Below are 56,909 nucleotides of genomic sequence, written 5' to 3' on the forward strand. Positions count from 1 at the left end.
GGCGGACGGCGCCCAGGCCGAGGCGGACCTCCGCCCCTTCGTTCTCGAGCGTGGCGTGCGCCAGGCTGGCGTTGACGTCGGGCCCGTGCACCGTCACGCCGTGCCGGCGGGCGTCGGCCACCAGCGACTGCGGCGAATAGAAGCCCATCGGCTGGGCGCGCAACAGCGCCGCGCAGAACGCCGCCGGGTGATGCAGCTTGAACCACGACGAGTAGAACACCAGCGACGCGAAGGACAGCGCGTGGCTTTCCGGGAAGCCGAAATTGGCGAAGGCCTCCAGCTTTTCGTAGGTCCGGTCGATGACATCGTCGGGGGCGCCGTGCAGCGCGCGCATGCCGTCGTAGAACCGGCCGCGCAGCCGTCGCATGCGTTCGGTCGAACGCTTGGAACCCATCGCGCGGCGCAGCTGGTCGGCCTCGGCGGCGGAAAAGCCGGCGCAGTCGACCGCCAGTTGCATCAGCTGCTCCTGAAACAGCGGCACCCCCAGCGTCTTTCGCAGCGCCGCCTCCATGGACGGGTGGTCGTAGGTGACCGGGTCGAGGCCGTTGCGCCGCCGGATGTAGGGGTGCACCGACCCGCCTTGGATGGGTCCTGGGCGGATCAGCGCCACCTCCACCACCAGGTCGTAGAAGATCCGCGGCCGCAGCCGGGGCAGGGTGGCCATCTGCGCCCGGGACTCCACCTGAAACACACCGACGGAATCGGCGCGGGCCAGCATCTCGTAAACCGCCGGCTCGGAGAGGTCGAGTTTGGCCAGGTCCACCTCGATCCCCTTGTGCTCTGCCACCAGGTCGATGGCGTAGTGCAGCGCCGAGAGCATGCCCAGCCCGAGCAGGTCGAACTTCACCAAACCGATTGCCGCACAGTCGTCTTTGTCCCACTGCAGAACGCTGCGGTTCTCCATGCGCGCCCACTCCACCGGGCACACGTCGGCGATCGGGCGGTCGCAGATCACCATGCCGCCGGAATGAATGCCCATGTGCCGCGGCAGGTTCCGGATCTGGTTCGCCAGATCGACCACCTGCTCGGGGATGCCTTCTATGTCGGGCGAGTCCGCCAGGCCGTTCCAGTGGCTGATCTGCTTGCTCCACGCGTCCTGCTGCCCCTGCGAGAAGCCGAGGGCGCGGGCCATGTCGCGCACGGCGATCCGGCCCCGGTAGGTGATGACGTTGGCGACCTGGGCGGCGTAGTCGCGGCCGTATTTGTCGTAGACGTACTGGATGACCTTTTCGCGCTCGTCCGACTCGATGTCCATGTCGATGTCGGGCGGCCCGTCCCGGGCGGGCGACAGAAACCGCTCGAACAACAGCTCGTTGGCCACCGGATCCACCGCGGTGACGCCCAAGGCATAACAGACCGCGGAATTGGCCGCCGATCCCCTGCCCTGACACAGGATGTTGTTCTCCCGGCAGAACCGGGCGATGTCGTGCACCACCAGGAAGTAACCCGGAAATGTCAGCTGCGCAATAACTTTCAGTTCGTGCTCGATCTGGGAGTAGGCGCGCGGCGCGGCATCGGCCGGTCCGTAGCGGTCCCGCGCCCCGGCCATGGTCAGCTGCCGCAGCCAGCTGTCCTCGGTGTGCCCGGCGGGCACGTCGAACGGCGGCAGCTGCGGCGCGATCAACGCCAGCCCGAACGCGCACTGTTCGCCGAGCTCGGCGGCGGCGGTCACCGCTTCGGGCCGCTGCCCGAACAGCCGGGCCATCTCCTCGCCGGATCGCAGGTGCGAGCCGCCCAGCGGGGCCAGCCACCCGGCGGCGGCGTCCAGGGACTGCCGCGCCCGGATCGCGCCCATCGCCATGGCCAGCCGCCGCCGCGACGGCCCCGCGAAATGCGCCCCGGTGGTGGCGACGACGCCGACGCCGAAGCGTGGTGCCAGCGCGGCCAGCGCCGCGTTGCGTTCGTCGTCGAGCGGGTGGCCGTGGTGGGTCAACTCGATGCTGACCCGGTCCGCACCGAACCGGTCCACCAGGTCGGCCAGCGCCCGCCCCGCCGCGTCCGGACCTTGTGACAGGGCTTGGCGCACATGGCCTTTCCGGCAGCCGGTCAGGATGTGCCAGTGCCCGCCGGCGGCCTCGGTCAGCGCGTCCAAGTCGTAGCGCGGCTTGCCTTTCTCCCCGCCGGCCAGGTGCGCCGCGGCCAGCTGCCGCGACAGCCGCCGGTAGCCCTCCGGGCCGCGGGCCAGCACCAGCAGGTGAGGGCCGGGCGGGTCCGGCGTCTCGGTGCGGGCCCCCGGCCCCAGGGACAGCTCGGCGCCGAACACGGTACGCAGCTCGAGTTCGGCGGCCGCTTCGGCGAATCGCACCGCCCCGTACAGGCCGTCGTGGTCGGTCAGCGCCAGCGCACGCAACCCCAGCCGGGCGGCCTCCTCGACCAGCTCCTCCGGCGTGCTGGCCCCGTCGAGGAAGCTGAACGCCGAATGCGCGTGCAGCTCGGCATAGGGAACGGACGAGCGGGCCCCCCGGGTGTCGTCCGGCGGTCGGTAGGTTCCGCGCTTAGGCGACAGGGGGGCGTCCTCCCCGGGTACCACCGGCACGCCGGCATGGCGCGGCTTGCCGTCGAGCACCCGCTCCATTTCCGCCCAGCTCGGCGGGCCGTTAAACCAACCCATACCAGCCCACAACCGCAGTCTATCGAATGTTTGTTCGAATTGCCTCCGACCCAGGACAACCGTTGTTAAACCGATCTTCAACTCCTAAACAAGGTCTTAACGCCGAGGGCCTAGCCCCGGCACCAGCCCGGGCAGACACTGGTACCAGGGCAAAAAGTCGACCGCGGGGGCGAGCATGGCGCAGGTGAGGGCACTGGATGCGGCGTTCCTGACGGCTCAAGACCCCGATCAGCACGCCGGCCTCGCAACCGGCGCGGTGGCCATCGTCGACGGCGGCGCACCCGACTTTCAGCGCCTCAAAAGTATTCTGGCGGAACGCATTCGGGTCGACTGCCCGGAATTCGACCTCGCCCGCCACGTGCGCCGAATGGCGATTCCCCGACCGGGCGACGACGCCGAGCTGTCCCGGGCCATCGCGCACGCCCTCGAGCGCCCCCTGGGCTCGGATCGTCCGCCATGGGAATGCTGGGTGATCGAGGGCCTCAAGGGCAACCGGTGGGCGATCCTGATGAAAACGCATCACCGCCTCCTGGACGGCGACTCGCCCGCCCAGCTGCTCACCAGGCTGTGCGACGACGCCGATGTCGCTACCTTTGCCAATGACCCCGCATCCCAACAGGTCCCGCGGCAGCCGGTGCGGCGACAGGGCTGGTCCGATGTGCTGTGGCGGGCGTCCTGGACTGCAACCGGCGCCGCCCTCGGCGCGGTATGGCCCGTGCTGCAGGCGCACGACCGGGTCGCCACTGGGCGGCGTTATGCCACAGTGCGGGTCCCGATCGCCGACGTCGACCGCGTCTGCCGCAAGTTCGCTGTGGCCGTCAACGACGTCGCGCTGGCCGCCACCAGCGACGGCTTCCGGATGGTGCTGCTCGGGCGCGGCGAGGAGCCGCGGGCGGACTCGCTGCGTGCCCTGGTGCCGACGCCGATCCGTTCGCCGTATCTGCCGGTCGAAGGCGACGACCCGGTGCAGCGCTTGCGGACCGTGCAGACCAGGTGGAACGACAAGGAAACGGGCCCTCCGCCATCCGGGGGCATCGTCGGGTGGGTGCTCAATTCCTTGCCAACGGTGCTGCGGGACAGCGTCATCCAGTTGGTGACGCGGCTGCCGCAGCGCGCCATCGTCACGCTGGTGACCCATGCGCCCGGGCCCCGCCATCGGCTGCGCCTCATGGGCCAGACCATGGAGCGCTTGCTCCCCATTCCCCCGACCGACGTCCAGTTGAGCACCGGGGTCGCGGTGCTGAGCTACGGCGACGAACTCGTATTCGGCATCACCGCCGAGCCCGGTGCCACGTTTGACGTCAAGCAGTTGGCCGCCGGCATCGAACTGGGCATGGCGCGGCTCGTGGCGCTCAGCCAGGACTCGGTGCTGCTGTTCGGCGATCGCCGCCGCAAGCGGTCGCCGCGCGCGTTTCCCGGTCGCGCGCCGGGCGCGCGCCCACCCGCGCCGGGGCACGCGCGGCACTGACCCGCTCCCGGCCGGGCTGACCACCGTGAGAAGGTTGGGTCATGCCAGAGTCGGGGTCGGTCGTCATCGACCCGCGCCGCCATGACGCGGTGCTGTTCGACGCGCTCGACCCCACCCTGGACGGGCAACTGCGCGGGATCGGGGTCGGCACCGCGATCTTTACCGACGACCCGGTGGAAGCGGCCCGCCGGCTGCGGGTGCTTCCCGGCCGGTGCGTGGTCGTCACCGCCGACGAAGCGGGCGTCGAGGCGGCGCGCGCCGGCGGATTCGCGCTGGTCATCGGTGTCGACCGAGGGCAGGGCGGCGCGCTGCGGGACGCCGGCGCCGACGCGGTCGTCGCCGACCTCCGCGAGGTGACCGTGCGCACCGGGGACCGCCGGATGTCACAGCTGCCCGACGCGCTGACGGCCCTCGACGACCTGGCCGCGCGGCGGCCGGCGGTGTTCTTCGACTTCGACGGCACGCTGTCCGAGATCGTCAACGATCCGGATGCGGCCATCCCGGTCGACGGCGCCACCGAGGCGCTGCGGCAGCTGGCCGAACAGTGCCCGGTCGCGGTGCTGTCCGGCCGCGATCTGGCCGATGTGTCGAGACGGGTTGGCGTGCAAGGCATTTGGTATGCCGGCAGCCACGGATTCGAGCTGACCGCACCCGACGGCACGCACCACCAGAACGACGCCGCCGCCGCGGCCATACCGGTGCTGGAGCGTGCGGCCGGCGAATTGCGCGAGCGACTGGGCTCCATCCCGGGTGTGATGGTGGAGCACAAGCGATTTGGGGTCGCGGTGCACTACCGCAACGCCGGGCGCGACCGCGTCGGCGAGGTGGCGGCCGCGGTGCGCGCGGCGGGCCGGCGCGACGAGCTGCGGGTGACCACCGGCCGCGAGGTCATCGAGCTGCGGCCGGACCTGGACTGGGATAAGGGGAAAACGCTGCGCTGGGTGCTCGACCACCTGACCGGGGCGGAGTCGGGTCCGCTCACGCCCGTCTATCTAGGCGACGACATCACCGACGAGGACGCGTTCGACGCGATCCACGACGGCGGCGTGCCCATCCTGGTGCGGCACGACGACGACGGCGACCGCGCCACCGCGGCAGAGTTCGCGCTGGACAGCCCCGCGCGCGCCAGCGAGTTCACCGCCCGGCTGGCGCGCGAGCTGTCCCGTTAGGCCTGCACGTACTCCACCGCACCGTCGTCGAGCACCACCCGCGTCCCGACGCCCTCGGCGCCGGACGCCTCGGTGCGGAACACCGCCTTGCCCGGCTCGGTGCGCCAGATCAGCGTGGTCAGCGTCTCGCCGGGAAACACCGGCGAGGTGAATCGCGCCGCAATCGAGGTGATGTTGGCTGCGACCCCGCCACCCAGCTCGGCGAGCAGCGCGCGACCCGTCACCCCGTAACTGCACAGCCCGTGCAGGATCGGCTTGGGGAAGCCGGCCATCTCGCGAGCGAACCACGGGTCGCTGTGCAGCGGGTTGCGGTCACCCGAGAGCCGGTAGATCAGCGCCTGGTCCTCCCGGGTGGGCAGCGCGACCCGGGCGTCGGGCTCGCGGTCGGGGATCTCCGGGGCCACCGGCCGCTGACCCGGCATGCCACCGAACCCGCCCTCGCCCCGGATCACCAGGGTGGTGAGCGTCTCGGCGATCAGCTTCTCCGAGTCGGGGTCCGTGCCCCGGCCGCGCAACACCAGGATCGCGTTCTTGCCCTCGCCCTTGTCCTGGATGTCGGCGACCTCGGTGACCACCGACAGCTTCCCCGTGGGTGGCAGCGGCGCGTGCAGCCGGATTTCCTGCGAGCCGTGTAACAGCATGGCCCAGTTGAACGTTCCGACCTTGCCGGCCGCCCCGAACGCCGGGCAGCAGATCACCGCATAGGTGGGCAGCACCTGCTGGTCGATGCCGTGGCTGTTCTCGGTGGTGAACGACAGGTCGTCGAGGCCGGCGCCGACGCCGAGCGCGTACAGCAGGGTGTCCCGGTCGGTCCATTCGAACAGCATCGGTTCGGTCACCGCGCCGACGGCACTCGGGTCAATCGCCATCTGAGTCTCCTTCGCCTCTATTTTCTCCACCTAACCATCGCAAACCCTTCCCACCGATGCCGTCGGCAGGGCAGGCTATCGACATGCCGAAGCGCAGCTTGGTCCGGAATGTCTCGAAGGCGGTCGCGGCGCTGACCGCAGTCCTCATCGTCGGTGCCTGCGGCGGATCGCCCCAGGCGCGCAGCATCACGGTGACGTTCATCCGGCACGCCCAGTCGGAATCCAACGCCAGCGGGATCATCGACACCTCGGTGCCGGGCCCCGGCCTGACGCCCGAGGGGCAGGGGCAGGCCCAACAGATCGCGCACCAAGCGGGCCGCAAGGACTACGACGGCATCTACGCCTCCACCATGGTCAGAACCCAGCAGACCGCAGCGCCGCTGGCCTCCGAGCTGGGCAAGCAAGTCGAGGTGCTGCAAGGCATCCAGGAGATCAACGCCGGTTGGTTCGAGGGCAAGCCGATCGCGCAAGAGAACGCGACGTACCTGTTGGCGCCGGCGGACTGGCTCAGGGGTGACATGCAAGACAGCATCCCGGGGTCGGTCAGCGGTAAGCAGTTCAACGAGGGTTTCACCGCCGCCATGCAGAAGGTCTACAACAGCGGCCAACACAATCCGGTGGTGTTCTCGCACAAATTCGCCATCGAGTACTGGACGCTGATGAACACGAAGAACGCCAAGGACACCCTGCTGACCAGCCACCCGCTGCCCAACACCGGGCGCGTGGTTATCACGGGGAACCCGATGACCGGCTGGACCCTGGTGGAGTGGGACGGCATCCGGGACTTCCACAGCTGACTGGATCAGTGGGTTGACGTGGGCGGTCGCCAGCCGCCACGATGGCTCCATGCGTTATGTCGTTACCGGCGGTACCGGGTTTATTGGTCGCCGCGTCGTCGACCGTCTGCTGGAGACGCGGCCCGATGCGCAGGTGTGGGTGCTGGTCCGGCGGCAGTCGCTGGGCCGCTTCGAACGGCTCGCCGCCGAGTGGGGTGAGCGGGCGAAACCACTGGTCGGGGTGCTACCGGAGCTGGAGCTGACCGACGAGACCCTCGCCGAGCTGGGCCGCATCGATCACGTGGTGCACTGCGCGGCCATCTACGACATCACCGCGGGCGAAGCCGAGCAGCGGGCCACCAACGTCGAAGGCACCCGCGCTGTCATCGAGCTGGCGCAGCGGCTGGGGGCGACGCTGCACCACGTGTCCTCGATCGCCGTGGCCGGCGACTTCCGCGGCGAGTACACCGAGGACGACTTCGACGTCGGCCAGCAACTCTCGACCCCGTATCACCAGACCAAGTTCGAGGCCGAGCTGCTGGTGCGGTCGGCACCCGGACTGCGCTATCGGATCTACCGCCCGGCGGTGGTGGTGGGCGACTCGCGCACCGGCGAGATGGACAAGGTCGACGGGCCGTACTACTTCTTCGGCGTCCTGGCCAAGCTGGCGCTGTTGCCGTCGTTGACGCCCATCCTGCTGCCCGACACCGGGCGCACCAACATCGTGCCGGTCGACTACGTCGTCGACTCGCTCGTCGCGCTGATGCACTCCGAGGGTTCCGACGGCCGCACCTTCCACCTGACCGCCCCGAAAACCGTTGGGCTGCGCGGCATCTACCGCGGCGTCGCCAAGGCGGCCGGGCTCCCGCCGGCGCGCGGGTCGCTGCCCGGCTCGGTCGCCGCCCCGGTGCTCAAGGTGCGCGGGCGGGCCCGGGTGCTGCGCAACATGGCGGCCACCCAGCTGGGGATCCCGGCCGAGGTTTTCGACCTCGTCGACCTCAAACCCACCTTCGTCAGCGACCAGACCCGGAAAGCGTTGCGCGGCACCGGCATCGACGTGCCCGAATTCTCCAGCTACGCGCCCCAGCTGTGGCGGTACTGGGCCGAGCACCTCGACCCGGACCGGGCGCGCCGCGACGATCCGAAGGGACCGCTGCGCGGCCGGCACGTCATCATCACCGGCGCGTCCAGCGGCATCGGCCGGGCGGCGGCGATCGCGGTCGCGGAGCGCGGGGCGACGGTGTTCGCCCTGGCCCGCAACGCCGAAGCGCTGGACGAGCTGGTCGCCGAGATCCGCGCCAGCGGCGGTGACGCCCACGCTTTCAGCTGCGACGTCACCGACTCCACCTCGGTCGAGCACACCATCAAGGACATCCTGGGACGGTTCGACCACGTCGACTACCTGGTCAACAACGCCGGCCGGTCGATCCGCCGCTCGGTGGTGAACTCGACCGACCGGCTGCACGACTACGAACGGGTGATGGCGGTCAACTACTTCGGCGCGGTGCGGATGGTGCTGGCGCTGCTGCCGCACTGGCGCGAGCGCCGCTTCGGTCACGTGGTCAACGTCTCCAGCGCCGGCGTGCAGGCACGCAACCCCAAGTACAGCTCGTACCTGCCCACCAAGGCGGCGCTGGACGCGTTCGCCGACGTGGTCGGCTCGGAGACGCTGTCCGACCACATCACCTTCACCAATATCCATATGCCACTGGTTCGTACGCCGATGATCGCGCCGTCGCACCGGCTCAACCCGGTGCCCGCGATCAGCCCGGAACGCGCGGCCGCCATGGTGGTGCGCGGCCTGGTGGAGAAGCCGACGCGCATCGACACCCCGCTGGGCACGCTGGCCGAAGTCGGCAATTACTTCGCGCCGCGGACGTCGCGGCGCATCCTGCACCAGCTCTATCTGGGTTATCCCGACTCGGCCGCCGCCCGCGGCTTGGCCACTGAACCGGCGGCGGCTCCACCGCGCAAACCGAGGCGCCCGGCGCGGGGCGTCACCCGCGGCATCCGGACACCGCGACCGGTCAAGCGCTTGGTGCGCCTGGTGCCCGGGGTGCACTGGTAGGTCAGCGCGTTTCGGGCGCGTCCGATTGCGGTATTCCGGCGCGATGACGCGGACTCTTTCGGGGAAGCGGGCCGACGCCGATCCGGTGGCCGCCGCGGCCCGCCAGGTCGCCACGACGGGCGCCGCGGTGGTGTCCTCGTTCGACATGACCCGAAGCCTGGGCGCGGGCCGCGAAGAATGGACCCGGTTCGCCCGGCACTGGCCGCATCTGGCCCCCGACCCCTACGCGGCGGAGCTTGGCGTGCAGCGGCTGCGCCGCTACGGGCAGTACTCGTTTCGCGATGGCCGGCTGCGCCCGATGCCTAGGCGCGCGTTCGTGCAGCCGGAGGACTCCAACCCGCTCTACATCGGCAGGGGCCGCGACTTCGAGCCGCTGACCGACGCGTTCGCCCGGGACCCTTTGTTGCACAAGGTGATAGGACTGCTGGCCCGGGTCGCCTCGGCGCTCGACGATGTGGCGGACTGGAACGTCAAGGTGCATCCGTTCCGCACCCGGTCGTCGACGGACGAGGGCGCGCATCCGACGCCAGAGGGCATGCACCGCGACGGCGTCACGCTGGTCACCTCGCTGCTGGTCGGACGGCGCAACGCCATCGGCGGCGAAAGCACGGTGTGCGACCTGGACGGCAGGCAGCTGCTGGCGACGACGCTGGCCGAACCCGGCACGCTGATGCTGGGCGACGACCGCCGCACCCTGCACGGCGTCTCCCCGATCCGGCCCATCGACGGCTCGGGCCCGGCGCAGCGCGACGTCCTGGTGATCACCTTCGCCTCGGGCTGGCGGTAAGCGTCGGTATCGTTGCGGCGGTGGCCCCAGTTTTCGTCGACGTCGACACCGGCGTCGACGACGCGCTTGCGTTGATGTATCTGTTCGCCAGCCCGGACGCTGATGTGGTCGGCATCGCCTCCACCGGGGGAAACGTTGGGGTGCAGCAGGTTTGCCAGAACAACCTGGGCCTGCTCGAGCTGTGCGGCGTCACCGGCGTGCCGGTCTCCAAGGGCTCCAAGGAGACCCTGACCGGGCCGATGCGCCTGCCGTCAAAGGTCCACGGCCCCAGGGGATTGGGTTATGCCGACCTGCCGTCCACGGATCGTCGCCTCACCGACCACGACTCGGCGACCGCCTGGGTGCGCGCCGCGCGCGCCTTTCCCGGTGAGCTCATCGGCGTGGCGACCGGCCCGCTGACCAATCTGGCGCTGGCGCTGCGCGCCGAACCGGCATTGCCGACGCTGCTGCGCCGCCTGGTCATCATGGGCGGTTCCTACGATCACCGAGGCAATACCACCGCGGTGGCCGAATGGAACATCAGCGTGGACCCCGAGGCCGCGGCCGAGGTACTGGCGGCCTGGGACCCCGAAACCGTTGGCCAAGAGCGTCTTCCGGTCCTATGCGGCCTGGACCTGACCCGCAAGGTGGCGATGACGCCCGATCACCTCGCCAGGTTGGCGGATGCCGCGGGGTCGACGGCCACGCCGATGAGCGCGGACGACGAGCCCGGCACCCGGTCGACGGCGTCCAACCCGTTGATCCGGGTGATCGAGGACGCGATGCGGTTCTACCTGGAGGCCTACCACGACATCGGCCACGGATACCAGGCACATCTGCACGATCCGCTGGCCGCCGCCGTGGCGCTGGACCCCGGGCTGGTCACCACCCGGCCCGCGACGGTCGACATCGAGCTGACGGGGACCCTGACCCGCGCCATGACGGTGACCGACTGGTCGGGGCGGCGGGAACCGAATGCGCTGATCGGGATCGACGTGGACGCGGCGGCCTTCTTCGACCGTTTCATCGAGCGGGTTGGACCGTTTGCGCGCCGGTTACCCTGTACGCCATGAAGATTCGTTTCATCGAGGTTCTGCGCGCGGGATGGGGCACCGTGCTGCTGGCCGCCCCGTCGGAGGTGCTGAACCACATCCACGGGGTGCAGGTCGACGGCAAGGCGCTCGTCGTCACCCGGATCCTGGGCGCGCGTCACCTCGCCCAGGCGCTGCTGTCGGGCATCAACCCCGGCCCGGAGGTGCTGGCCGCCGGCGTCTGGGTCGACACGGTGCACTCGATCACCGCTCTCGGCCTGGCGGTGGTCGATCGGCGCCGGGCGCGCGGCGGGGTGACCGACGCCGCCGTCGCGGCGTCGTGGGCGGGCCTGGGCTGGCGCCACCTGCGGGCGGGCAAGGCCAGGACGGACGGCGTTCGCGGGCGCGATCGGTTGGCCCGCACGGTCGTGGGTGCGCTGCCCGGCGGTGGCCCGCTGATGGCGCAGGCGCAGGCGGTCCGCGCCGAGCCGTCCTAGGGCGCGAGTCGTTCGCACCGGTGGGTGTGGGTGACGGCCACGGTCATGGCACCGGCGGCCGGTCCGCCTGGGCGCCCGCCGTGCATGAACGTCATTTCTGCAACGTGAACTGATTGACGTCGATGTATCCGATACGGAACATCTCGGCGCAGCCGGTCAGGTATTTCATGTACCGCTCGTAGACTTCCTCGGATTGCAGCGCGATGGCCTGGTCCTTGTGGGCTTGCAGTGCGGCAGACCAGATGTCGAGCGTCTTCGCGTAGTGCGGTTGCAGCGACTGGACGCGACTTACCGTGAAGCCATTCGCGGTGGCGCGTTCTTGCACCATCGGTATCGAGGGAAGCCGCCCGCCCGGGAAGATCTCGGTGACAATAAATTTGACGAATCGGGCGAATGCGAACGACATGGGCATGCCGCGTTCGACCATCTCCGTCGGATGCAGCCCGGTGATGGTGTGCAGCAGCATGATCCCGTCTGCGGGCAGCAGGTCATGCGCCAGGGTGAAGAACGCGTCGTAGCGGTCGTGCCCGAAGTGTTCAAAGGCGCCGATGCTGACAATCCGGTCGACGGGCTCGTCGAACTGCTCCCAGCCTCGCAGCAGAATCCTCGCGGAACGTGGGCTATCGGATTGGGCGATCAGCTGCTCGACGTGATTGGCCTGGTTGCGGCTCAGGGTGAGGCCGACGACGTTGACGTCGTACTTTTCGAGGGCGCGCATCATGGTGGCGCCCCAACCGCAGCCGACGTCGAGCAACGTCATGCCCGGTTGCAACCCAAGTTTGCCGAGGGCGAGGTCGATCTTGGCGATCTGCGCCTCTTCCAGCGTCATGTCGTCGCGCTCGAAGTAGGCGCAGCTGTACGTCTGGGTCGGGTCGAGGAAAAGCCTGAAGAATTCGTCCGACAAATCGTAGTGGGCCTGCACATCGTCGAAGTGCGGCGTTAAATCAGTACCCTCGGGGGGCTCCGACGTCGTAGGCATTGTGACAGCCTAGTCGCCGATTTGAGCATCCCGGAAACAGTGAAGTCTCCCGTTTGCTTCGGCATCGATACCGGCGAGGACGATGCAGTGACTAGGGATAAGCATCATTACTCGTAGCTGCCCTCGAGGTACCAGCGCCGCTGGCGATAGCACAGCAGAAACGCCCGCTCGCCCTCCAGCAGGACCTGCGCGCGGGCGGTTCGGCCCTTTCCGACGTCGGGATCCCACCACCGCTCGTCGACCGGCCACGGCCCGGCCCACCAGTCCAGCCGCTCGTCCCGGCCGTGCACGGTCAGCCGCGCCGGGTCGGCGGAGAACAGCCCCCGACTCGTCACCCGTACCGGGTTCCCTTGGGCGTCAAGCATTTCCACCGGATCGTCGAGCAGTACCGCCGGTGCCGGCTCGGGCAGCCGGCCGGGCCACGGCAGACCCGGGTCCGCCCGCGGAACCGGTTCGTCACCCAGCGGGGTCAACGTGATGCGTTCGGCCGGCCCGCGCCCGCCGGACAGCACCGGCACCCGCACCGCCTCCGGGCCGAGCAGGCCCTGCACCCGCACCAGGGCCCGGCGGGCCCGCAGCCGGTCCTCCTCGCCCAGCCCGCCCCACAGCGGCAACTGCAGCGCCCCCGCCGACACCACCTCGACGGCCTGCAGCCGCAACAGCGTCACCGCGGCCGTCGGGCGGGGGTTGCGCGCGGTCCGGCTGCTCAACCAGCCGTCCAGTTGCCAACGCACCCGGTCGGCGGTGGCGTCCTCGGTCAACGGCTCGGCGCACCGCCACACCCGTTGCAGTTCTTCGCCGTTGGCGGTGACGGCGTGAATGGCCAGCCGGGTGCAGCCCACCCCGGCGGCCATCAGCGTCCGGTGCAGCGCGGCGGCCAGCGAGCGCCCGGCGAAGGCTGCGGCGTCGACCCGGTCGATCGGCGGGTCGCAGTCCAGCACGGCCTCCAGCTCCTCCGGCGGCTCCCGGCCGGACGGCCCCCGTTCGGGTTCGCCGCGGGCCAACCGGTGCGCGGTCACCCCGTCGGCGCCGAATCGGGACGCCACGTCGGTGGCCGACAGCGCGGCGAACTGCCCGACGGTGCGAATTCCCATCCGCCACAACAGGTCCGTCAACTCTTCCCGCCCCGGGCCGCACAGGCTGGGCTCGGTGGCGAGCTGGCGGATCGAGAGCACCGACAGAAACTTCGCGTCGCCGCCCGGCGGGACAATCCGGCCCGCCCGCGCGGCGAAGACCGCGGTGGACAACTGGTCGGCGATCCCGACCTGGCACTCGGCGCCGGCCGCTGAACTCACAGCCACCGCGTCGATCAGCCGTTCGGCGGCATCGGCCTCGGAGCCGAAATAGCGGGCCGCCCCGCGTACCGGCAACACCAAGAGCCCGGGCCGCAGCACCTCGGCGCGCGGCACCAGGTCGTCCACCGCCGCAACGACCCCCTCGAAGAAGCGGGCGTCGCGGTCCGCGTCGGCGGCGCCGACGTGCAGCTGCGGGCACCGGGCCGCCGCCTCCCGGCGCCGCAGCCCCCGGCGCACTCCCGCCGCACGGGCGGCCGCCGAGCAGGCGATCACCCGGTTGGCCAGTGTGACCGCCACCGGGGCGGTCGCGGGCAGACCCACGGCCGCGGCTGCCGCGACCGCGGGCCAGTCCATGCACCAGATGGCCAGCACCCGGGAAGCCACTTTAGAACTCACCCGGCTCGCGCTCGGGCGGTCACCCGTCGTCCCGCACACACCCCGCTGACCTGCAGCCGCACCCGGCTGATCCGCCCGAATCCAGGGCGACTTCCCGAAGTGAGCTCGTAGCCGCAGACCCGGGCCTCCAGCCGCGTGGGCGCGCCCTGCAAGTCGCCGTCGGTGACCAACACCGTGCACCCCTTGCTGCGGGCCCGCGCCACCACCGCCCGCGCCCGGGTCTGCGGCACCCGGCGCCCGCCCAGGCCGAGGACCACCAGATCCATACCGTCGACGAGCACCGCGGCCACCTCCACCGGATCGGTTCCGGGATCCGGTATCACCGCAACCCGGCTCAGATCCGCCCCCATCTCTGCGGCGGCCAGCAGCCCGATGTCCGGCTGGCCGACGATTGCCACGTTGCCGCCCGCCGCCGTCACCGCGGCCACCATGGCAAGCAGCAGCGACCGGGCGCCCGAGAGCACCGCCACCGTCCCGCGCGGCAGGGGCGCCGGCAGCGACTCCGCCAGCCACGGCGGCAACGCCAGCCGGGATTCCGATTCCGGCAGCAGGTCGTCGGCACAAGAGGCGTGGCCGGGTGCGGTCCCCGGCGCCTTCCCGGTGATCACGGCCATCCGCCGGCGCAACGATTCGAGCTGCTCAGCCCGGTTTTCCTGAGGGCGATCGGGGGCGAAAGCCGCAGTCATGACCGCCTCCTACCACCACTCCCGCACGACTATTTTCGAAAGTATGTTCGACTGATTGAGAGTAAACACCCGCCCTCCGACAGCCGTCAAGAAACGGGAGGGGCGGCTTTATGCGATCGATACCGGTGGGGCGGATGGGTGTGATGTGGCGGCGCTTACCCGCCCACCGGTCACTCCCACTCGATGGTGCCGGGGGGTTTGCTGGTGATGTCCAGCACCACGCGGTTGACCTCGGCCACCTCGTTGGTGATGCGGGTCGAGATGCGCTCGAGCACCTCGTAGGGCACCCGGGTCCAGTCGGCGGTCATGGCGTCCTCGCTGGACACCGGCCGCAGCACGATCGGGTGCCCGTAGGTGCGGTTGTCGCCCTGCACGCCGACCGAGCGGACGTCGGCCAGCAGCACCACCGGGCACTGCCAGATCAGGTTGTCCAGGCCGGCGGCGGTGAGTTCCTCGCGCGCGATGGAGTCGGCGCGGCGCAGCGTCTCCAACCGCTTCGCGGTGACCTCGCCGACGATCCGGATGCCCAGACCGGGCCCCGGGAAGGGTTGGCGCGCAACGATTTCCTCCGGCAGGCCAAGCTCACGCCCGACCGCGCGCACCTCGTCCTTGAACAGCAGCCGCAGCGGCTCGACGAGCTTGAACTTCAGGTCGTCGGGCAATCCGCCGACGTTGTGGTGGCTCTTGATGTTGGCGGTCCCGCTCCCCCCGCCGGATTCCACCACGTCCGGATACAGCGTGCCCTGCACCAGGAAATCAACCTCAGACCCGGTGTCGCTCAAGATATCCCGCACCGCGCCCTCGAAGGCGCGAATGAACTGGCGACCGATGATCTTGCGCTTGCCCTCGGGGCTGGTCACTCCCGACAGCGCCTGCAGGAAGGTGTCGGCCGCGTCGACGGTGACCAGGTTGGCGCCGGTGGCGGCGACGAAATCGCGCTGCACCTGCGCGCGTTCACCGGCGCGCAACAGCCCGTGGTCAACGAAGACGCACGTCAGCCGGTCACCGATGGCGCGTTGCACCAGTGCGGCGGCCACCGCCGAGTCCACGCCGCCGGAGAGTCCGCATATCGCGTGGCCGTCACCGATCTGTTCGCGCACCTGCTCCACCAGCGCGCTGGCGATGTTGGCCGGCGTCCACTCGGCGCCGAGCCCGGCGAAGTCGTGCAGGAAGCGGCTGAGCACCTGCTGGCCGTGCGGGGTGTGCATGACCTCGGGGTGATATTGCACACCGGCCAGGCGGCGCGCCCGGTTCTCGAAGGCCGCCACCGCCGCGCCCGCGCTGCTGGCGACAACGTCGAATCCGTCCGGTGCGGCGGTGACCGCATCACCGTGGCTCATCCAGACTGGCTGGGAGTTTGGCAATCCCGAATGAAGTTCGCCGCCAACCACTTTCAGCTCGGTACGGCCGTACTCGCTGGTGCCGGTGTGGGCGACCGTCCCGCCCAGGGCCTGCGCCATGGCCTGGAATCCGTAGCAGATGCCGAACACGGGCACGCCGAGGTCGAACACCGCGGGATCGAGTTGCGGGGCGCCCGGCTCGTAAACGCTGGACGGCCCCCCCGAGAGCACCAGCGCCGCGGGCTGGCGGGCCTTGATCTCGTCGATCGAGGCGGTGTGCGGGATGACCTCGGAGAAGACCCGCGCCTCCCGGACGCGCCGGGCGATCAACTGCGCATACTGTGCGCCGAAATCGACGACCAACACGGGCCGCGGCGAGGGTGCTTCCACGGCAGCCAGCTTAGTGGCCGCGCCCTCACATCAGATGAGTCGGCTGGGCAATGCCGAAGCGGGTGCCGGCGTACCGCTTCAGGGCGGATGGGCTGAAGTACACGTGCTGACCGGCGGTGTGTAGATCCCGGAAGCAGCGTTGCAGCGGATGGCTCGCGTGCACCGCGCCCGCTCCGGTTAGGCCGAACGTCGCGTCGACCACTTGACGAGCCGCACGCATCGCCTGTTGGGCGGCGAGCTGGAAGCCGGCGCGCTGCTGCAGCGACGGCGGGTCACCGGCAAGGGCGGTTTCCCACAAGCCACCCGCCTCGTCGAGAACGAACGCCCGCGCCGACCGCAAACCGGCTTCGGCGCGGGCGAACTCGACTTGGGCGGCGGGGTCCCCAGCGAGCGGCTCGAAGGTGCCGGCCCGCGTCTTGGTCGTCGCGCGGTCGGTGAATTCGTCGAGTGCGCGCCGCGCGATCCCGAGCGGAACGCCGACCAGGCCCACTCCCACCAGCGTGAAGAAGGGCAGTCTCCACAACGGCCCGTCGTGGCGGGCCGAGGCGAAGAACGGACTAATGGTGTGCTCTTCGGCAATGTGCAGATCCCGCGCGACCACGTCGTTGCTGCCGGTGGCGCGCAGCCCCAGGACATCCCAGTTGTCGACGATCTCGGCGTCGGCGCGCGGAAAGAAACCGAGGCGCCAGTCCGGGCCCTGGTCGGCGATCATGCGCGGGGCCCGACCGTCCGAACCCTCGAAGACGAACATCCCGGCCAACATCCATTCGGCGTGGCGACAACCGCTGGCAAAGGGCCACCGGCCGTCGACGCCGAACCGCCCGCGGCCATCCGGGACGGCACGCCCGGTGGGGGCGAAGACCGTGGCCGCCAAGAAGTCGGCTTCCGAGCCGAAAAGCGCTGTGGCGACGGCGGGTTCGAGCCATGCGGTGAACGCGGGCGCGCCGGCACCGATGGCCGCGACCCAGCCCGTCGAACCGTCGGCACGCGCCAGTTCCTCGATCATGCGGATGAAGTCGATCGGGGGCAGTTCGAATCCGCCGAGCGAGCGCGGTTGAAGGGCACGGAAGATGCCGGCCTCGCGCAGCCGTTCGACCAGATCGAGCGGCAAGGTGCCGAGCGCCTCGGCCTCGTCGGCGCGCCGACTGATCTCGGGTGCCAAAGCCTGTGCTACGGCCGCCGGATGGTCGCCGGCCGACAGGGCGGCGGCGGGGCGTGTTGCGGATGTCATGCCACGCTCCCTTTCTTTTGATACAGTTGACTGTAATAGATATAGGAGCATGTATTCAAATCATGGCAGCTGTCAAGGATCAATCTCCGCGCCGCTACGACTCGACCCGTCGCCGCCAACAGGCCCAGCACAACCGCCATGCGGTGCTCGTGGCCGCCCGGCGGCGGTTTCTCGCCCAGGGCTATGCGGTGACGACCATCGCCGAGATCGCGCGGGACGCCGGCGTATCGGTCGAAACGGTGTACAAGGCGTTCACGACCAAGGCCGGCCTACTGAAGGCGCTTTTCGATGTGTCCGTGGCCGGCGACGACCAACCGATTCCGATGGTCGAGCGAGACGTCATCCAGAACGTGGCCAACGCGACCGAGGCCGCCGACAAGCTGAGGCTCTACGCCAAGCACCTGGCCTCCAGCATGCCGCGCAGCGCACCGGTCCAGCTGCTCGCGCGCGACGGCGCCGCCTCGTCCCCGGACGCCGCGGAGGTGTGGAAGCAGATCAGGGGCGAGACCCTGACCGGCATGACGATGTTCGCCTCCGATCTCACCCGGACCGGACAGCTGCGGGTCAGCCCGAGAGAGGCGCGCGATGTCCTGTGGACGTACCACGCACCCGAGCTGTACGAGCTCCTCGTCCTCGAACGCGGCTGGTCGGCAACCCGCTACGGCAAGTTCATCGCCCAGGCGCTGACCGACGCCCTGCTCGACCGCCCGGGTTGAGGCCTACAGCGAGAAGGCCGCCCGCACCGCGTCGACGGATGCCGGGTCGCCCGTCACGGTGATTCGCCGCAGCGCCGCCGCGCGCTTGGCCTCGCTCGCGCCCAGGCGGGCGGTCACCAGATCCGCCGCACCGGCGGTGATCGTCACCGAAGGTTCACCGTGACCACCGGCTAGGCGGCCTTGGGTCACCGCGAAGTCGAATCGCCGGCCGTCGATCTCGGCCCGGCACGTCGCCTCCAACCCCGCCGCCTTGCCCGAGTCGAAGCCGAGCAGGATGCCGGCCAAAAACCCGTTGAGCGGTGACACCGCGCCGCCGCCAACCGGGTCCAACCGGTCCAGGCCGAACAACGCGACGCTTCTCAAGACGGGCAACGCCCGCTGCCAGCCCATGTCACTGAGGGTGTAGACGGTCCGGCCGATCGGGGCCGGCAGGTCGGCGCGGTCGACGACTCCCGCGTCCTGCAATTCTTTGAGCCGCTCGGCCAGCAGATTCGTTGCGATGCCGGGCAACTCGGCGCGCAGGTCCCCGTAGCGGCGGGGGCCGCCGACCAGCTCGCGCAGGATCAGCAGCGTCCAGCGCTCGCCCAACACGTCGAGCCCGAGGGCTATCGGGCAGTTCTGGTTGTAGGTCCTGCGGGTCGCCACCAGGCCAGACTACCAGCGGTAGACGTGATTTTCTATCAGTTACTTGATTTCTTTGTCTATTAGCTTTAGCGTCTTGTTCATGCGAACCGAACCCCTCCTACGGAACCGCCCCATCCCGGCGCTGGCCGTCATCTGCCTCGGGGTCTTCGTCATCAGCGTCGACGCCACCATCGTCAACGTCGCGCTGCCGACCCTGTCTCGCGAACTCGGCGCCGACACCGCCCAGCTGCAATGGATCGTCGACGCCTACACCCTGGTGATGTCCGGACTGCTGCTCTCCGCGGGCAGCCTCAGTGACCGCTTCGGCCGACGGGGTTGGCTGAACTCCGGGCTGGCGCTGTTCGCCGTAACCTCCGCCGTTGCGGCGCATACCGATTCGGCTACCCAGTTGATAGCGGCGCGCGCCGCCATGGGGGTGGGAGCGGCGGTGATCTTCCCGACCACCCTGGGCCTGATCACCAACATCTTCACGGATGCGGCGGCTCGGGCCAAGGCGATCGGCCTGTGGGCGGCGATGGTCGGCGTCGGGGTGGCCGTGGGGCCGATCAGCGGCGGCTGGCTGCTCGAACACTTCTGGTGGGGCTCGATCTTCATGGTCAACATCCCGATCGCGGCGCTGGCCATCGCCGGCGGCATCCTGTTCGTGCCGACCTCGCGCGACCCGGCCGCACCGCGCGTCGACGTCGGTGGCCTGCTCTTGTCGGCGGCCGGGATCACCGCGTTGGTCTATACGGTCATCGAGGCGCCCACCTGGGGATGGACCAACGGCCGGACCGCGATCGGGTTCGCCTCGGCCGCAGCGGTTCTGGCCGGGTTCGCGCTGTGGGAGTGGCGCAGCGACCACCCCATGCTGGACGTGTCGGTGTTCGTCGACCGCCGGTTCTCCGGCGGTAGCCTGGCCGTGACCGCCGGCTTCCTCACGTTGTTCGGCTTCATCTTCGTCATCACCCAGTACTTCCAATTCATCAAGGACTACACCGCATTTCAGAGCGGGGTGCGGCTGCTACCGGTCGCCGCCTCCATCGCGCTGGCCAGCATCGCGGGACCCCGGCTGGTGGAACGGGCGGGCACCACCGCCGTCGTCGCCACCGGCCTCACCGTCTTCGCGACCGGGCTGGCGTGGGCGTCCACCGCCGACGCCGCCACGCCGTACACCCAGATCGCCATGCAGATGCTGCTGCTCGGCGGCGGCCTCGGCCTGACCGTTTCGCCGGCCACCGAGGCGATCATGGGGTCGTTGTCCGCCGACAAGGCCGGGGTGGGCTCGGCCGTGAACGACACCACGCGCGAACTCGGGGGCACGCTCGGCGTCGCCATCGCCGGCAGCATCTTCGCGTCGGTGTACTCGGGACATCTCGGGACGGAGGCGCTGACCGGGCTGCCCGCGGACGCCATGCGCCACTCAATGGCACTCGCGCACAGGGTGATCGAGCAGTTGCCGGCGCAGCGGGCCGGTGGCGTCCGCGCCGCGGTCGACCGCGCGTTCCTGGACGGCCTGCAGGTGAGCTCGCTGGTCTGCGCGGGCATCGCGCTCGGCGCCGCGATCGTCGTGGGCTGGTTATTGCCGGCACGTCAAACCGAAAGGACAATCCCATGAACGCGAGCACATATGTCCTCGGCCACGCCGACGTGGAGGTGCGGCGGCTCATCCTGCAGGGCCGGCTGTACAACGACCACACCGAGCATGCGCTGCGGCTCGCAGGACTGCGCCCCGGCATGCGGGTGCTCGACATCGGTTGCGGGCCCGGCGACGTGTCGTTTGTCGCCGCTCGGCTGGTGGGTCCGACGGGAAGTGTCCTCGGCGTGGACGCCGCACCCGCGATGGTCGAGCTCGCACGCAACCGCGCCGCCGAACAGGGTCTGCGCACAGTGCAATTCACGCAGACCGCCGTCGACGCGATCGTGCTGGACGAACCGGTGGACGCGGTCATCGGCCGGCTGATCCTGATGCACCTGCCTGACCCGGCCGGCACACTGCGGCGGCTGGGCTCCTTCGTGCGCCCCGGCGGCGTTGTCGCCTTCTCCGAGAACGACATCACCGCGACGCGCAGCATCCCGGACCTGCCGCTGTTCGGACAGGTCACGGCGGGCATCGTCCGCGCCTTCGAGGCGATGGGCCTGTCCGCGCGGTTCGGCACCACGCTGCACACCGTCTTCGCCGAGGCCGGCTTGGGCGCCCCGCGCCTGACCCAGGGGACGCCCATCGGAACCGCCGCCGACGCCGACATCCTGGCCTACGCCGCCGAAGTCTGGCGGTTGGTCTCCCCGATCGCGGAGCAGGGCGGCTTCGCCATCGACGAGCTCGCCGACGTCGAGGACTTTGTACCGCTATTTCGCCGGGAGGTGCTCGCGGCCGGCGCGCTGGTCATGATGCCCCCGCTCATCACGGCCTGGACGGAGGTCCACAGATGAACGAGACAATCCAGAGCCAGTACTCGACCGGCCTGTCCCGAACCAACATCGAGCGCGCGCTGATGTCCGCCGGCAAAGACCTCGACCGGCTCGAACCCGCCGACCTGGGCATGCTGGAGGACTTTCACACCATGGGCCGCTTCGCCACCAGCCAACTGGTGGATCTTGCGGGCATCACCAGCGAAAGTCGGGTGCTCGACGCGGGCAGCGGGATCGGCGGCACCGCCCGCTACGTAGCCGACCGATGCGGTTGCACGGTGGCGGCCGTGGATCTCACCGACGAGTACTGCGAAACAAGCCGTTGGCTCAATCGCCTGGTCGGTCTCGACGACCGGATATCCGTCCGGCAGGCGGACGTCACCGACCTTCTCTTTGCCGACGGCAGTTTTGACGTCGTCATCAGCCAGCACGTTCAGATGAACGTCGCCGACAAGGCGAGCCTCTACTCCGAAGCGCACCGGGTACTGGCAACCGGGGGCCGGATTATTCTGTGGGACATCACGATTGGAAACCACGGCAAGCTGGAGTATCCGCTGCCGTGGGCCGATGAACCCGACCGCAGCCACCTGGTCACCCCCGACGAGTTACGCGCCGTCGTCGAGTCCGCCGGGTTCGCCGTCGAGCACTGGAACGACCTGACCGGGCAGGCGACCGAGTTCATGAACGCGCTGCTAGCCCAGCCCCCGACCCCGCTGGGTTTGCACGCCTTCGTCGACGACTTCGAGCTGAAGGTCGGCAATCTGACCCGCGCGCTGGCCGACGGACGGCTTCGGACCATCCAAGCAGTGTGTAGAAGGTGAAGGCCCTGGGCGCGGGCCGCTTCTCGGCCCTCGAGCGCCCAAAGGAAATGGTCCGGGTCATCCGGGAAAGCCGTCGGCGTAGGTAACGAGCACCAGCGCCTGGTGGGCCGAGGTAGCGCTCGGATTGCTCCGCATGGTGGAGTGGGTATCGCTTAGCTAGTCCTCCCAAGGCCAGGAAGCGAGGTCCACCCGTGCTCGGTCTGCCCGAAAAGGTGCATGCCTGTCTGTTCGACCTCGACGGTGTGCTCACCGATACCGCGAGCGTGCACACCAAGGCCTGGAAGGCCATGTTCGACGACTACCTGTCCGAACGGGCCGAACGCACCGGCGAAGAATTCGTGCCGTTCGATGCGGCCGACGACTACCGGAAATACGTGGACGGCAAGAAGCGTGAGGACGGGGTCCGGTCCTTCTTGGAGAGCCGCGGTATCGAGCTGCCCGACGGCAGCCCCGACGACGCGGGAGACGCCGAGACGGTGTACGGCCTGGGCAACCGCAAGAACGACATGTTCCAACGGGTGCTGCGCGAGGACGGCGTCGAGGTCTTCGAGGGCTCGCGGCGATATCTGGAGGCGGTCTCGGCGGCCGGCCTGGGAATTGCCGTGGTGTCTTCGAGCGCCAACACCCGTGACGTCCTCGAGATCACCGGCCTGGACCAGTTCATCCAGAAGCGGGTGGACGGCGTCACGCTGCGCGACGAGCACATCGCCGGTAAGCCGGCGCCAGACTCCTATCTGCGTGGGGCGGAGTTGCTCGGCGTCGAGGCCGGGGCCGCGGCCGTGTTCGAGGACGCGATTTCGGGTGTGCAGGCCGGCCATGCCGGTAACTTCGGCTACGTGGTGGGAGTCGACCGAGTGGGCCAGGCCGACGATCTACGACGCAACGGCGCCGATGTGGTGGTCACCGACCTCGCCGAGCTGCTGCAGTCATGATCGACGACGAAGCATTTCCCGTTGATCCATGGCACGTCTGCGAAACGAAGCTCGACCTGAACCTGCTGGCCCAGTCCGAATCCCTGTTCACCCTGTCCAACGGGCACATCGGGCTGCGCGGCAACCTCGACGAGGGTGAACCCTACGGGCTGCCCGGCACCTACCTGAACTCCTTCTACGAAATCCGGCCGCTGCCCTACGCCGAGGCCGGCTACGGCTATCCGGAGGCCGGCCAGACCATCGTCGACGTCACCAACGGCAAGATCATCCGACTGCTGGTCGAGGACGAGCCGTTCGACGTCCGCTATGGCGAATTGCTTTCGCACGAGCGGGTTCTCGATATGCGCGCCGGGACGATGACCCGGGGCGCGCATTGGCGCTCCCCCGCGGGCAAGGAGATCAAGCTGGTGTCCACCCGGCTGGTGTCGCTGGCCCAGCGCGGCGTCGCCGCCGTCGAATACGTCGTGGAAGCGGTCGGCGATTTCGTTCGCGTGACGGTGCAGTCCGAACTGGTCACCAACGAGGACCAACCCCAGACCTCGGGTGACCCGCGGGTGTCGGCCATTCTGGAGAACCCCCTGGTGGCCGTCGATCACGAAAACACCGAGACCGGGGCGCTTCTCATGCACCGCACCCGCAGCAGCGCCCTGATGATGTCGGCCGCGATGGACCATGAGATCGACGTTCCCGGCCGCGTCGAGTTCAGCACCGACGCGCGCGACGATCTGGCGCGGACCACCGTGATCTGTGGGCTGCGCGCCGGGCAGAAGCTGCGCATCGTCAAGTACCTGGCGTATGGCTGGTCGAGCATGCGCTCGCGCCCGGCCCTGCGCGACCAGGCCGCCGCCGCCATCCACAGCGCCCGCTACACCGGGTGGCAGGGGCTGCTGGATTCGCAGCGGGCCTACCTGGACGACTTTTGGGACAGCGCGGACGTCGAGGTCGAGGGCGACCCGGAATCCCAGCAAGCGGTGCGGTTCGGGCTTTTCCATCTGCTGCAGGCCAGCGTGCGCGCCGAGCGCCGCGCGATTCCGGCCAAGGGGCTCACCGGAACCGGCTACGACGGCCACGCCTTCTGGGACACCGAAAGTTACGTGCTGCCGGTGCTCACCTACACCGCACCGCGCGCGGTGGCCGACGCCCTGCGGTGGCGGGCGTCGACCCTGGACCTCGCCAAGGAGCGGGCATCCGAGCTGGGCCTGCAGGGCGCCGCTTTCCCCTGGCGGACCATTCGCGGGCAGGAGTGCTCGGCCTACTGGCCGGCCGGCACGGCGGCCTGGCACATCAACGCCGACATCGCCATGGCCTTCGAGCGGTACCGCATCGTCACCGGCGACGAGGAACTGGAGAAGAATTGCGGCCTCGGCGTGCTCGTCGAGACCGCCCGGCTCTGGCTCTCCCTCGGCCACCACGACCGGCACGGCGTCTGGCACCTCGATGGCGTCACCGGCCCCGACGAATACACCGCGATCGTGCGCGACAACGTCTTCACCAACCTGATGGCCGCGCACAACCTGCGCACCGCTGCGGAGGCCTGCCTCCGCCACCCCGAGGCGGCGGAGGCGATGGGCGTCACCACCGAGGAGACGGCTTCCTGGCGCGACGCCGCCGATGCCGCGAACATTCCCTACGACGCCGGCCTGGGGGTGCACCAGCAGTGCGAGGGGTTCACCACCCTGGCGGAGTGGGACTTCCAGGAGAACCACGCCTATCCGTTGCTGCTGCACGACCCGTACGTGCGGCTCTATCCGGCGCAGGTGATCAAGCAGGCCGACCTGGTGCTGGCGATGCAGTGGCGGAGCCACTTCTTCACGCCGGAAGAAAAGGCGCGCAACGTCGATTACTACGAGCGACGCATGGTGCGCGACTCGTCGCTGTCCGCCTGCACCCAGGCGGTGCTGTGCGCCGAGGTCGGGCACCTGGAATTGGCGCACGACTACGCCTACGAGGCCGGGCTGATCGACCTGCGCGACCTGCACCACAACACCCGCGACGGCTTGCACATGGCGTCGCTTGCCGGCGCCTGGACGGCGCTGGTTGGCGGCTTCGGCGGCTTGCGCGACGACGAGGGCATTCTGTCGCTGAATCCCGCTCTGCCCGACGGTATTTCGCGACTAAGGTTCAGACTGCGGTGGCGCGATTTCCGGCTCACCGTCGACGTGAACCATTCAGACGTCACCTACACGGTGCGCGACGGGCCCGGCGGCCAACTCACCATCCGGCATGCGGGCGAGGAGATCACCCTGAGCACCGATGCGCCGAAAACCGTTGCGGTGCACGCCCGCAAGCCGCTGATGCCGCCACCGCAGCAGCCTCCAGGCCGCGAGCCACTGCACCGGCGGGCGCTGGCGCGGAACAAGTGAGCGTCAGCCGGATTTGAGGATCCGCCCCACCTCTGCGCCCACCGCCTGCCGTATCTCGTCGTCCGCCAGCTCGTCGATCCCGGTCGCCGAGCGCAGGATCGGCGCAAACAGCCGCCAACCGAATTGCAGCGCAAGGGCATTGGCGACGGCCAGGCGCGCTTCGACCTCGTTGTCGTGAAGGGGCCGCACCCAGCCGAGTAGCGTCGCGATGTTGGGAAAGCGCTTCTGCAGCTGCCCCGCCGGATACCCGTCGAGCACAGTGCGGGCCATGACCCGCATCTGCCGGTCGAGTGCCCGGTCCAGGACGTCGGCCGGCGCCTCCTCAGTGAGCAGGGCGCTCAAGTTGGCGCCCAGGTGATCGAGCACGGCGCCGACCAGATTCTCCTTGGTGCCGAAGTGGCGAAACACCAGCCCGTGGTTGACGTTGGATCGCGCGGCGATGTCGCGGATCGACGTCGCGGCCGGACCCCGTTCGGCGAACAGGTCGGTGGCGGCCTCCAGGATCGCCGCGGCGACCTCGGCCCGCCCGGTGGGCATGTTCGCGCGGCCACTTGCGGAACGTGTAGTCATGTGACTACAGTACTCGATGTAGTCAGTTGACTACACCCCTTTTCACACGAGGATTGATGAAAATGATCGGTCAGATAACCGTCACCAAGCTGGGTAGCCGCATCGGCGCGCGGGTCGACGGGGTGCGCCTCGGGGGCGACCTCGACCCGGACGCGATCGAGAAGATCCGCCAGGCGCTGCTGGCCCACAAGGTGATCTTCTTTCGCCACCAGCACCACCTCGATGACCAGGAGCAACTCGCGTTCGCCGCACAGCTGGGCACGCCCGTCGGCCATCCGGCCGCCGAGGTGCTCGCAGCCAAGAACGCGCCGGTCATCACGCCGATCAACTCCGAATACGGCAAGGCGACCCGCTGGCACACCGACGTCACGTTCGTGGCGAACTACCCGGCCGCGTCGATCCTGCGGGCGGTCACCCTGCCCCGGTATGGCGGCTCGACGCTGTGGGCCAACACCGCCGCCGCGTACGAGTACCTGCCGGAACCGCTCGCCTGGCTCGTCGACGATCTGTGGGCGGTGCACACCAACCGGTACGACTACATCACCCCTGAAGCAATGACCGACGCGCAGCGCGCGTTCCGGCAGGCCTTCGAGAAGCCGGATTTCCGCACCGAGCATCCCGTCGTGCGGGTGCACCCGGAGACCGGTGAACGCACGCTGCTACTGGGGGATTTCGTGCGCGGGTTCGTTGGCCTGGACAATTACGAATCGACGGTGCTCTTCGATTTGCTGCAACGGCGAATCACCGTCCCCGAGAACACCATTCGTTGGAACTGGGCGCCGGGTGACGTGGCAATCTGGGACAATCGGGCCACCCAGCACCGCGCCATCGACGACTACGACGACCAGCCTCGGCTGATGCACCGCGTCACCCTGATGGGCGACGTGCCCTTCAACGTGCACCGGCAACGCAGCCGGGTGGTCAGCGGCGCCCCGCTCGAGGCGATCGCGAGCTAGGCGCAGCCGAGCGCTGCGGGTCGCCGACCGACCAACCAGCGAGGCGATCGCGAGCTAGCCGGCCGAGGGCACCGGGGTGATCGGCAACCAGCGCAGCGCACCCGGCGCGGTGGCCGGCACCACCGGATGCCCCGGGGCGATCGGGTCCAGCCGGCGGTAAGCCTCGCCCTGCGCCGGGCGCTGATCGTTCTCGCCCTTGTTCGGCCACAGCGAGGCGGCCCGTTCGGCCTGTGCGGTGATGGACAGCGACGGGTTGACGCCCAGGTTCGCCGAGATCGCGGCGCCGTCCACCACGAACATCGTGGGATAGCCGTAAACCCGGTGATACGGGTCGATCACGCCGTGTTCGGCGCTGTCGCCGATCGCCGCGCCGCCGAGGAAGTGGGCGGTCAGCGGGATGTTGAACAACTCACCCCAGGTGCCGCCGGCCACGCCGTCGACCTTTTCGGCGATGCGCCGGGTGACCTTGTTCCCGACGGGGTTCCAGGCCGGGTTGGGATCTCCGTGCCCCTGCTTGCTGGTGTACCAGCGGATGCCCAACTTCCCGCGTTTCGTGTAGGTGGTGATCGAGTTGTCCAGGTGCTGCATGACCAGGGCGATCAGTGTGCGCTCGCTCCACTGGCGGACGTTGAGCATCCGCATCATGCGACGCGGATCCTCGCGGGCCTGGTCCAGCAGCTGCTTCCAGCGCGGCACGTCGGTGCCCTCCGGACCGGTGCCGTCGGTCATCAGTGTCTGCAGGAGCCCCATCGCGTTGGACCCCTTGCCGTAGCGGCAGGGTTCGACGTGGGTGTCGGCGGTGGGGTGGATCGACGACGTGATGGCCACCCCATGGGTCAGATCCAGTTTGGGGTCGACCTCGAGCTTCCCGGCCCCGACGATGGACTCGGAGTTGGTGCGGGTCAGCACGCCGAGCCGCTCGGAGAGGCGCGGCAGCTTCCCCTTGTCGCGCATCTTGAACAGCAGATGCTGGGTTCCCCAGGTGCCCGCGGCCAGGATCAGGTGCGTCGCGGTGTAGGTGCGCCGGTCCCTGCGCAGCAGGCTGCCCGTGCGCACCGTGCGGACCTCCCAAACCCCGTCGGAGCGCTGCTGGAAGCCCTTGACCGTCGTCATCGGAATGACTTGCGCCCCAGCCGATTCGGCGAGGCCGAGGTAGTTCTTCAGCAGCGTGTTTTTGGCGCCGTAGCGACAGCCCGTCATGCAGCAGCCGCATTCCAGGCAGCCGGTGCGCTCGGGTCCCGCGCCGCCGAAATACGGGTCCGGCACGGTCTTGCCGGGGGTCTTGGCGCCGTCGGGGCCGAAGAACACACCGACCGGGGTGGGCACGAAGGTATCGCCGCAGCCCATCTCGTCGGCGACTTCCTTGAGGACGCGGTCGGCGTCGGTGAAGGTCGGGTTCGTCACCACCCCGAGCATCCGTTTCGCCTGCTCGTAATGCGGCATCAACTCGTCGCGCCAGTCGGTGATGTGCGACCACTGCCGGTCTTTGAAGAACGGCTCCGGCGGCACGTAGAGCGTGTTGGCGTAGTTCAGCGAGCCCCCGCCCACCCCGGCGCCGGCCAGGATCAGCACGTTCTTCAGCGGGTGGATCCGCTGAATGCCATAGCAACCCAGCCCGGGCGCCCACAAGAACTTGCGCAGGTCCCAGGAGGTCTCGGCGAAGTCCTCGTCGGCGAAGCGCCGCCCGGCCTCCAATACGCCGACGCGATAGCCCTTTTCGGTCAGCCGCAGCGCGCTGACGCTGCCTCCGAAACCCGAACCGATAATCAGAACGTCGTAATCCGGCCTCATCGCACCAGTATGGCCTTACTCACGGGTAACGAGCCAGTGGCCCCGGGGTGCCGTCAGCTCCCGACGGTCAGCCCGACCTTCTGGAACTCCTTGAGATCGCAATAGCCGGCCTTGGCCATCGACCGGCGCAGGCCGCCGACCAGATTCAGGGACCCGAACGGGTCGTCGGAAGGCCCGTTGAGCACCCGCTCCAGCGGCGGGCGCTCGCCCAGCGCGATCTGCAGCAATGCCCCGCGGGGCAACGAGGGGTGCGCGGCCGCGGCCGGCCAGAACCAGCCCTCGCCGAGCGCTTCGGCGGATTCGGCGAGCGGGGTGCCGAGCACCACCGCGTCGGCGCCACAGGCGATCGCCTTGGCCAGCTCGCCGGAGGTGTGGATGTCGCCGTCGGCCAGCACGTGCACGTAACGGCCGCCGGTCTCGTCGAGGTATTCGCGCCGCGCGGCGGCGGCGTCGGCGATGGCGGTGGCCATCGGCACGCTGATGCCCAACACCTCGTCGCTGGTCGTCACGCCCCGGGTAGAGCCGTAGCCGACGATCACGCCGGCGGCGCCGGTGCGCATCAGGTGCAGCGCGGTGCGGTGGTCGAGCACCCCGCCGGCCACCACCGGGACGTCGAGTTCGGCGATGAAGGTCTTGAGGTTCAGCGGTTCCCCGTCGCTGGCCACCCGCTCGGCGGACACGATGGTGCCCTGGATGACCAGCAGGTCGATGCCGGCCTGCAGCAGCACCGGGGTCAGGGCCTGGGCGTTCTGTGGGCTGACCCGCACGGCCGTGGTGACCCCGGCCTCCCGGATGCGCGCCACCGCGGCTCCCAGCAGGTCGGGGTTCAGCGGGGCGGCGTGCAATTCCTGCAGCAACCGGATCGACGCCGACGGTTCGGGCTCCTTGGTGGCGGCCTCGACGAGCTCGGCGATCTTGCCCTGCACGTCGGCGTGCCTGCCGATCAGGCCTTCGCCGTTGAGCACGCCCAGCCCGCCGAGGCGGCCGAGCTCGATCGCGAACTCGGGCGACACCAGTGCGTCGGTCGGATGGGCCACCACCGGGATCTCGAAGCGGTAGGCGTCCAGCTGCCAGGTGGTCGACACGTCCTGCGACGACCGGGTGCGCCGCGACGGCACGATGCTGACTTCGCTCAGTTCATAGGTGCGACGGGCGTTGCGGCCCATCCCGATTTCGACCATCCCGGCCTCAGCGCGCAAAGTAGTTGGGCGCTTCGACGGTCATGGCGACGTCGTGCGGATGGCTTTCGCGCAGCCCGGCCGAAGTGATCCGGACGAACTGCGCCTGCTGCAGCGCCTCGATGGTGGGCGATCCGGTGTAGCCCATCGCGGCGCGCAGACCGCCGGTCAGCTGGTGGATCACCGACGACAGCGGTCCGCGGAACGGCACTCGGCCCTCGATTCCCTCGGGGACCAGCTTGTCCTCGCTCAACGCGTCGTCGGCGAAGTAGCGGTCCTTGGAGTACGACTTCGCGCCTCCCCGGCCCTGCATGGCGCCCAGCGACCCCATGCCGCGGTAGCTCTTGAACTGCTTCCCGTTGACGAAGATCAGCTCGCCGGGGGCCTCGGCGGTGCCGGCCAGCAGCGAGCCCAGCATGGCCGTCGAGGCGCCCGCGGCCAGGGCCTTGGCGATGTCGCCGGAATACTGCAGTCCGCCGTCCGCGATCACCGGCACGCCCACCGGTCCGCAGACCGCGACGGCCTCCAGGATCGCCGTGATTTGTGGCGCGCCGACCCCGGCCACCACCCGGGTGGTGCAGATCGAGCCCGGTCCAACGCCGACCTTGACCGCGTCGGCTCCGGCGTCGACCAGCGCCAGGGCCGCGGACCGGGTGGCGACGTTCCCGCCGATCACCTCGACCTTGTCGCCCACCTCGGCCTTCAGCTTGCCGACCATGTCGAGCACCAGCCGGTTGTGCGCGTGCGCGGTGTCGACGATCAGAACGTCGGCCCCGGCGTCGACCAGCATCATCGCGCGCACCCACGCGTCGCCGCCGACGCCCACGGCGGCGCCCACCAGCAGCCGGCCGTCGCTGTCCTTGGTGGCCAGCGGATGCTGTTCGGTCTTGACGAAGTCCTTGACGGTGATCAGCCCGGTGAGCCGGCCGTGGCCGTCGACGACGGGCAGCTTCTCGATCTTGTTGCGGCGCAACAGGCCCAGCGCCGCATCGGCGCTGACGCCCTCCTGGGCGGTGATCAGCGGGGCCTTGGTCATCACCTCGGCGACCTTGCGGGTCTGGTCCACCTCGAACCGCATGTCGCGGTTGGTGATGATGCCGACCAGCGCGCCGACGTCGTCGACCACCGGCAGGCCCGAGATCCGGAACCGGGCGCACAACGCGTCCACCTGCGCCAGGGTGTTGTCCGGGCGGCAGGTGACCGGGTCGGTGACCATGCCGGCCTCCGAGCGCTTGACCATCTCGACCTGGCCGGCCTGCTCGGCGACGGGCAGGTTGCGGTGCAGCACACCCATGCCGCCGGCCCGGGCCATGGCGATGGCCATCCGCGACTCGGTGACCGTGTCCATCGCCGAACTGACGAGCGGCACTTTGAGCCTGATCTTCTTGGTGAGCTGGCTGGAGGTGTCCGCCGTGGCGGGAACCACATCGGAAGCGGCGGGCAGCAGCAGGACGTCGTCGAACGTGAGGCCGAGCATCGCGATCTTGTGCGGGTTGTCACCCCCGGTCGGCACGGGGTCGTCGATCAGTCCTCCAATATGGGGGTCACGCACGTAGGGGCTGCCGACGAGGTCGGAGCTGTCTTCCAGGTGGGACATGCCACGGGTCATCGGTGGGGCCCTCCATACGATGCGGCGCGAGACTCCCATCCTATCGGCTCGCCCGTCGCCCCGACCCGCTTGTCGGGGCGCGCCGCGAACGGCAAAGGGCCCGGAAACGACGGGCGGCCTGGCTGCTGGCGTTATCCCGGCCCGGCTGCGTAGGCTAGTGTGCGTGCGCGATCACCTCCCACCGGGTTTGCCGCCCGACCCCTTCGCCGACGACCCCTGCGATCCGTCGGCTGCGCTGGAAGCCGTAGAGCCGGGGCAACCCCTGGACGCCCAAGAGCGGATGGCGGTCGAGGCGGACCTTGCCGACCTGGCGGTTTACGAGGCACTGTTGGCGCACAAGGGCATTCGCGGGCTGGTGGTGTGCTGCGACGAATGTCAGCAGGATCACTACCACGACTGGGACATGCTGCGCGCGAACCTGTTGCAGCTGCTGATCGACGGCACCGTCCGCCCGCACGAGCCTGCCTACGACCCCGAGCCGGACGCCTACGTCACGTGGGATTACTGCCGGGGATATGCCGACGCCTCACTCAACGAGGCCACCTCGGACGCCGACGGATACCGGCGCTAGACCGCTAGGGGTTGTTCGGGGCCACCGTCGGCGGCGTCGAAGTCTGCCCGTGGTGCCGGTGCTTGCTCCACGATTGACTCGGCGATGGCGTTGCCGACGGACTCGGCGAAGCTTCCGAGGGCGTGGTGGCCGCGGTCGGCGCGGCGGTGGTCGGAGTCGACCATGCCGACGGCGTGTTCGCCGGGGGCGGCAGCGTCGCATTCGGGTTGCGCGATTGAACCCTGAGATTCAACAGCTTCAGCTGGTTCGTCAGCTCCTGTTTGCTGGCCGGGTCGTCGATCGACTGGACCAGGCTGCTCACCTCGGTGAGCTGGTTCTGGGCCTGGTCCCATTGACCCCGGTCGATCGATTCCTGCACCTTGGCCAGGTCGGCTCTGGCCGACAGCATGACCTGATTCTTCTCGTTGACGCGCGGCTGGTCGAAGAACATCGCGTGCAGCCCGTGCAGCGGGGTCCCGGGACGCGCCTCGACCACCATCGCGCCGAAGCCGCTCATCACCAACAGCGCCGCGGCGACCGATCCGATCGTCGCCAGCCCGCGCCGGCCGCTGCGACGGTCGGCCAGGCCGGTGCGCAGGGCGGCGACGGCTTCCTCGGCCGAGACCAGCGCACTCGCCGGTGGCCACCGCAGGTTGTCGCGCCAGTCCTCCAGCAGCGTGGCCATCGCGTCCATGTCGGGGTCACCGACGTGCACCGGCCGCCGCTCGGCGAGCGCGTCGAGAAGCAGGTCGCTTTGGGCGAATTCGTCCAGGGATTCAGGCACAGTCACCTGCCGCGATCATTTCGGACTTCAGCCGGGACAGCGCACGGTGCTGGGCCACCCGGACCGCTCCCGTGGTGCTGCCGACGGCGGATGCGGTCTCCTCGGCGGACAAGCCGACGACGACACGCAGGATCAGGATCTCGCGCTGCTTGGCGGGCAGGATTTCGAGCAGTTCGCTCATCCGGCTGACCGAGTCGGCTTCGATGGCCCGCTGTTCGGGGCCCGCGTCGGACGACCAACGCTCGGGGATGACCTCGGTCGGATAGGAGAGATCACGGCCGGCGGCCCGATGGGCGTCCGCGACCTTGTGCGCCGCGATGCCGTACAGGAAGGCGAGAAAGGGACGCCCTCGGTCCCGGTAGCGCGGCAGCGCCGTGATAGTCGCCAAGCACACCTCCTGTGCCACGTCATCCGCTGACAGCCCACCCCGCTCGACTGTCCCGACTCGCGCGCGGCAATATCGCACGACAATCGGACGGATCGTCTCCAGCACCTCCCGTAGTGCGTTACTGTCCCCCGCCACGGCCTTGGCCACGACAGCGTCGAGACGATCCCCTTGAATTGTCATCGACGGCGGTATCTCCAACGTTACGAACCGGACACATCGCGGGCTAACCGGGCTAACTAACGAATTGACAATAACGGCCCGGAGGCCATTTCAAGCGGAACGCCACGTCGCACCGGCGCGCCGCACTTGGCCTGCGGAGACATCGCGAATTTCGCGTAGCTTTTGTGTCGAAACGGTGACGCTGCCGAGATCAATCAGCAAGCACGCCAACGCCCACCGAAGCGGGACCAGTCCGAGCCGGCCGGTGGCGTCCAGCGCCGCCTCCGCCACCGCCCGCGCGCGCTCGACGGCCCCGGCGCTGCACAGGGCGGCCGCCAGCACCACCTCGCTCTTGACCGCGTGCCGCGCCGACGGGACGGCCATGGCGCCCGCCAGCTCCACCGCTTCGTTCGCATGGCGGACGGCGGTTTCGCCGTCGCCACGGGCCATCGCCAATTCGGCGGCCACCCACCCTCGGCGCACCGGCTGCCGCTCGGGCACCGGCCCCGCACCCAGCTCGGAGTCCGCGCGGGCCAACAACGTCGCCGCCGCTGCGAAGCGGCCGACACCCAGCGCGTCGGCCGCCAGCCCGATCAAGGCGTCGGCACGCGACTCGCGGTCCACACCGGCCAGCGCGAGGGCGCGCCCGTCCCACCCCCGCGCCAGCGTGTGCCAACCGAGTTGGCGCAGAAAGGATCCCTGCGTGCTGTGAGCCAGGGACGCCCACCGACCGGCGGGGGCGTCGCGCCGCAGCGCGGCCAGATCGCGGTAGGCGCTGCCGTAGCGGCCCTGCCCGCCCGCTGCGACGGCGCGCAGCCACAAGTCCTCCGGCGTGACCGCCGTCGGCAGCGGCCAGCTACCGGCCCGGTCGCCGAAAGCGGCGGCAGCCAACTCCGCGCCAATCACAGAAGTGTGACGAGTTTCAATCACGGCGATGGTAGTAAACAGTTTGTGCTGTTCGCGTTACCGAACTGTTAATCACAATAGATCCTGTACTAATCCCGGTCGCCCCTCCCCCGGCCCCTGAGCTGGGAAATCTCGATTCGGTCAAGTGCCTGGTAGCACGGTGCGTGTTTCGCCATTGGGCGGCAGATGAACGCGACGTTAATTCTTTTATAACCATTACATACTTTGTCGGGCTAAGTGGCTATTGACGCAAATTCACCGCCCGCCCTAACGTACGCATCACGGGTAGTCATCGGTGACGCCGCTTCAATTCAGTGCACCATCGCTTCGTCGAACCTGACCTTACTGGGCGTGCCGTGCAGAGAGGGAGACACCAATGCCACAGCCGGAGCAGCTACCCGGACCCAACGCCGACATCTGGAACTGGCAATTGCAGGGCTTGTGCCGCGGCGTTGACTCGTCGATGTTCTTTCACCCCGACGGTGAGCGCGGCCGCGCCCGCATGCAGCGCGAGCAACGCGCCAAGGAAATGTGCCGGCAGTGCCCGGTAATTCAGGAGTGCCGTTCCCACGCGCTCGAAGTCGGTGAGCCCTATGGGGTTTGGGGCGGCTTGTCCGAATCGGAGCGCGACATGTTGCTGAAGGGCGACATCGGCCGTAACCGCGGCATCCGCCGCTCGGCCTAGCGGTTCATCGATCGTCCGCAAGGGCGGCACTTTTTTCGCACGACGCGGTTGAACGATTCGCCGTCTCGGTCCGTGTATCCGTCATGGGCTCGGCCGCGGCCGGCTGAATCCAGTTTCGGGCGTTCCGTCGTGCAGAGGAGCCCGCGTCGGTTCGCTCACGCGCACAGGAGGTGCCGTGAAGCAACGACCACTTGCAGTAGTGACCACCCTGGGAAGGCAGGAATGGCTGGACCGGCCGAGCTACCGCCTCGAGCACGGCCTGACATTCCTCTTCGCGGCCATGGGCCGATATCGGGACCGGGTCAGCAATGCGCTGCACGGCACCTGGCTCGGCCATCCGCTGCATCCCGCGTTGACGTCGGTGCCGACGGGAGCGGTCACGACGACGGTCGCGATGGATGCGGCGTCCATGCTCTCGGGAAGCGGCGCGCAATGGCGCGACGCGTCGAGGTTCGCGTTGGGTGTCGGACTCGCCGGGAGCGTCGGCGCGGCCGCTACCGGTCTAACGGACTGGCAACACACACATGAGGAATCGCGACGGGTCGGCGTTGTCCATGGCTTGCTGAACGGGGTCGCGACGAGCCTGTACGTGTTGTCGTGGCGGGACCGCCGCAACGGTCGGCAGCGGCGCGGGATGGCCTGCAGTGCGCTTGGCTACGCCATCACCCTGAGTAGCGGCTATCTGGGCGGCGCTCTGGTATACGGATCGGGAGCAGGGGTGGACCGCTCGGGCGCTCGGCTCCGTGGCGCCCACTGGACGCCGGTGTTGCCGGTAACGGCCTTGGACGGGCAACCGCGGCGGGTCGAGGTGGACGGCGTCGGCGTGGTTCTCTACCGCACCGACGACCGGGTCTTGGCCGTCGGCGCGCGCTGCCCCCACCTCGGTGCGCCGATGGACGACGGCTGGATCGATCGCGGTCGCATCGTTTGTCCGTGGCATGGCTCCCGGTTCGCCTGCGAATCGGGGGACGTGCTGCGCGGACCGGCGACGGCCGCGCTGCCGCACTACCCGGCACGCGTCCGCCATGGATACGTCGAGGTGCGCGGAGACGCGAAATGAACGCCTACGATGTGCTCTTTGAACACCACAGGGTCTTACGCAGGCTTTGCGAGAAAATCACCGCGCTACCCGCGGATACCGGCGAGCGGCAAGACGCCCTCGATGAATTGTTGATCGAACTCGACATTCATATGCGGATCGAGGACGACCTGTTCTATCCGGCGGTCTCGGAGGCAAGCACGCTCGTAGCGATCGCCCACGCGGAGCACCGGCAAGTCTGGGATCAGCTGGCGGTGCTACTTCGGACCTCCCCGACTGCGCCGCAATACGAGGGCGAGTGGCGCTCGTTCGTCACGGTCCTGGATGCACACGCCAGCGAAGAGGAGCGCGACTTATGCCCGGCGCCAATAGATTTGAGCGCCGAGATGCTCGATGCACTCGGAGATCGAATGCTCGTGCGGATCACCCGTCTGCGCCGATCCACCATCAACAGGCTTCGCGTCCGAGGCCGCGCCGCCCTATTGAGTTCGCTTTAGTCGTTTGGACCGCGACCAATCGGGGTACGACCCGCCCATGAATAAGGGCGTATCGTTCGCGGCCGTGGCGCTTGCCGCCACCATCGCACCGTTGGCAGCATGCGCAAACCAGCAGGGTGGCCAATCCGCCACCTCAACGTCCTCCAGCGCGCCCCCCGGCACGGAGCGGATGACCACGCAGTTGAAGAGCGCCGACGGAAACCAGGTCGGCACCGCCACCATTGATTTCGCGAACGGGTACGCGACCGTGACCGTGGAGGCTGGACCCAACCAAGTCCTGAGCCCGGGTTTCCACGCGCTGATGATCCACGCTGTGGGCAAATGCGAGGGGGACTTCGATTCGGCCGGAAGCGTCTATCAGGCACCGAATCACACCGGTTTTCCGGCCAGCGGCGACCTGACCGCGTTGCAGGTGCGCAACGACGGCTCGGCGAAGCTCGTCACCACCACCAGCTTGCTCACCGCCTCGGACCTGAGAAGCAGCTCTGGGACCGCGCTGATCGTCCATCAGAACGCGGACAACCTGAGCGGGGGTTCCACCGGTGAGTCGGGCAAGCGGGTAGCCTGCGGTGTGCTCGCCGCGGCGTCCGCGACGACGACGTCATCCACCTCGACGACGACCAGCGTCACGACGATCACGACGACGACCGAGGTGCCACCGCCGTCGACCAGCACGAGCACCGTCACCGTCACCAGCAGCCCGACGTACACTTCCACGCCGATTACGACTGTGACGACGACTCCGCCGAGCCTTCCGCCCGGAACCCGCTGACGCGCCGTCGGCGCGGATCACGATGACGGCAGACGCGCGTCGCCCCGCGCCCTAGTGTGCTGACATGCAGAAGGTGCTTTTCACGCTCGGGCTGGTGCTTTTCCTGATCGGCCTGCTCACCGGATTCGCCGTCGCAGCGCTGAAGAACCCGCGCATGGCGCTGTCGAGCCATCTCGAGGCCGTCCTCAACGGGATGTTCCTCGTGCTGATCGGTCTGCTCTGGCCTTACCTCCACCTGACTCACGCCTGGGGGGTTACGGCCGTCGCGCTGATCGTGTACGCCGCCTACGCGAACTGGCTCGCGACTCTGCTCGCGGCGGCGTGGGGCGCCGGCCGCAGGCTCGCGCCGATCGCGGCGGCCGACCATGAGGCCTCGGCGGCCAAGGAGTGGGTAGTCAGCTTCCTGTTGCTGTCGCTGGCCGTTGCGGTCATAGCGGGCGTGATCATCGTCATCGTCGGGCTCTAACGTGAACGCCTCAACCGATCTGCTTCATCAGCGCATCCATGTCGACGAGGTCCCACACCTTCGCGAAATTCTTGGGCGCCATCGCGATTCATGTGCTCACCCGTCGGCAGAAGCGGTGAATCGCGTGAGCAGATCCGTCAAGTATTCGGCCTCCCCGGGCTTCATCGCCGCGACAAGGCGGTCCGCCAGTGGCTCCGCGGCGACGTGAGCCGCGTCGAAAACCTTTAGTCCCTTGGGAGTGATCTCCACCGCCCGCACGCGCCGGTCCCCCGGAACAGGTTTACGGACGGCGAGCCCGTTGCGCTCCAAATCGTCCACGACACGCATGATTCCCGCCTTGTCCGAACCGGTCGCCTCGACCAAGGCCCGCTGCTCCGTGGGCCCGCGGTTGACGAGGACAAGCAGCACGGCGAAATGCCGCAATTCGATGCCCAACGGCCGAAGCGCTTCCGACATCACCGCGGCGGCGCGCCAATGCGCCTTGCGCAGCAACAAACCGAGAGCGAAAGGCGAGGGATCTCCAGGGCGGTCGGTCGCACGCCGGGCGGTGGCATCGCTGGACGCGTCGCGGGTCATCGAACTGGCACCTTTTCATCCGGCTTGAACACCGGACTAAGACCGGATGGCATGTTCCAGCCGGGCCGACTCGTCGTCGACGAACGTGACCGTCTCCTCGAGCGGTGCCCGACCTGTGCGAGCGTACTTCACCGTGGGGTCCTCGTACCCAATTGACATGCCGCAGAAGAGGATTAGTCCGTCAGGTGGTGACAAGACGTCCGCCACCGTTTGGCGAACCTGCGACCACGCCATCTGAGGGCAGCTGTCTAGCCCTTCGGCTCGGAGTAGCAGCATGACGGTCTGTAGATACATCCCAACGTCGGCCCACTGTGCCACGCCGAGGTCGCGGTCGATGTAGCAGAACAGCGCGACGGGCGCACCAAAACAATTCCAGTTCGCGATGGCCGCCCGCTGACGCGCCTCCCAGTCCTCGCGCGCAATACCGAGTGCGCTGTAACGCTCCTTGCCGAAGGCGGATCGTCGGTCCCCGTACGGCGACTTCAATCCCGGCGGGTACATCTCGTACTCCCGCGCGTCCCAGGGGTCACCGTGGGCCACGCGCTCGACGGCGCGCGTCTTGAGCTCGTCGAGCAGCGCGCCAGTCACGACGTAGGTGTTCCACGGCTGGATGTTCGATCCGGACGGCGACCACGCCGCGGCGGAGAGCACCCGCTCCAACACCTCTCTCGGCACCGCCTGGTCGGTGAATCCGCGCACTGCACGCCGGGTTGTGACCGCCTCGTATACGTCCATGATCGCCTACCTAAGGGTCAGTATATCTGTTTCAAATAACACTGTATCAGTTGATACTATTTCTGGGTCGGCGAAGTCTCAAGCTGCGCATGGCGGCAGCCCGACGGGCGGGAACCGGCTTTCCTCACGCCCCGGCCCGCTCATCAGTTACCTGTGCGCGAATTCCGCGAGCTTGGCATCGACCGCCGCAGGGTCGGGTCCCGCGTACATCTTCGGATCGCGCTCCTTGACCCAGGAGAAGAACGGGCAGCTGGTCGCGGGACCGTCCACCGCTCCGAGTTGGTCGATGTGCTTGCCGGTCCTCGCCTCGCGCAGTTCGATGTTGTACTGCACCGCGTAGTAGTCGACGGCGACGTGTTCGCCCGCGTCAGTGTGGAAGTCGCAGGTGCGTGACTTCACCTCGGTTCCGGGTTTGCGGGTAAGGCAGGCAACGACATTCGTCGACCGGAAGTCGTCGGGGTTCGCCCGGTAGTCGGCGCGGGAATCGAGCGTGACCTGGCTCCAGTGCGTCGATGCCACTTCGCGCATCGGGTCGGGCTCGTCGTACGGGGCGAACGCAACGATCTTGTCCGGCTTCTGGTACCAGGCGGCGTTAATGATCGACCCGCGATCGCACACCACGTCGAATTCCGAGAGGGAGGTGGCCTTCTTGGCGCCACCGCGCCCGTCCAGGCCCTCGCGGGCCATGCCCTGGACGAGATAGAACCCGACCAGCGCCACCGGGATGAGGACGACGATCGCCGCCAGGGCAAGCACGATGATCAGCCCGATATTGGTCTTGCGCAACGCGGGCGCCGGCGGCGGATAAGACCCGGGCGGCGGGTACGGCGGGGGCCATTGCTGGGGGTGCTGCGGTAGTTGCGGTGGCCACTGCTGCGGATAACTCACGCTCATGCCCCCCACGTCATGGTGCGGCCAGCTTAGCAATCGGCGCCGACCCCGGACTCCCAGCCGATCGGCAGGCTAGGGGCACATGAAGCTGATCGGCGGGCAATGCCTGATGGTGATCGCCTCGATCGGCGGGTTGTCGCCGTCCCAGATCGAGGTCGGCCGGCCCTGCATGGTGACGTTGCCCATCCCGTATTGGGTCGGATACCAGGTGTGGCAGACGTTCCAGTCCCAGTCGATGTACTGGTTCACGACGTAGGGCATCTGCTTCGGGTTGCCCGGGCACCAGCGGTGCGGTTCCATCGTGTCCGCGTGAGCGATGCCCACGGCCCACCCGCTTAGCGCGGTGCCACCCGCCAGCAGTGCGGCCGCGACAAGCCTCTTGGTCATGTGGGCAGGCGGCATGATGGTCGTCCTCTCCGGTGCGTTCGTGGCAACCAGTGCACGAGCCTCACGTCGCTACCGATCCCAACAAACCGAATCTAAAGGAATCAACAGCCCATCGAGAAGTGCTGCAACCGACGAAACCGGACGCAACTCCGCTCTACGAGAACACCCCCGGCCCATGTGGACCGGGGGTGTTGTCGTCGCAACTACTTAGTGCGCGTGGCCGTGATGGCCGTGGCCGGCGTGGGCGTCTTCCTCGGCCGGCTTGTCCACGATGGCCGTCTCCGTGGTCAGCACCATCCGTGCCACCGACGCCGCGTTGAGCACCGCGGACCGCGTGACCTTGACCGGGTCGATGACGCCGTCGGCAATCAGGTCGCCGTACTCCAGCGTCGCGGCGTTCAGGCCGTGCCCGGCCGGCAACTCGCCGACCTTGTTGACCGCGACCGCACCGTCCAAGCCGGCGTTGGTGGCGATCCAGTACAGCGGTGCCGCAAGCGCCTCGGCGAACACGTCGACGCCCGTCGCCTGGTCGCCGGACAGCGACCCGCGCAACTCTTTCAGCGCGCTGCGCGCCCCGATGAGCGCCGACCCGCCGCCCGCGACGATGCCCTCCTCAACGGCGGCCTTGGCGGCCGCGACAGCGTCCTCGACGCTTTCCTTGCGTTCCTTGAGCGCGGTCTCGGTGGCGGCACCGACCTTGAGCACCGCCACGCCCCCGGCCAGCTTGGCCAGCCGCTCCTGCAGCTTCTCGCGGTCCCAGTCGGAATCGCTCTTCTCAATCTCGGCGCGCAGCTGCTTGATCCGGTCGGCAACCGCATCCTTCGAGCCGCCCCCGTCGACGATGATGGTGTCGTCCTTGCTGACCACCACGCGGCGGGCCGAGCCCAGCACATCGGTGCCGACCTCCCGCAGCAGCAGGCCCGCGTCGGGGTTGATCACCTGGCCGCCGGTAACCACCGCCAGGTCCTCAAGGAACGCCTTGCGCCGGTCGCCGAAGAACGGCGCCTTCACCGCAACCGCTCTGAGAGTCTTGCGAATCGAGTTGACCACCAGCGTCGCCAGGGCCTCGCCCTCGACGTCCTCGGCGATGATCAGCAGCGGCTTCCCCGACTCGGCGACCTTCTCCAGCATGGGCAGCAGGTCGGGCAGCGAGCTGATCTTCTCCTGGTGCAGCAGGATGACCGGGTCGTCCAGCACGGCTTCCTGCGAATCGAAATCGGTGACGAAATACGCCGACAGGAAACCCTTGTCGAAACCGACGCCCTCGGTGAACTCCAGCTCGGTGCTCAGCGTGGAGGATTCTTCGACGCTGACCACGCCGTCGGTGCCGACCTTGGTCATCGCCTCGCCGACCAGCTCGCCGAGCTGTTGGTCGCGCGACGACACCGTCGCCACCTGAGCGATAGCTTCCTTGCCGGACACCGGGGTGGCCGCCGCCAGCAGCGCCTCGGACGCCGCGTCGGCCGCCTTGGAGATTCCCACGCCGAGTTCAATGGGGTTGGCGCCGGCCGCAACCAGGCGCAGGCCACCCTTGACCAGCGCCTGCGCCAGCACGGTCGCGGTCGTGGTGCCGTCACCCGCCACGTCGTTGGTCTTGGTGGCCACCGACTTCACCAGTTGCGCACCCAAATTCTCGAACGGGTCTTCCAGGTCGATCTCGCGCGCGACGGTCACGCCGTCGTTGGTGACCGCGGGCCCACCAAATGCCTTGGCCAGCACCACATGCCGGCCGCGCGGCCCCAGCGTCACCCGGACCGCGTCGGCCAGCGCGTTGACACCGGCCTCGATCGCGCGGCGCGCGGTCTCGTCGTACTCAATAACCTTGCTCATCAGGCTCCTCACTAACGCATGCCGCCCCGGAAATCACCCGCGGCCATGCGCGGGGATCGCCGGGGCGGGACACGGTGCTTACTTCGATACGACGGCCAGCACGTCACGCGCCGACAGGATCAGGTACTCCTCGCCGTTGTACTTGATCTCGGTGCCGCCGTACTTGCTGTAGATGACGGTGTCACCCTCCGAGACGTCGAGCGGGATTCGCTTCTCGCCGTCCTCGTCCCAGCGGCCGGGACCGACGGCGACGACGGTGCCTTCCTGCGGCTTCTCCTTGGCGGTGTCAGGAATGACCAGACCGGACGCGGTCGTGGTCTCGGCCTCGTTGGCCTGCACGAGAATCTTGTCCTCGAGTGGCTTGATGTTCACCTTCGCCACGATTGGAGCCTCCACTAGTTAGATCGGGTCCGGGGCGGGTGCCCCGGAATTATCAAGGGATTCGGCAGTCGTCCGAGCCCGAGCGCCGTCGTCGCGGGTGCCGGCACAGGGTTTGGCCGATTGCCACCTAGCACTCTATACACGAGAGTGCTAGCACTCAAGGGCACCCCGGTGCGTCCGCGATGTTCGCTACGGGCGATCACCTCACCTGGGCTTTTACCACCGGGAGCCCGGGGTCGGTGGGCGCGTCCAGCGGAGACTGCGGCGCCCCGGCGGCCACCAGGTGCGCGGCGAAGGAAGCGATCATCGCCCCGTTGTCGGTGCAAAGCCGGGGCTTGGGGACCCGCAGCGTCAGCCCGGCCGCCGCGCACCGCTGCTCCGCTAGCTCCCGCAGCCGCGAATTGGCGGCCACTCCCCCGGCGATCAACAGCGTCGAGACGCCGAGTCCGGTCGCCGCGCGCAACGCCTTCATGGTCAGCACGTCGGCGACGGCCTCCTGAAAGCCGGCGGCGACATCGGCGTTGACCGCGTCCGGGTGGCTCTCCAGATAGCGCGCCACGGCCGTCTTCAGACCGGAGAAGCTGAAGGCGTACGGGTCATCGGCGGGGCCGGTCATGCCGCGCGGGAAGGCGATGGCGTCGCTCTCACCGGCGCGGGCCAGGTCGTCGAGCACCTTGCCGCCGGGGTAGCCCAGCCCCAGCAGCCGCGCCACCTTGTCGTAGGCCTCGCCGGCGGCGTCGTCGACGGTGCTGCCCAGCTCGACGATCGGTTCGCCAAGGGTGCGCACATGCAACAGGTGGGTGTGGCCGCCCGACACCAGCAGCGCCACGCACTCGGGGAGCGGTCCGTGTTCGTAGACGTCGGCGGCCAAGTGCCCGCCCAGGTGGTTGACGGCGTAGAACGGCACCCCCCACGCGGCCGAATACGCCTTGGCCGCAGCCACTCCCACCAGCAGGGCGCCGGCCAGACCCGGCCCGATCGTGGCCGCGACGATGTCGGGCTTCTGCAGCCCCGCCGTCGTCAGCGCGCGGCGCATCGTGGGGCCGAGCGCCTCCAGGTGCGCCCGCGACGCGATCTCGGGGACCACGCCGCCGAAGCGGACGTGTTCGTCGACGCTGGACGCCACCTCGTCCGCCAACAGCGTCACGTTGCCGTCGGCGTCGAGCCGCGCGATGCCGACTCCCGTTTCGTCGCAGGAGGTTTCGATGGCCAAGATGATCGTCATCGTGCTGATCGCCGCATGGTGTAGGCGTCGGCGCCGCTTGCGCGGTAGTAGCGCCGGCGCAGGCCGATCTGCTCGAATCCCACGCTGCGGTACAGCGCGATGGCCGCCTCGTTGTCGGTGCGCACCTCCAAGAAGACGGCGCCGCCGTCGGCGAAGACCAGCAGCTCGTCGAGCAACCGGCGGCCGATCCCCTTGCCCTGATAGGCGGTGTCCACGCCGATGGTGTGGACCTCGTACTCGAACGGCGGGGTGCGGCCCAGCCGCGAGATACCGGCATAGCCGACGAGCGTGCCGCCCGCCCGAGCGCCGACGTAATGGTTGTGCGGGCTGGCCAATTCCCGGTTGAACGCCGCGGCGGGCCAGGGGTCGTCGCCGTCGAACAGTTGGCGTTCGAGCTCGGCGCAGCGCGCCGCGTCGGCGGGGACCAAGTCGCCGAGCGTCACGGGCTCGCCCAGGGCGGTCATCCGCGCGCCGCCATCGGTTTGGCGTCGGGGCGGCGCAGATACAGCGCCACCAAGGGCAACGGGCGCTGCGACCAATCGGGCACCGCGGCGACAAGCCCGGCCGCTGTGGGATAGGTCGGCCCGCGGTGGGGCAGGTCGAACAGCGCGGCATGCTCCTTCGAGCCGGCCACGGCCTGTGCTGCACCCGGGTCGACGTCGGCGGGGGCATTGACGCCCGGCCCGTCCATCCGAAACCCGTCACGGTAACGGGCCCAATAGATTTCGCGCCGGCGCGCGTCGGTGACCACCAACGTCTCACCGGTGGTGCGCACACCGATGGCGTCCAGGCTGCACACCCCGTGCACCGGGATGCCCAGCGCATGCCCATAGGCGGCCGCGGTGGCCATTCCGGCCCGCAGGCCGGTGAACGGGCCGGGTCCACAACCCACCACGACGGCATCGAGGTCGCCCATCGTCAGCCCGGCGTCGGCGAGGGCGTCCAGCACGTTCGGGGTGAGCCGTTCGGCGTGCGCACGGGCGTCGACGGTGACCCGTTCGGCCAGCACGATCAGATCGTCGCGGCGCACGATCCCGGCGGTGACCGCCGGGGTGGAGGTGTCGAGGGCAAGCAGGACACTCATGAACGCACCCACTGCCACGACGCGATCCGCACGTCGGATCCGCTGAGGCGTTCCAGACGAATGTCGAGGTGCCGCTCGGCGAGGCGTTCGACGAGGCCCTCGCCCCACTCCACGACCACCACCGCGCCATCGAGATCCGTGTCGAGGTCCAGCGAGTCGAGCTCGCCCAGCAGGTCGGCGCCGTTCTGGTCCAAAAGCCGATACATGTCGACGTGGATCATCGCCGGTGCGCCTGCCCGCCGCGAGGGGTGCACGCGCGCCAGCACGTACGACGGTGACGTGACCGGGCCATCGACGTCCATCGCCGCGGCAATACCCTTGGCCAGCACGGTCTTTCCCGCGCCGAGCGGACCGGTGAGCACCACCACGTCGCCGGCCCGCAGCCCCTCACCGAGCCGCGAGCCCAGTGCGATGGTGTCCTCGACGCGTTGCAGCGTGGCAGTCCCCTCATCCACGGTGCCGCAGCCGTTCCCGCATCCACCGGGTTGCCAGCGCGGCGCGACCCGGAGTGGCCCGTTTGACCAGCCGGACCAGCCCGTCGTTGATCGCCTCCGGCTTGTCCAGCAGCGCAAGGTGGCTGGCGCCCCGAACGATGACCAGCTCGGACTGCGGCAGCGACGCCGCCATCTTGCGGGAGTACTCGTCGGGGGTCAGCAGGTCGTGGTCGCCGCAGGCGATCAGGGTGGGGATGCGCAGCAGGGTCCACAGCCCGGCGGTCTCGTCGTGGTGCTCCAAGGCATCAAGGAACTCCACCATGGTCGGGATCGGGGTGCCGTTCATCATTCGCTGCGAGAAGGCGTCCAGGCTCCGGCTGACCTGCAAGTCACTGAAGGAGGCCGCCCGCAGGACGGGGCCGATCAGCGAGCGCGACACGTTGCGGCCGCGGTGCATCAACTTCGGCGCCGACCGCGCGGTGAACCGGAACGCTTCCAGCGCAGGGTTTTTCAGGATTTCGCCCAGCGGCGACCTGGCGACGCCTTCCGCCGCAGAGGAAATCAACGCGGCGCCGACGATTCGGCGCCCATACTGGCCGGGGAACTGGCGAGCATGCGACAACACCGTCATGCCGCCCATGGAGTGGCCGACCAGCACCACCATCCCGCGCGGCGCGACCACCTGAAGCACACTCTCCAGGTCCTGACCGAGCTGAGTCAGCGTGTACGTTTCGGGCGCGGCCTCGCCGGACTGCCCGTGCCCGCGCTGGTCGTAGAAGACCATCCGGACGCTCGGGCCCACCTGCTCGGGCAGCCGCGTCCGCTGAAAATGAAAGGCACCCATACGCAGACAGAACCCGTGAACGAACACCATGGTCAGCGGGGCGTCCGCCGGACCGGCTTCCCGGATCGCCAACGACACGCCGTCGGGGGTGGTTACCACGGAGCGGCGATCGTCGTCGATCCTGTCGAAATCCTCGTCGGCGTAAGGATCTTCGATGCCGCGGGTGCGCTGGATCATCGAGCGGCGGGCCGACGCTCCGACGATGGTGGCCAGGGCGGTCACCCCCGCCCCTCCCGCAAGCCAAGCCCCTCTCTGGCGCCTGCGGGCTCTCTCAGGGCTCAATGGTTCGCGCCTCGCGATAGGTTCTGGTGATGCGCCCGCGGGGGCTGGTCACCACTTCGTAGTGGATGGTGTCGAGCAGGTCGGCCCAGTCCTGCGCGGTGGGTTCCCCGCTGCTGCCCGGGCCGAACAGGATCGCCTCGTCGCCCTCGGCCACGTCGATCGGGCCGGGGCCCAGGTCGACGACGAACTGGTCCATGCAGATCCGCCCGACCCCGGGGCGCCGCTTGCCGTTGATCAGCACGTCCAATCGTCCTCCCAGCGACCGGAAGACGCCGTCGGCGTAGCCGATCGGCAGCAGGGCCAAATTCGTGTCGCGCTCCGCGGTCCAGGTGTGCCCATACGACACGCTCTCGCCCGCACGAATCGATTTTACTAGCGCCACAGGGCATTTCACCGTCATCGCCGGCACCAGCCCCATGTCCCCGAGCTCGGGCACGGGGCTCAGGCCGTACACCGCCACGCCGGGCCGCACCAGGTCGAAGGCCAGATCGGGACGCGACATGGTGGCCGACGAGTTCGCCAGGTGCGCGACCTCGAACCGAACCCCCTGATCGCTCGCCTGGGTCAGCATGTCGCTAAAGCGTTGGGCCTGAACGTCGTTGATGGGGTTGCCCGGTTGATCGGCGAACACCATGTGCGACATCAGGCCGCGCAGCCGGACGGCCTCCTCGGCGACGGCCCGGCGCAGCGCGGCCAGCATCGAGGGGTATCGGGCGGGGTGGACGCCGTTGCGGTTCAGGCCGGTGTCGACCTTGAGCGTGACGGTCGCGGTCCGGCCCGTCCGGCGCGCCGCGTCCAGCAGCTCGTCCAGCTGACGTTCCGAAGAGATGGCGATCTCCACGTCGGCCAGCAGCGCGGGCCCGAAGTCGATGCCGGGCGGGTGCAACCAGGCCAGCACCGGCGCGGTGATCCCATCGGCGCGCAGGGCCAGCGCTTCGGCGACGGTGGCGACGCCCAGCTCGCTCGCACCGCCGGCCAGCGCCGCCCGCGCGGACGGGGTGGCCCCGTGGCCGTAGCCGTCGGCCTTGACGACGGCCATCACCTGTGCGCGGCCGGCGTGCTCGCACAGCAACCGCACGTTGTGCTCAATGGCGCGCAGGTCCACCACGGCCTCCGCGAGGAGGCCGGGCGTCAGCGATATCGGCGTAACAGCCACGGCCGCCATTGTCCCAGAACCGGTCGGGCAAGCCGACCGTTGAGCCACGAAACTCACATCCGCCCAGGCCGTCACCTCAGACGCTGTGGTGGCCGACACACCTTTTGCCGCCCGCGCCTGCATCGGTCGTCATGCGACTGCGCTTACCCGGCGGTAAGGCCGCGAAACCGGCCTAGTGCGCGAAGTGCTGGGCGTCGTAGTGGCCGCCGGGCTTGATCTTGTCCAGCGAGGACAGCGCCGAGACGGCGTCGTCGTGCAGCGCGCGGGCGAGGTCGGCCGAGAGCCCTTCTCGCACCACGATGCGCAGCACCGAGACGTTGGTGGCGTTGTCGGGCATGGTGTACGCGGGCACCTGCCAGCCGTAGGTGCGCAGCTCGTGCGAGACGTCGAACTCGGTGTAGCCGCGGTCCCCGGCGAGCCGGAAGGCGACCACCGGGATCGCCGAGCCGTCCGAGATGAGCTCGCAATGGTCGCTGACGCGCAGCTGCTCGCCCAGCCACCGCGCCGTCCCCGACAGCGTCTGCATCACCTTGGTGTAGCCGTCGCGGCCCAGCCGCAGGAAGTTGTAGTACTGGCCGACCACTTGGTTTCCGGGGCGGGAGAAGTTCAGCGTGAAGGTCGGCATGTCGCCGCCGAGGTAGTTCACCCGGAACACCAGCTCCTCGGGCAGGTATTCCTTGCTGCGCCACACCACGAAGCCCACACCCGGGTACGTGAGCCCGTACTTGTGGCCGCTGACGTTGATCGACACCACCCGGGGCAGCCGGAAGTCCCACCTCAGTTCGGGGTGCAGGAAGGGCACCACGAACCCGCCGCTGGCGGCGTCGACGTGCACGGGTACGTCCACACCGCCGCCCTCCGCCAGCTTGTCCAGCGCGCCGCAGATCTCGGCGACGGGTTCCAGCTCACCGGTGTAGGTGGTGCCCAGGATCGCCACCACGCCGATGGTGTCCTCGTCGACGGCGTCGACGACCTGCTCCGGGGTGATGACGTAGCGCCCCTCCTCCATGGGCAGGTAGCGGGGTTCGACGTCGAAGTAGCGGCAGAACTTCTCCCACACCACCTGGACGTTGGAGCCCATCACCATGTTGGGGGTGCGGCCCTTCCAATCCTTGCCGACCTTCTGCCGCCACCGCCACTTCATGGCCAGCCCGCCGAGCATGACCGCCTCGCTGGAGCCGATCGTGGACACCCCGCACGCGCTGTAGGGGTCGGCGTCGTTCAGGCCTTCGGCGTGGAACAGGTCGGCCACCATCGACACACAGCGCTGCTCGATGGCCGCGGTCGCCGGGTACTCGTCCTTGTCGATCATGTTCTTGTCGAACGTCTCGGCCATCAGCCGGCCCGCCTCCGGGTCCATCCACGTCGTGACGAACGTGGCCAGGTTCAGCCGCGAACTGCCGTCGAGCATCAGCTCGTCGTGGATGAAGCGGTAGGCGGCCTCGGGGTCCATCGATTCGTCGGGCAGCCGCAGCGCGGGCACCGGGGCGGTGAACAGGCGGCCGGTGTAGGCGGGGGCGATGGCGTGGGCGGGCAGGGACGGGTGTTGGGGCACGGGGAGATCCTTCCTAGAGGGTGGCCAGCGCCGCCCTGATGTGCGGAACCATGCGGGACGATGACGTCGGCGCGTCACCGGGGCCCGGGTCGGCGGCCGACAACGCCGCCGCCCGCGCGTGGATGTAAGCGGCCGCCGCGGCCGCCTCGGCCGCCGGCAGGCCCGCGGCGAGCAGCGCGCCGATCATGCCGGACAGCACGTCCCCGGAACCGGCGGTGGCCGCCCAGGATTGCCCGGCGGGGTTGAGGTACACCGGACCGCCCGGATCGGCGACGACGGTGACGTTCCCCTTGAGCAGCACGGTGGCCCCGAAGGTGTCGGCCAGCTTTTGGCACGCCCCGACCCGGTCGTCCCCCGGGGGGCTACCCGCCAGGCGGGCGAATTCACCGGCGTGCGGGGTCAGCACCGTCGGCGCGCCGCGGTTGGCGACCAGCTCGGGGTGGGCGGCCAGGATGGTCAGCCCGTCGGCGTCCACGATCACCGGCAAGTCGGTTTCCAGCGCGAACCACAACGCGGCGGCCCCCGTGTCGTCGGTGCCCAATCCTGGCCCCACGACCCAGGATTGGACCTTGCCGGCCGATGCGGGGGTGGGCGACGCGATCACCTCGGGCCACTGCGCGAGCACCTCCCGGTGCGCGCTGCCGGCGTAGCGGACCATGCCGGACGTCGCCGCGACGGCGGCGCCGGTGCACAGCACGGCCGCGCCCGGATACGTCGACGAGCCGGCCATCACCCCGGTCACGCCCTGGGTGTACTTGTCGTCGTGCGGCCCGGGCACCGGCCAGCGCGCGGCCACGTCGGCGGCCTCGAAACCCAGCAAGTCGGTATGCGGTAAATCGAGCCCGATGTCGATCAGCTTCACCCGGCCGCAATCGGCGAGCGCGTGCACAGGTTTGAGCCCGCCGAAGGTGACCGTCAGCGCCGCGTGCACCGCCGGACCGGTGATCGCCCCGGTCGCCACATCGATGCCGCTGGGGATGTCGACGGCGACCACCGGGATGCCCGCCTCATCCACCGCGGCGAAAACCTCGGCCGCGGCCGGGCGCAGCGGCCCGGATCCGGAGATGCCCACCACCCCATCGATGACGAGATCGGTTGTCGGTGAGACACTTTCGACGATGCGCCCACCGGCCTTCGTGAACGCCGCCAGCCCCTTGCGGTGGGTGCGTTCCGGGTTGAGCAGCACCGCGTCGGCGGCCGCGCCGCGCCGGCGCACGAAGGTGGCGGCCCACAGGGCGTCACCGCCGTTGTCGCCCGAGCCGACGACCGCGCACACCCGGCGCCCGGCCACCCCGCCGGTGCGGGCCCGCAATTCGGCGAGGATCTCGGCGGCCAGCCCGAAGGCCGCGCGCCGCATCAAGGCTCCGTCGGGCAGGCTGGCCAGCAGCGGCGCCTCGGCCTGGCGGATCGCGTCTACGGAGTAGTAGTGCCGCACGAGTGCCACATTACGGGTCAGCGGCCGCTTGGCTCAGGCCGATGCCTCGGGCGAGCGGCGGCGTCGCCCCATGGCCCGCAGGCGTGCCGGGCTCAGCTGCCGCGGGTCCATGTGCCGCGTCATCGGGTAGAAGCAGAGCCCGACGAGGATCGAGGTGAAGTGCCCGATCGCGGTGAAGTTCAGCTCAATCCGGTCCATCGCGATCAACGGGAAGCCGAAGATGATGAACAGGACGCCCAGGTAACCCCAGCGCCACGGGCGAGCGATGTGATAAGCGAGCACGGCCATCACCCCGACCAGGAAGTAGCTCACGCCGATGTCGCGGGCGTGCACCAGCCGTTCCGACGCGTCGTGTTGCTCGATCGCGAGGTAGAGCAGCCCCTCACTGAAATATGTGGACAGGATGTGGGCGCTCAATCCCACTGTGAGCCAGCGCAATTGGCCCAGCCAGTGTTCGGCCGGGGCCAGGAACAACGAGAACAGGATCAGATACGGCGCCAGGTTGTCGCCGTCGATCCACAGCAGGCTGGAAAACAGGACATCGAGCGGGTCCCGCGCCAACCCGTGGATGTTGGTGGAATGGTGCATCAGCATCGAGTGCAGTTGCCGCCGGGGCAGCCAGTGCTGGGCGAGCGTCGTGACCAGCAGCACGAGCAGCCACCCGTACGTCAGCGGCGCGTGGCTGACGTAGTGCCAGACCGCGAGCCCCATGCTGCGCAGTCGGGACCGCACCGGTGCTTTCGTCACGTCATTACCTTCGCACGCGGACCGTCACGCTGCTTCACCTAAGCGGCGGGCGCGCCGGGCTGAGGGGCATCTGGTCGCAAATGCCGCCACCAGCAGGCGATGTAGAGCAGCATCGAGATCACCAACACGACCAGCACCCAGAGAACGATGGTGATGTCGATCCAACCGCCAAATGGCGGCGAACCCGGAAGTGCGTTGCGCAACGGCACCACCGCGAAAAGCATTGCCGCGTACCAGGTTGTCATCGGCGGCTGAAACTTTCGCCGGTCACGCAGCGTCTGGACCGCAACGAATAGACCGAGCGCGGCAATGGCGATGAGCACACCGCAGATGACGATGCCGAACGCCGCTGCGCTCAGGGACCGCTGCAGAGTCACTCGGTACGGACCGAGCCCGCCGCCGTTACTGGCGGTGACCTGCCAGCCGGGTAGGTGGTTCACGAACGTGGCGGGCAAGCGCTCGGGAACGCCACCTTCGCCGCCGTGCAGAAGTTCCACCTCGATCGGCCCCGAATCGTAGTGATCGAAGGGCCATCGTTCGATTTCACCCGCGATGGTCACCGGGACGGGGAACACGCCGGGGAGCATGCCCTTGGTCCAGGTCCGGCGGGTGGGTGTCGCCGCGGATCTGACCCAGAGGCTGAGGTCTTCGTTGAGGTGCTGGGTCTGCGGATCCAGCAGCGCCGATCCGGGTGAAATCGCCAAGTTGATAACAAGGACGCTGTAATTCGACTGAATGTCTTCGACCGAAAAGGTCGCCGTACTGGTATCGCCTCCAGCGGGAACCTCCGCCCGGTGATGCACCGTACGGCTTTGGGCGTACAGCGCCACCGACGCGACGTATGCCGCAACGATCGACACGATGAGACCTACCACGGCGAACCTCATGACTACTCCCCCACTGACCTGCCCATGAGCGGCTAAGTTCAACTCGATGGCGACGGCGCCGGATTCGGCGGCGCACCAACAACCTCGGGCCGTAGATGCCGCCACCAGCACATGATGTAGAGCAGCATGGACACCACCAGGACGACGAGCACCCACAACACGAGCGTGATGTCGATCCACCCGCCGAATGGCGGCGAACCCGGAAGCGCGTTCCGCAACGGCACCACCGCAAAGAGCATCGCCGCATACCACGTCGTCATCGGCGGCTGGAACTTCCGCCGGTCACGCACCGTCTGAACGGCGACGAAGAGGCCCAGGGCGGCGATGGCGACGAGCACACCGCAGATGACGATGCCGAACCCCGCCGCGCTGAGCGAACGGTGCACGCTCACCTGATAGGGGCCGGACCCCTCGGTGGTCACCCGCCAACCGGAGAGGTGGTTCACGATGGTCACCGGCACACGTTCGGGCACGTTCCCGGGGCCGTGCATGAGCTCGATCTCGACCGGCCCGGAACCGTAGTGGTCGAAGGGCCAATTCTCGATCTCACCCGCGATGGTGAGCGGGACGGGGAAGACACCGGGCAGCATGCCCTTGGTCCACGTGCGACGGGTCGGTGTTGCCACGGATCGCACTCGAAGGCTGAGGTCCTCGTTGAGGTGCTGCGTCTGCGGGTCCAGCAGCGCCGATCCCGGCGAGATGGATAGGTTGGCCATCAGCACGCTGTAGTTCGACTGAATGTCTTCGATGACCAACGTGGCCGTGCTCCGGTCACCGCCGGCCGGGATGTTCGGGTGGTGGTGACCTCCGCTGTTGGCGTATAGCGCGACCGACGCGACGTACGCCCCAACGACGCCCACGATCAAAGCGATGATTCCGTATCTCACGACGCCCCCTGCCCGAACTGGCCCCCGAGGCCATCTAACGGATGAATCGCTTGCCCACGGGGCAATGTAGTTGAACGGCTGGCGGAAACGTCTTGAAACGGAAGGAAGTCGATTCAAGTACCGAAGGTCAGCCCGTCGGCGCCGGGACCGGCTCCGGCGGCGGGGCGGCGGCGACCTCAGGGACCTCAGGCCTGAGATGCCGCCACCAGCAGGCGATGTAGAGCAGCATCGCTACCACGAGCGCGACGATCACCCACAGCACGATGGTCACATCGATCCACGCCCCGAATGGGGGCGAGCCGGGAAGCGCATTGCGCAGGGGTACCACCGCGAAGAGCATCGCCGCATACCACGTCGTCATCGGCGGCTGGAACTTTCGCCGGTCACGCATCGTCTGAATGGCCACGATCAGGCCCAGGGCGGCGATGGCGATGAGCACGCCGCAAATCACGATCCCGAACACCGCGGTACTCGGCGCGCGGCGCACGCTCAGTCGGTACCCCTCGTGGCCGGCGAACTTGGTGGCGGAAACCTTGAATCCGGGCAAGTGGTCGATGAGCCGCACCGGAATGAGTTCCGGCGGTTTCGTCGTATCGCCACCATGGAACAACTGCACCTCGATCGGTCCCGAGGTGTAGTTGTCGAACGGCCAACGCTCGACGTGGCCCGCAATGGTCAGCGGGAGCGGAAAGACGCCGGGAAGCATGCCTTTCGTGTAGTCGCGTCGGCTGGGCTGGGCCGACGACCTGACGCGCACCATGAGGTCTTCATTTAGACGGTGGGTGACCGGATCCAACATCGCGGGTCCGGGTGCCACAGCCACGTTGACAACCACCGCGCTGAAGTTCGACTGCATCTCCTCCGCGGTCAAAGTCGCCATGGTCTGGGCGGCCGTCTCCGCGTTGTCGCTCAGTGTGCCGGCCGAAACCGCTTCCACCGTGTTCTGGTAGAGCCCGACCAACGCGACGTAGGTCCCGACGATGAGCACGACGATGCCCACCGCGGCGAATCTTCTGGCCGCCGACCGCATGCTTCTCCTACCGCTATGGAAGGCTTGTTTCCCCAGGGCAATCTAACGGAACCGCGGCGGGTCTGGCGGCGATACAGCCGAAGCGACTGACTATTCGACGGTGACGGACTTGGCCAGGTTTCGCGGCTTGTCGACGTCGTAACCGCGGGCCTGGGCAACCGACGCGGCGAACACCTGAAGCGGGATGGTCGACAGCAGCGGCTGCAAAAGGGTTGATACCGATGGGATTTCGATCAGGTGGTCAGCATAGGGCCGCACCGTGTCGTCGCCTTCTTCGGCGATCACGATGGTGACCGCGCCGCGGGCCTGGATCTCGCGGATGTTGGACAGCAGCTTGGAATGCAACGTGGCCTGCCCCTTGGGCGAGGGCATGACGACGATGACGGGCAGGTCGTCCTCGATCAGCGCGATGGGCCCGTGCTTGAGCTCGCCGGCGGCGAATCCCTCGGCGTGCATGTAGGCCAGTTCCTTGAGCTTCAGCGCGCCTTCCAGCGCCACCGGGTAGCCGACGTGGCGCCCGAGGAACAACACGGTCGAGGACTGCGCGAACCGGTACGCCAGGGCGGCCACCGGCTCGATCATCGCGAGCACCCGCGCGACCAGGTCCGGCATGGCTTCCAGCTCCTGGTACTCCCGCTCGACCTCGTCGGGGTACTTGGTGCCGCGCGCCTGCGCCAGCGCCAGCCCGACCAGATAGTTGGCGGCGATCTGCGCCAGGAACGTTTTGGTCGACGCGACGCCGATCTCGGGACCGGCGCGGGTGTAGAGCACCGCGTCGCATTCGCGGGGAATCTGCGAGCCGTTGGTGTTGCAGATCGCCAGCACCTTGGCCTTCTGCTCCTTGGCGTGCCGGACGGCTTCCAGGGTGTCGGCGGTCTCCCCCGATTGCGAAATGGCGATGACGAGCGTGCTGCGGTCCAGAACCGGGTCACGGTAGCGGAATTCGCTCGCCAGCTCCACCTCGACGGGCAACCGCGTCCAGTGCTCGATGGCGTACTTGGCCAGCAGCCCGGAGTGGTACGCGGTGCCGCAGGCGACGATGAACACCTTGTCGATCTCGCGCAGTTCCTGGTCGGAGAGCCGCTGCTCGTCGAGCACGATCCGGCCGTCGACGAAATGCCCGAGCAAGGTGTCGGCCACGGCGGCGGGCTGCTCGGCGATCTCCTTGAGCATGAAGTACTCGTAGCCGCCCTTTTCCGCGGCGGCCAGGTCCCAGTCGATGTGAAACTCGCGGTACTCGACGTCGGGGTTGCCGTCGAAGTCGGTGATCCGGTAGCCGTCCGCGGTGATCACCACGGCCTGGTCCTGGCCGAGTTCGATGGCGTCGCGGGTGTGCGGGATGAACGCGGCCACGTCGGAGCCGACGAACATCTCGCCGGCGCCGATCCCGATCACCAGCGGCGTGGACCGGCGGGCGGCCACGATGGTGCCGGGCTCGTCGGCGTTGGTGAACACCAGGGTGAAGTGGCCCTCCAGCCGCCGCAGCACCGCCAGCACCGAGGCGGCGAAGTCACCCGCGGTCTCGCCCTGCAGGTAGGCCCGCGCCACCAGGTGCACCGCCACCTCGGTGTCGGTGTCGCTGGCGAATTCCACGCCCAGGGCCTCCAGCTCGTGGCGCAGGCTCGGGTAGTTCTCGATGATGCCGTTGTGGACGACGGCGATCTTGCCGGCGGCATCGCGGTGCGGGTGGGCGTTGCGGTCGGTGGGCCGCCCGTGGGTGGCCCAGCGAGTGTGGCCGAGGCCGGTCGTGCCGCCCAGCGACTCCGGCGGCATTTGTGCGACCGCTTCCTCCAGGTTCGCCAGCCGCCCGGCGCGGCGGCACACGGTGAGCGTCCCGGCGCCATTGACCAGTGCGATGCCCGAAGAGTCGTAGCCCCGGTACTCCATCCGGCGCAGCGCATCCATCACGACCTTGCAGGCGGGCTGCTGCCCGACATAGCCGACGATTCCGCACATTCACACCAGGGTAGTGCAGCCGTCGGCCCGCCACGGCATGCCGACGCGAGCGTTAGGGCGCCCACCTGCGCGAAAGGCCCACATTGACCGCGCCTTACCGCCGCTGAGCTCCGATCGGAGCGCTATCCGGTGGGTGGTACGGCGGGACCCGAGCACCATTACTGGGACGGGGGCGGGTGGACGCCGTGGACCAATCCGCCCGGATTTCCATCGCAAGGACGCTGACGGTCCACTTCATGCCGTCTTCATAAACGGTAGAAACGTTTTCACCTGATGTATTTGTGGCGTTTTCGTCTGCGCCATCGATCCAGCAAGCCAGCTACCTAGAATTCTGCTTATCGGCCATGACTGGCAACCGCCGAAGCCAGCAGAAAGGACAGCTTGTTGACGCCCGCTTGACCCTCGCTACCTGGTAAATCGCAGGATTTGCCGGTGCTCATGCGCGCAGCGCGACCAAATCTTTTCAAGAATAATTGTTTATGACTGACATCAAAGCCGATAGTCCAGCTACCCGGTAAGCAAGTTTCAAACCCTGCCGTTAATTCGATTGTGAACAGGCAAGTAAACCGCCGGATAGATAAACGTTCATAAGTGTTAATCCGAAATTTTTGTAGCCTTCTTCAAGGGGAGAATCATGACCGCGGTTCTGTTCGACGATGTGGTGACTACTTCGCCTGCGGCCAGCTTGACGCTGGCGCCGGCACCGAGACCGGCAGCCAAGCGGCGCCGGCGCGAGCCGATCGGTGGTGGCGACCCAATGGTGGACGCGGCCGCCCGGTTGCTGAGCATCCCCCTAC

The 56,909-nt window shown here is 68.6% G+C and carries 55 protein-coding genes (2 of these 55 only partly in view); 21 read left to right on the forward strand and 34 right to left on the reverse strand.

The annotated features are described in order from the left end of the window. Window positions 1-2,611, reverse strand: the 5' portion of a protein-coding gene (locus tag A5756_RS01060) for an error-prone DNA polymerase (protein WP_066945497.1). The gene continues 668 nt to the left of window position 1, outside the view; 2,611 of the gene's 3,279 nt are visible here — the first part of the coding sequence; the start codon lies at window positions 2,609-2,611; its stop codon lies beyond the left edge, outside the window. 175 nt (window positions 2,612-2,786) lie between these two features. On the opposite strand from A5756_RS01060, the gene A5756_RS01065 reads away from it, so the two are divergent. Next, on the forward strand, window positions 2,787-4,079 hold the full coding sequence (locus A5756_RS01065; protein WP_066945500.1) for a wax ester/triacylglycerol synthase domain-containing protein: 1,293 nt from the start codon (window positions 2,787-2,789) through the stop codon (window positions 4,077-4,079). 41 nt (window positions 4,080-4,120) lie between these two features. Further along, the gene (gene otsB / locus A5756_RS01070; protein WP_066945503.1) at window positions 4,121-5,248 is read left to right on the forward strand and encodes a trehalose-phosphatase; all 1,128 of its coding nucleotides are present in this window, start codon (window positions 4,121-4,123) and stop codon (window positions 5,246-5,248) included. Here the strand turns inward: otsB and A5756_RS01075 are convergent. Continuing rightward, a complete protein-coding gene (locus A5756_RS01075; RefSeq protein ID WP_066945923.1) occupies window positions 5,245-6,117 on the reverse strand; it encodes a MaoC family dehydratase in 873 nt (290 codons plus the stop codon). The two genes, otsB and A5756_RS01075, sit on opposite strands and share 4 nt — an antisense overlap. An 83-nt stretch (window positions 6,118-6,200) precedes the next feature. Here A5756_RS01075 and A5756_RS01080 point away from each other — a divergent pair, with 83 nt between their 5' ends. From A5756_RS01080 to A5756_RS01100, 5 genes are read left to right on the forward strand one after another with little or no spacing between them, the layout of a single operon-like run. After that, on the forward strand, window positions 6,201-6,914 hold the full coding sequence (locus A5756_RS01080; protein ID WP_066945506.1) for a histidine phosphatase family protein: 714 nt from the start codon (window positions 6,201-6,203) through the stop codon (window positions 6,912-6,914). Between the two features lie 49 nt (window positions 6,915-6,963). Beyond that, a complete protein-coding gene (locus A5756_RS01085; protein ID WP_066945510.1) occupies window positions 6,964-8,961 on the forward strand; it encodes an SDR family oxidoreductase in 1,998 nt (665 codons plus the stop codon). Between the two features lie 43 nt (window positions 8,962-9,004). Further along, the gene (locus A5756_RS01090; RefSeq protein ID WP_066945513.1) at window positions 9,005-9,748 is read left to right on the forward strand and encodes a 2OG-Fe dioxygenase family protein; all 744 of its coding nucleotides are present in this window, start codon (window positions 9,005-9,007) and stop codon (window positions 9,746-9,748) included. Window positions 9,749-9,768: 20 nt separating this feature from the next. After that, a complete protein-coding gene (locus A5756_RS01095; RefSeq protein WP_082948041.1) occupies window positions 9,769-10,800 on the forward strand; it encodes a nucleoside hydrolase in 1,032 nt (343 codons plus the stop codon). Beyond that, the gene (locus A5756_RS01100; protein WP_066945516.1) at window positions 10,797-11,255 is read left to right on the forward strand and encodes a hypothetical protein; all 459 of its coding nucleotides are present in this window, start codon (window positions 10,797-10,799) and stop codon (window positions 11,253-11,255) included. The genes A5756_RS01095 and A5756_RS01100 overlap by 4 nt, the downstream gene beginning before the upstream one ends. A gap of 91 nt (window positions 11,256-11,346) precedes the next feature. Here the strand turns inward: A5756_RS01100 and cmaA1 are convergent, their stop codons facing one another. The 5 genes from cmaA1 to A5756_RS01125 all read right to left on the reverse strand — a co-directional run bounded on the left by cmaA1 (window position 11,347) and on the right by A5756_RS01125 (window position 17,572). Further along, window positions 11,347-12,234, reverse strand: coding sequence for a cyclopropane mycolic acid synthase CmaA1 (gene cmaA1 / locus A5756_RS01105; RefSeq protein WP_066945519.1), 888 nt, complete (start codon window positions 12,232-12,234; stop codon window positions 11,347-11,349). Between the two features lie 107 nt (window positions 12,235-12,341). Beyond that, entirely contained in the window at window positions 12,342-13,883 is a 1,542-nt protein-coding gene (locus A5756_RS01110; RefSeq protein ID WP_066945930.1) for a DNA polymerase Y family protein, read from the reverse strand. A gap of 38 nt (window positions 13,884-13,921) precedes the next feature. After that, window positions 13,922-14,611, reverse strand: coding sequence for a hypothetical protein (locus tag A5756_RS01115; protein WP_066945522.1), 690 nt, complete (start codon window positions 14,609-14,611; stop codon window positions 13,922-13,924). A gap of 170 nt (window positions 14,612-14,781) precedes the next feature. Further along, window positions 14,782-16,341, reverse strand: a complete 1,560-nt coding sequence (guaA, locus tag A5756_RS01120; RefSeq protein ID WP_066945525.1) for a glutamine-hydrolyzing GMP synthase — start codon at window positions 16,339-16,341, stop codon at window positions 14,782-14,784. A gap of 25 nt (window positions 16,342-16,366) precedes the next feature. After that, entirely contained in the window at window positions 16,367-17,572 is a 1,206-nt protein-coding gene (locus A5756_RS01125) for an acyl-CoA dehydrogenase family protein (protein ID WP_066945528.1), read from the reverse strand. Between the two features lie 62 nt (window positions 17,573-17,634). Here A5756_RS01125 and A5756_RS01130 point away from each other — a divergent pair, with 62 nt between their 5' ends. Next, on the forward strand, window positions 17,635-18,288 hold the full coding sequence (locus tag A5756_RS01130; RefSeq protein ID WP_066945531.1) for a TetR/AcrR family transcriptional regulator: 654 nt from the start codon (window positions 17,635-17,637) through the stop codon (window positions 18,286-18,288). 3 nt (window positions 18,289-18,291) lie between these two features. Here the strand turns inward: A5756_RS01130 and A5756_RS01135 are convergent, their stop codons facing one another. Further along, window positions 18,292-18,933: a helix-turn-helix domain-containing protein gene (locus A5756_RS01135; RefSeq protein WP_066945535.1), complete on the reverse strand. Its 642-nt coding sequence runs from the start codon at window positions 18,931-18,933 to the stop codon at window positions 18,292-18,294. A gap of 79 nt (window positions 18,934-19,012) precedes the next feature. On the opposite strand from A5756_RS01135, the gene A5756_RS01140 reads away from it, so the two are divergent. The 5 genes from A5756_RS01140 (at window position 19,013) to A5756_RS01160 (ending at window position 25,440) form a co-directional block, all read left to right on the forward strand. Then, window positions 19,013-20,530 (forward strand): MFS transporter, encoded by a 1,518-nt coding sequence (locus A5756_RS01140; protein WP_066945933.1) that lies wholly within the window; start codon window positions 19,013-19,015, stop codon window positions 20,528-20,530. Further along, window positions 20,527-21,345, forward strand: a complete 819-nt coding sequence (locus A5756_RS01145; protein ID WP_066945537.1) for a methyltransferase domain-containing protein — start codon at window positions 20,527-20,529, stop codon at window positions 21,343-21,345. Before A5756_RS01140 ends, A5756_RS01145 begins: the two co-directional genes overlap by 4 nt. Continuing rightward, a complete protein-coding gene (locus A5756_RS01150) occupies window positions 21,342-22,145 on the forward strand; it encodes a class I SAM-dependent methyltransferase (protein ID WP_066945540.1) in 804 nt (267 codons plus the stop codon). Before A5756_RS01145 ends, A5756_RS01150 begins: the two co-directional genes overlap by 4 nt. Before the next feature lie 191 nt (window positions 22,146-22,336). Next, window positions 22,337-23,077, forward strand: coding sequence for a beta-phosphoglucomutase family hydrolase (locus A5756_RS01155; protein WP_066945543.1), 741 nt, complete (start codon window positions 22,337-22,339; stop codon window positions 23,075-23,077). Next, window positions 23,074-25,440 carry a glycoside hydrolase family 65 protein gene (locus A5756_RS01160; RefSeq protein WP_066945546.1) on the forward strand — a complete coding sequence of 789 codons (2,367 nt, stop codon included), beginning with the start codon at window positions 23,074-23,076 and terminating at the stop codon, window positions 25,438-25,440. The genes A5756_RS01155 and A5756_RS01160 overlap by 4 nt, the downstream gene beginning before the upstream one ends. 3 nt (window positions 25,441-25,443) lie before the next feature. Here A5756_RS01160 and A5756_RS01165 read toward each other — a convergent pair whose 3' ends face one another. After that, window positions 25,444-26,010, reverse strand: coding sequence for a TetR/AcrR family transcriptional regulator (locus A5756_RS01165; protein ID WP_066945549.1), 567 nt, complete (start codon window positions 26,008-26,010; stop codon window positions 25,444-25,446). 62 nt (window positions 26,011-26,072) lie between these two features. Here A5756_RS01165 and A5756_RS01170 point away from each other — a divergent pair, with 62 nt between their 5' ends. Continuing rightward, complete coding sequence (locus A5756_RS01170) at window positions 26,073-26,966, forward strand: TauD/TfdA family dioxygenase (protein ID WP_066945552.1); 894 nt, start codon at window positions 26,073-26,075, stop codon at window positions 26,964-26,966. 54 nt (window positions 26,967-27,020) lie between these two features. Here A5756_RS01170 and A5756_RS01175 read toward each other — a convergent pair whose 3' ends face one another. From A5756_RS01175 to guaB, 3 genes are read right to left on the reverse strand one after another with little or no spacing between them, the layout of a single operon-like run. Further along, window positions 27,021-28,757 carry a GMC oxidoreductase gene (locus A5756_RS01175; protein ID WP_066945555.1) on the reverse strand — a complete coding sequence of 579 codons (1,737 nt, stop codon included), beginning with the start codon at window positions 28,755-28,757 and terminating at the stop codon, window positions 27,021-27,023. 53 nt (window positions 28,758-28,810) lie between these two features. Beyond that, a complete protein-coding gene (locus tag A5756_RS01180; protein WP_066945558.1) occupies window positions 28,811-29,938 on the reverse strand; it encodes a GuaB3 family IMP dehydrogenase-related protein in 1,128 nt (375 codons plus the stop codon). A gap of 7 nt (window positions 29,939-29,945) precedes the next feature. Then, the gene (gene guaB / locus A5756_RS01185; RefSeq protein ID WP_066945561.1) at window positions 29,946-31,544 is read right to left on the reverse strand and encodes an IMP dehydrogenase; all 1,599 of its coding nucleotides are present in this window, start codon (window positions 31,542-31,544) and stop codon (window positions 29,946-29,948) included. Between the two features lie 163 nt (window positions 31,545-31,707). Between guaB and A5756_RS01190 the strand changes: the two genes are divergently transcribed. Beyond that, a complete protein-coding gene (locus A5756_RS01190) occupies window positions 31,708-32,115 on the forward strand; it encodes a DUF5319 domain-containing protein (RefSeq protein WP_046186907.1) in 408 nt (135 codons plus the stop codon). A 4-nt stretch (window positions 32,116-32,119) separates the two neighbouring features. Here the strand turns inward: A5756_RS01190 and A5756_RS01195 are convergent, their stop codons facing one another. From A5756_RS01195 to A5756_RS01205, 3 genes are all read right to left on the reverse strand, one after another. Next, window positions 32,120-32,884: an anti-sigma-D factor RsdA gene (locus tag A5756_RS01195; RefSeq protein WP_231989191.1), complete on the reverse strand. Its 765-nt coding sequence runs from the start codon at window positions 32,882-32,884 to the stop codon at window positions 32,120-32,122. Next, on the reverse strand, window positions 32,871-33,446 hold the full coding sequence (locus A5756_RS01200; RefSeq protein ID WP_066945594.1) for a sigma-70 family RNA polymerase sigma factor: 576 nt from the start codon (window positions 33,444-33,446) through the stop codon (window positions 32,871-32,873). Before A5756_RS01200 ends, A5756_RS01195 begins: the two co-directional genes overlap by 14 nt. Before the next feature lie 90 nt (window positions 33,447-33,536). Further along, window positions 33,537-34,355, reverse strand: coding sequence for a hypothetical protein (locus tag A5756_RS01205; RefSeq protein ID WP_066945599.1), 819 nt, complete (start codon window positions 34,353-34,355; stop codon window positions 33,537-33,539). Window positions 34,356-34,707: 352 nt separating this feature from the next. Between A5756_RS01205 and A5756_RS01210 the strand changes: the two genes are divergently transcribed. The 5 genes from A5756_RS01210 (at window position 34,708) to A5756_RS01230 (ending at window position 37,790) form a co-directional block, all read left to right on the forward strand. Continuing rightward, a complete protein-coding gene (locus tag A5756_RS01210; protein ID WP_066945603.1) occupies window positions 34,708-35,016 on the forward strand; it encodes a WhiB family transcriptional regulator in 309 nt (102 codons plus the stop codon). Window positions 35,017-35,191: 175 nt separating this feature from the next. Next, window positions 35,192-36,076 (forward strand): Rieske 2Fe-2S domain-containing protein, encoded by an 885-nt coding sequence (locus A5756_RS01215; protein WP_066945607.1) that lies wholly within the window; start codon window positions 35,192-35,194, stop codon window positions 36,074-36,076. Then, on the forward strand, window positions 36,073-36,552 hold the full coding sequence (locus tag A5756_RS01220) for a hemerythrin domain-containing protein (protein WP_066945610.1): 480 nt from the start codon (window positions 36,073-36,075) through the stop codon (window positions 36,550-36,552). The genes A5756_RS01215 and A5756_RS01220 overlap by 4 nt, the downstream gene beginning before the upstream one ends. Window positions 36,553-36,589: 37 nt before the next feature. Further along, window positions 36,590-37,324, forward strand: coding sequence for a superoxide dismutase family protein (locus tag A5756_RS01225; protein WP_066945937.1), 735 nt, complete (start codon window positions 36,590-36,592; stop codon window positions 37,322-37,324). A 64-nt stretch (window positions 37,325-37,388) separates the two neighbouring features. After that, a complete protein-coding gene (locus A5756_RS01230; protein WP_066945614.1) occupies window positions 37,389-37,790 on the forward strand; it encodes a hydrogenase in 402 nt (133 codons plus the stop codon). 96 nt (window positions 37,791-37,886) lie between these two features. Here the strand turns inward: A5756_RS01230 and A5756_RS01235 are convergent, their stop codons facing one another. The 19 genes from A5756_RS01235 to glmS all read right to left on the reverse strand — a co-directional run bounded on the left by A5756_RS01235 (window position 37,887) and on the right by glmS (window position 56,112). Continuing rightward, entirely contained in the window at window positions 37,887-38,366 is a 480-nt protein-coding gene (locus A5756_RS01235; RefSeq protein WP_066945618.1) for a MarR family winged helix-turn-helix transcriptional regulator, read from the reverse strand. Window positions 38,367-38,402: 36 nt separating this feature from the next. Continuing rightward, complete coding sequence (locus A5756_RS01240; RefSeq protein ID WP_066945622.1) at window positions 38,403-39,101, reverse strand: nitroreductase; 699 nt, start codon at window positions 39,099-39,101, stop codon at window positions 38,403-38,405. A 147-nt stretch (window positions 39,102-39,248) separates the two neighbouring features. Next, window positions 39,249-39,995: a hypothetical protein gene (locus A5756_RS01245; RefSeq protein ID WP_232005299.1), complete on the reverse strand. Its 747-nt coding sequence runs from the start codon at window positions 39,993-39,995 to the stop codon at window positions 39,249-39,251. Between the two features lie 69 nt (window positions 39,996-40,064). Next, window positions 40,065-40,379 carry a hypothetical protein gene (locus A5756_RS01250; RefSeq protein ID WP_066945626.1) on the reverse strand — a complete coding sequence of 105 codons (315 nt, stop codon included), beginning with the start codon at window positions 40,377-40,379 and terminating at the stop codon, window positions 40,065-40,067. A 207-nt stretch (window positions 40,380-40,586) separates the two neighbouring features. Beyond that, entirely contained in the window at window positions 40,587-42,209 is a 1,623-nt protein-coding gene (gene groL / locus A5756_RS01255; protein ID WP_066945630.1) for a chaperonin GroEL, read from the reverse strand. Window positions 42,210-42,287: 78 nt separating this feature from the next. Beyond that, on the reverse strand, window positions 42,288-42,590 hold the full coding sequence (groES, locus tag A5756_RS01260) for a co-chaperone GroES (RefSeq protein ID WP_007167930.1): 303 nt from the start codon (window positions 42,588-42,590) through the stop codon (window positions 42,288-42,290). 199 nt (window positions 42,591-42,789) lie between these two features. Continuing rightward, window positions 42,790-43,815, reverse strand: a complete 1,026-nt coding sequence (tsaD, locus tag A5756_RS01265; RefSeq protein WP_066945634.1) for a tRNA (adenosine(37)-N6)-threonylcarbamoyltransferase complex transferase subunit TsaD — start codon at window positions 43,813-43,815, stop codon at window positions 42,790-42,792. Beyond that, entirely contained in the window at window positions 43,812-44,279 is a 468-nt protein-coding gene (rimI, locus tag A5756_RS01270) for a ribosomal protein S18-alanine N-acetyltransferase (protein ID WP_066945637.1), read from the reverse strand. Before rimI ends, tsaD begins: the two co-directional genes overlap by 4 nt. Then, window positions 44,276-44,899: a tRNA (adenosine(37)-N6)-threonylcarbamoyltransferase complex dimerization subunit type 1 TsaB gene (gene tsaB / locus A5756_RS01275; protein ID WP_066945943.1), complete on the reverse strand. Its 624-nt coding sequence runs from the start codon at window positions 44,897-44,899 to the stop codon at window positions 44,276-44,278. The genes rimI and tsaB overlap by 4 nt, the downstream gene beginning before the upstream one ends. Continuing rightward, the gene (tsaE, locus tag A5756_RS01280) at window positions 44,896-45,354 is read right to left on the reverse strand and encodes a tRNA (adenosine(37)-N6)-threonylcarbamoyltransferase complex ATPase subunit type 1 TsaE (protein WP_066945640.1); all 459 of its coding nucleotides are present in this window, start codon (window positions 45,352-45,354) and stop codon (window positions 44,896-44,898) included. Before tsaE ends, tsaB begins: the two co-directional genes overlap by 4 nt. Then, a complete protein-coding gene (locus A5756_RS01285; protein ID WP_197505421.1) occupies window positions 45,347-46,399 on the reverse strand; it encodes an alpha/beta fold hydrolase in 1,053 nt (350 codons plus the stop codon). The genes tsaE and A5756_RS01285 overlap by 8 nt, the downstream gene beginning before the upstream one ends. 49 nt (window positions 46,400-46,448) lie before the next feature. Then, complete coding sequence (alr, locus tag A5756_RS01290; RefSeq protein WP_156659123.1) at window positions 46,449-47,615, reverse strand: alanine racemase; 1,167 nt, start codon at window positions 47,613-47,615, stop codon at window positions 46,449-46,451. A 172-nt stretch (window positions 47,616-47,787) separates the two neighbouring features. After that, entirely contained in the window at window positions 47,788-49,170 is a 1,383-nt protein-coding gene (locus A5756_RS01295) for a glutamate decarboxylase (RefSeq protein ID WP_066945650.1), read from the reverse strand. A 13-nt stretch (window positions 49,171-49,183) separates the two neighbouring features. Continuing rightward, on the reverse strand, window positions 49,184-50,605 hold the full coding sequence (locus A5756_RS01300; RefSeq protein WP_066945946.1) for a bifunctional ADP-dependent NAD(P)H-hydrate dehydratase/NAD(P)H-hydrate epimerase: 1,422 nt from the start codon (window positions 50,603-50,605) through the stop codon (window positions 49,184-49,186). Window positions 50,606-50,638: 33 nt separating this feature from the next. Next, a complete protein-coding gene (locus A5756_RS01305) occupies window positions 50,639-51,316 on the reverse strand; it encodes a rhomboid-like protein (RefSeq protein WP_066945655.1) in 678 nt (225 codons plus the stop codon). 74 nt (window positions 51,317-51,390) lie between these two features. Beyond that, window positions 51,391-52,239 carry a DUF4436 domain-containing protein gene (locus tag A5756_RS01310; RefSeq protein WP_066945659.1) on the reverse strand — a complete coding sequence of 283 codons (849 nt, stop codon included), beginning with the start codon at window positions 52,237-52,239 and terminating at the stop codon, window positions 51,391-51,393. A gap of 38 nt (window positions 52,240-52,277) precedes the next feature. Further along, window positions 52,278-53,126 (reverse strand): DUF4436 domain-containing protein, encoded by an 849-nt coding sequence (locus A5756_RS01315; protein WP_066945662.1) that lies wholly within the window; start codon window positions 53,124-53,126, stop codon window positions 52,278-52,280. Window positions 53,127-53,253: 127 nt separating this feature from the next. Further along, window positions 53,254-54,156 (reverse strand): DUF4436 domain-containing protein, encoded by a 903-nt coding sequence (locus A5756_RS01320; protein WP_066945666.1) that lies wholly within the window; start codon window positions 54,154-54,156, stop codon window positions 53,254-53,256. Between the two features lie 90 nt (window positions 54,157-54,246). Next, window positions 54,247-56,112 carry a glutamine--fructose-6-phosphate transaminase (isomerizing) gene (glmS, locus tag A5756_RS01325; protein WP_066945669.1) on the reverse strand — a complete coding sequence of 622 codons (1,866 nt, stop codon included), beginning with the start codon at window positions 56,110-56,112 and terminating at the stop codon, window positions 54,247-54,249. Between the two features lie 634 nt (window positions 56,113-56,746). Here glmS and A5756_RS01330 point away from each other — a divergent pair. Next, on the forward strand, window positions 56,747-56,909 hold the 5' portion of the coding sequence (locus A5756_RS01330; protein WP_066945672.1) for an Rv1535 family protein. 53 nt of this gene lie beyond the right edge of the window; the window shows 163 of its 216 coding nt (coding positions 1-163); it begins with the start codon at window positions 56,747-56,749; its stop codon lies off the right edge, out of view.

Origin of the sequence: Mycobacterium sp. 852002-53434_SCH5985345, assembly GCF_001667155.1 — a bacterium.
Taxonomy (GTDB): Bacteria; Actinomycetota; Actinomycetes; order Mycobacteriales; family Mycobacteriaceae; genus Mycobacterium.

Excerpts from the sequence above, each read along its gene's own strand:
- A5756_RS01115 (WP_066945522.1), bottom strand. The coding sequence starts at position 14,611 with ATGACTGCGGCTTTCGCCCCCGATCGCCCTCAGGAAAACCGGGCTGAG.
- A5756_RS01210 (WP_066945603.1), top strand. The coding sequence starts at position 34,708 with ATGCCACAGCCGGAGCAGCTACCCGGACCCAACGCCGACATCTGGAAC.
- A5756_RS01075 (WP_066945923.1), bottom strand. The coding sequence starts at position 6,117 with ATGGCGATTGACCCGAGTGCCGTCGGCGCGGTGACCGAACCGATGCTG.
- A5756_RS01310 (WP_066945659.1), bottom strand. The coding sequence starts at position 52,239 with ATGAGGTTCGCCGTGGTAGGTCTCATCGTGTCGATCGTTGCGGCATAC.
- A5756_RS01130 (WP_066945531.1), top strand. The coding sequence starts at position 17,635 with ATGGCAGCTGTCAAGGATCAATCTCCGCGCCGCTACGACTCGACCCGT.
- A5756_RS01170 (WP_066945552.1), top strand. The coding sequence starts at position 26,073 with ATGATCGGTCAGATAACCGTCACCAAGCTGGGTAGCCGCATCGGCGCG.
- A5756_RS01100 (WP_066945516.1), top strand. The coding sequence starts at position 10,797 with ATGAAGATTCGTTTCATCGAGGTTCTGCGCGCGGGATGGGGCACCGTG.
- A5756_RS01225 (WP_066945937.1), top strand. The coding sequence starts at position 36,590 with ATGAATAAGGGCGTATCGTTCGCGGCCGTGGCGCTTGCCGCCACCATC.
- tsaD (WP_066945634.1), bottom strand. The coding sequence starts at position 43,815 with ATGACGATCATCTTGGCCATCGAAACCTCCTGCGACGAAACGGGAGTC.
- otsB (WP_066945503.1), top strand. The coding sequence starts at position 4,121 with ATGCCAGAGTCGGGGTCGGTCGTCATCGACCCGCGCCGCCATGACGCG.
- glmS (WP_066945669.1), bottom strand. The coding sequence starts at position 56,112 with ATGTGCGGAATCGTCGGCTATGTCGGGCAGCAGCCCGCCTGCAAGGTC.
- A5756_RS01080 (WP_066945506.1), top strand. The coding sequence starts at position 6,201 with ATGCCGAAGCGCAGCTTGGTCCGGAATGTCTCGAAGGCGGTCGCGGCG.
- A5756_RS01160 (WP_066945546.1), top strand. The coding sequence starts at position 23,074 with ATGATCGACGACGAAGCATTTCCCGTTGATCCATGGCACGTCTGCGAA.
- A5756_RS01065 (WP_066945500.1), top strand. The coding sequence starts at position 2,787 with ATGGCGCAGGTGAGGGCACTGGATGCGGCGTTCCTGACGGCTCAAGAC.
- cmaA1 (WP_066945519.1), bottom strand. The coding sequence starts at position 12,234 with ATGCCTACGACGTCGGAGCCCCCCGAGGGTACTGATTTAACGCCGCAC.
- A5756_RS01180 (WP_066945558.1), bottom strand. The coding sequence starts at position 29,938 with ATGGTCGAAATCGGGATGGGCCGCAACGCCCGTCGCACCTATGAACTG.
- A5756_RS01220 (WP_066945610.1), top strand. The coding sequence starts at position 36,073 with ATGAACGCCTACGATGTGCTCTTTGAACACCACAGGGTCTTACGCAGG.
- A5756_RS01200 (WP_066945594.1), bottom strand. The coding sequence starts at position 33,446 with ATGACAATTCAAGGGGATCGTCTCGACGCTGTCGTGGCCAAGGCCGTG.
- A5756_RS01085 (WP_066945510.1), top strand. The coding sequence starts at position 6,964 with ATGCGTTATGTCGTTACCGGCGGTACCGGGTTTATTGGTCGCCGCGTC.
- A5756_RS01175 (WP_066945555.1), bottom strand. The coding sequence starts at position 28,757 with ATGAGGCCGGATTACGACGTTCTGATTATCGGTTCGGGTTTCGGAGGC.
- A5756_RS01145 (WP_066945537.1), top strand. The coding sequence starts at position 20,527 with ATGAACGCGAGCACATATGTCCTCGGCCACGCCGACGTGGAGGTGCGG.
- A5756_RS01250 (WP_066945626.1), bottom strand. The coding sequence starts at position 40,379 with ATGACCAAGAGGCTTGTCGCGGCCGCACTGCTGGCGGGTGGCACCGCG.
- A5756_RS01125 (WP_066945528.1), bottom strand. The coding sequence starts at position 17,572 with ATGACATCCGCAACACGCCCCGCCGCCGCCCTGTCGGCCGGCGACCAT.
- groL (WP_066945630.1), bottom strand. The coding sequence starts at position 42,209 with ATGAGCAAGGTTATTGAGTACGACGAGACCGCGCGCCGCGCGATCGAG.
- A5756_RS01110 (WP_066945930.1), bottom strand. The coding sequence starts at position 13,883 with ATGGACTGGCCCGCGGTCGCGGCAGCCGCGGCCGTGGGTCTGCCCGCG.
- A5756_RS01150 (WP_066945540.1), top strand. The coding sequence starts at position 21,342 with ATGAACGAGACAATCCAGAGCCAGTACTCGACCGGCCTGTCCCGAACC.
- A5756_RS01235 (WP_066945618.1), bottom strand. The coding sequence starts at position 38,366 with ATGACCCGCGACGCGTCCAGCGATGCCACCGCCCGGCGTGCGACCGAC.
- A5756_RS01320 (WP_066945666.1), bottom strand. The coding sequence starts at position 54,156 with ATGCGGTCGGCGGCCAGAAGATTCGCCGCGGTGGGCATCGTCGTGCTC.
- tsaB (WP_066945943.1), bottom strand. The coding sequence starts at position 44,899 with ATGAGTGTCCTGCTTGCCCTCGACACCTCCACCCCGGCGGTCACCGCC.
- A5756_RS01140 (WP_066945933.1), top strand. The coding sequence starts at position 19,013 with ATGCGAACCGAACCCCTCCTACGGAACCGCCCCATCCCGGCGCTGGCC.
- A5756_RS01240 (WP_066945622.1), bottom strand. The coding sequence starts at position 39,101 with ATGGACGTATACGAGGCGGTCACAACCCGGCGTGCAGTGCGCGGATTC.
- A5756_RS01090 (WP_066945513.1), top strand. The coding sequence starts at position 9,005 with ATGACGCGGACTCTTTCGGGGAAGCGGGCCGACGCCGATCCGGTGGCC.
- A5756_RS01245 (WP_232005299.1), bottom strand. The coding sequence starts at position 39,995 with ATGAGCGTGAGTTATCCGCAGCAGTGGCCACCGCAACTACCGCAGCAC.
- A5756_RS01230 (WP_066945614.1), top strand. The coding sequence starts at position 37,389 with ATGCAGAAGGTGCTTTTCACGCTCGGGCTGGTGCTTTTCCTGATCGGC.
- A5756_RS01165 (WP_066945549.1), bottom strand. The coding sequence starts at position 26,010 with ATGACTACACGTTCCGCAAGTGGCCGCGCGAACATGCCCACCGGGCGG.
- guaB (WP_066945561.1), bottom strand. The coding sequence starts at position 31,544 with ATGACCCGTGGCATGTCCCACCTGGAAGACAGCTCCGACCTCGTCGGC.
- rimI (WP_066945637.1), bottom strand. The coding sequence starts at position 44,279 with ATGACCGCCCTGGGCGAGCCCGTGACGCTCGGCGACTTGGTCCCCGCC.
- A5756_RS01305 (WP_066945655.1), bottom strand. The coding sequence starts at position 51,316 with ATGGGGCTCGCGGTCTGGCACTACGTCAGCCACGCGCCGCTGACGTAC.